We start from the raw sequence: 55,956 nt of genomic DNA on the forward strand, positions 1-55,956 counted from the left end.
CCAAATCCGACAACCGACGGTCAGAAACCGGCTTCACCCATCCAGAACGAGGCATACCTCGAAACTACCCCATGGACCCTTAACTGAACGGTATTGCGGCTAAGACGGAGTGTTCGGTGATCACTCAGCCGGTGTCACATTCGAGGACGCCCTTTCGGACAGCAGTGCCGCTGTCCTATTCCGAAGAAAAGCGGAAATCCAACTTGAAGAGCAACATCTTCCGCCGGTTCTGTTGAGATCGATTGGTTTCGGCCTGGGTCGGTCTGTTTGCGTCAATAAGGGACGAGGGTGGGGTGATGCAAATTCTGTCGCGGGCTTCGTACGCGGCCTTCGCGGCGTTCGGGCTGTTCTGGGGAACATGGGGTGCGCTACTTCCCGCCCTGCGCAGCCAGGCTTCCCTCAGCGATGCGCAATTCGGGATCGTGTTGCTTTTCATCGGTATCGGTGCGCTGCCGGCAATGCTCCTTTCCGGCCGCGCGGTCGACCGGTGGGGTGTTCGGGTCGCCGGTGTCATGCTGATTTCCCTCGCTGTCACGGCCACAATCGTTGGAGCGACCGCGCAAACCTTCGTATCGGCATCCATCTCGATGCTTCTCCTGGGTGTTGCCTCCGGTGCGTCGGATGTCGCCATCAACTCTCTTGCTGGCCTTGCTGAGCAGCAAACGGGTGGCCGTATCATCACCCGCTCCCACGGGGTGTTCTCTCTGTTCGTGGTCATCGGCAGCCTGGTTGCTGGCGCAGCCCGCTCAGTCGACCTGAACCCGCTCACCGTTTTTCTCTGCACCGCTGTTGTGATCCTGATTTTGGGGACATCAGTAGCCCGGCTCGCTCGTACGTCTACCGCCACGAGCGACGGGGATGTCAGGGCAGGCGAGCGTCCCGCCCTCGGATCTTTTGCACCACTCCTGCTGATCGGACTGGTCGGAGCGCTCGCCTTCGCCGTCGAGAACGCGCACCAAAGCTGGGGCGCGGTGTTCCTCAGCGACGAGCTGCACGCGCCGCCCGGAATCGCGGCTTTAGCTCCTGCAACCTTCGCCGCTTTCGCCGCAACAGCCCGATTCGCATCAAGCGCTGCGCGTGGGCTGAAACCGCCGCTTTTGCTTGTCGGGGGCTCGCTGGTTGCCGCAACGGGAACGGTGATTATCGCTTACTCCGAGTCCGTCTGGGTCGCCCTTGTTGGATTTGCCGTCGCGGCGACAGGCACATCCGTTCTGTTCCCGACCCTGCTCAGTGTTGCCACCAAGGATGTCCCCGAAGCGCAACGCGGCCGTGCCACGTCGGCCGTCGGCACAATCGCCTACCTTGGCTTCCTGCTCGGTCCGGCCTACGTCGGTCTGCTCGCCAGCACCACTAACCTCCGCACCGCACTGGTCGGTGTGGCAATCCTCGCACTCGTCTACACGCTCTTCTGCTTACCCGTCACACGACGACTACGAACCCAGGGCAGACGGCGGACCTGATCCACGCATCATCACGGATAACACTGCAGCGCTTCTGAACGTGACCGCTGTCCCGCTCGGGGTCCGGTTTGCGGGCGGTTGGGACTGCTCGAGCGCGTCGGATTTCGGTTCATGTTTTGAAGGACTGTTTCTGGACGATCCAGAATCTGAGGGGGTGCTTCCGAATGATTTCCGTTTTCGTCGGTCAGGTGGGGGTGGGCACGTCGGCGGTCGGGTCTAGGTCCCAGTGGTACTCAGCTGAGCGGTTCGCCGAGGCCGGTTTCACCCGGTCGAGCCGCGTGGGAGGAGGAGACGACCGCACCGATGCTGTCGCTGATCGACAACACGATCGTGGAACTTGGCGGCGGTGAATGGAGTGACCGCAGAATACCCGCGCCGCGGGACTGCAAGCTTCCGAGCGGCAAGAGTGGAGCCAACTATGTCGGGGTCACGATAGGGCTGGCGAGCTTGGATTCCGATGCCGACATCGCCAAGGTCGAGAGATTCAGGAAGTCGAAGCGCCTCAGCACCGGTGTGGTGCGTTCGACCAACCCGAAGGACACGACAATTCGGCTTTACGGCACCGGTGGCGCAGTCACGGGTAGCACCTACTCTGCGGACTCCAAACAAACGAGCCGCCGCGGCGCTCGACCTGTGTGCCCGGTGACTCCGGAAAACTCATCGACGGCAGCAAATAGTCAAGCCCTCACAGTCGAAGGCCGAACTGGCATCCAACAGTGTTAGCGTCGCCGAATGGCCCGAATAGTCGCCGTCGCCCCCGCGCTCCCGGGCAACGTGTACGCGCAGTCCACAATCACGGACACGATTGCGCCGATGGTCACATCGGATCCGACGAAGCAGGCCGTTCTGCGCCGACTGCATGCGGGCAGTCACGTCGACACTCGGCATCTGGTCATGCCGATCGAGCGCTATCGCGACGCCAGCACGTTCACCCAGTCCAACGACATGTTCATCGAGGTCGCGGCCGATCTCGCCGAGCAGGCGCTACGGGATGCGCTCGCGATCGCTGGACTCGAGCCCCAGGACGTCGACTACCTCATGTTCACTTCCGTCACCGGCATCTCCGCGCCCTCGATCGACGCCATCATCGTCGCTCGCCTTGGGCTGCGATCCGATGTGAAACGGGTGCCGATGTACGGGCTCGGATGCGTGGCCGGGGCGGCAGGCATCGCGCGCGTCGCCGACTACCTTGCCGGGCATTCCGAGGGCGTTGCAGTGCTTATCGCCGTCGAACTCTGCTCGCTCACCTTCCAGCGCAACGACGATTCCACCGCCAACCTCGTGGCAACCGGCCTGTTCGGCGACGGGTGCGCGGCCGTGATCATGGTGGGTGACGAGCGAGCGAAGCGGATGCCCGCGACCGGGCCTGAGGTCGTGGACACCCGCAGCGCGCTCTACCCCGACACCGAGTCGGTGATCGGCTTCACCGCGAGCGAAACGGGCTTCCGCATCATCCTCACCGCCCAGGTATCCGACGTGATCGAGGCGAATTTCGGTCGCGATGTCACCGGCTTTCTCGGCGATAACGACCTGGGACTGGACGACATCGACACCTGGATCGCCCATCCGGGCGGTCCGCGGGTACTGGAGCAGTTCCAGTCCTCGCTCGGGCTTGCGGATGGCGTGTTCGACAACAGCTGGCGCTCGCTCGCTGCCGTCGGCAATCTCTCGTCGGTCTCGGTGTTGCACATTCTTGCCGAAGAACTGGTGCGCGCCCACCCGCCCGGATCCCACGGCGCCCTGTTTGCCCTCGGCCCGGGGGTCAGCGCCGAACTGGTGCTTCTGCGGTGGCCGTCATGATCTGGTTCACCGCCCTGATCCTTGCCACCGGTGCCGAGCGCATCGTCGAGGTCGTGCTGTCCCGCCGCCATGCGGCCTGGGCCTTTGCGCGCGGCGGCCGCGAATATGGGCAGCTGCACTATCCCTTCATGGTCGCACTGCACACTGGCATGCTGCTCGCCTGCCTCGCCGAGGTATTCTTCGCCGACCGCCCCTTCCTACCCTGGTTGGGATGGCCGATGCTGGCGATCGCCCTGGCCTGCCAGGGGCTGCGCTACTGGTGCATCGGCACACTCGGCCGTCAGTGGAACGCGCGGGTGATAGTGGTGCCGGGGCTCGGGCGGGTCACCGGTGGCCCGTACCGTTTCCTCACCCACCCCAACTACGTCGTGGTGATCGCCGAAGGCATCGCGCTGCCGCTTGTGCACACCGCCTGGGTGACCGCGCTGGCGTTTACGGTGCTGAATGCGATCCTGCTGTTCGGGTTCCGCATCCCCACCGAGGAGCGTGCGCTCACTACCCTCGCTCCGGCAGCCTGATCGTGGAACGGCTCGTGGATGTTCTTGTCGTAGGCGGTGGGCCGGTGGGGCTCGCCGCCGCCATCGAGGCACGATTGTGCGGACTCACGGCCACAATTATCGAGCCGCGCCAGAGCGCCATCGACAAGGCCTGCGGTGAGGGGCTGATGCCTGGAGCCCTGCCCGCGCTGGCTCGCCTCGGTGTGGATCCCCCCGGCTTCGACCTGCTCGGCGTGAGCTATCGCAGCGCGGGTCGACGGGTCGATCATCTCTTCGCTTCTGGTGCGGGCCGAGGGGTGCGGCGCACGGCGCTGCATGACGCTCTCGCCGAGCGGGCCCGGTCTCTCGGTGTCGTCATGGTGTGCGGAAAGGTGGATGCCCTCCAGCAGGACTCGCAGTCGGTGACGGCCGGCGGCATCCGCGCTCGGTATCTCGTGGCGGCCGATGGCCTGCACTCCACCGTGCGTCGACTAACCGGCCTCGAGCGCCCGGTCGCTGCGCGCGGTCGGCGATACGGCGTTCGCCGACACTTTCACGTCGAGCCGCAGACGGACCTGATCGAGGTGTATTGGACGCCGACCGTGGAGGCCTACGTCACCCCGGTGGGTGACGGAGTCGTCGGCATCGCGATGCTCGGGCGCCAAGGGCTCGACTTCGAGGCCGCGCTCGCCGGCATCCCCGCGCTCGCGTCGTTGGTAAGAGGAGCCGAACCGGCAAGCGCGCTGCGCGGAGCTGGGCCCTTTCGGCAGAGCACAACGCGCCGCTCCCTCGGCCGTGTGCTGCTCGTGGGTGATGCCTCCGGCTACGTCGATGCGATTACCGGTGAGGGCATCCGCGTGGGGCTCGCCCAGGCTGAGGCCGCGATCGCAAGTGTTTCGCAGGATGCCCCGCAGGGCTACGAGCGGGCGTGGAGGCGACGCACCAGGGACTTCCGCCTACTCACGGCCGGGCTCATGGCAGCGGCGAACTCGCCGGTGCGCTCGGCCATTGTTCCCGCGGCCGTCGCGCTGCCCCGCGTATTCGGCGGCGTTGTGGAGCGACTGGCTCGCTAGATATTCAGCCGACCGGGACTCGTTCGACGCGCCATCGCCCCATCGCCTCGCGGGCACCAAGCCCGAGAACCATCACGGCTACAGCGGGGACCAGCAGAGAGAGTGAGCCGCCCGCCACACCGAGCGCGCTGACGAATACCTGGGAACCGTAGTCGAGCATCTCGGCGGGGTGCGCGGCAAGAACGCGGCTTCCCGCAGCAGAGGAGACCGCGGTGACTGCCGCCGGAGCAATCCAGAGCACGAGAAGTCCGATGATTGCGGCGATCACCCGACCGATCGATCGGATGCCGGCCCAGACCACGGCAAGCCCGACGACGAACGCCGGAACCCAGCGGATCGCGGCGAGAGGACCGAAGTTCGGCTCGGTCGACGCGACACCGAATGGGAGCACCAGCGCGTTCAGCCACGATTCCAGCGCAATACCCGCGATACTGAGGGCCACCACCACACCCGCTGCCGGGGCTCGAGCGATGAGCACGAGCAGCACGAGTCCGACGGTGATGGATACGGCGGTGCCGATGACCAGCGCGGCGAGGTAGAGGGTGGACGCGAGCGTGTCCCTCAATCCGTGCAGTACCGTCAGGGTGGTCTGCACGAGAGCGGCGACCTGCACGACCGCCACTGAGGTGACGAGCGACACCACCGCAAATCGAGGATGCTGCGCTCGGCTCGATCGCGCGACGACGCCGGCAATCGCCGAGCCCACCACAATCAGCGCGACAATGAGGGTGAGCGCATACTGGCTGAATGGCAGGAAGGCGACCGGCATCCGCCCCGGAAACACGGTGCCCGCCCAGAGATTTTGAACCGGAAGGCGCATACCGGTGATCAGCCAGGGAACGAGCCCGGCGATCGCCGATGCGATTCCGGCAAGGAGGTACACCACTGGTCCGGACGCGGCCAAGCGTGTGAGCATATCTCGATCACCCCTTGGCGGCAACGATAGCATCGCTCACCCTGGCTGGGGCACGTCGCCGCTACTCAGCCGACATCGACCACGTGGATCGTCACCCCGGCCGCAGCGATGCGCTCCAGTTCATCCGGATCCGCGCTGGAATCCGTCACCAGCTCGTGGATCTGTTCGAGATCGGCGACTTTTGCCAGCGTGATCTTCCCCACCTTTGAACCGTCAGCGACCACGAGCACGCGCTCGGCGTGCAGCACCATGGCGAGGTTCGTCTTGGCCTCGGTCTCATCGTGGGTAGTGGCGCCGGCGAGGGCGCTGATGCCGTCCGTACCAAGGATCGCCGTACCAACGTTGATGGCGTTGAAGGTGTTCTCGGCGAGCGAGCCGACCAGCTCGAACGAGTTGGAGCGGATGAGACCGCCGGTCATGAGTACCTTGAGATTGGGGTGGGAGGCGAATTCCATCGCGGTGGTGAGAGAGTTCGTCACGATGGTGAGTTCGGAGCGGTTGGCCAGTGCCTTGGCGACCTCTGCCGTGGTTGATCCGCCGCTGAGGGCGATCGCGTAACGACCGCTCGGGATGAGTTGCGCGGCCTTGCGGGCGATCAGTTGCTTGGCCTGACGAAATTGCGAGTCTTTCAGCCGCACCGGCAGCTCCGACGGGCTGCCGATCGCGCGGGCCCCACCGTGGGTGCGCAGGAGCAGCCCCTGCGTTTCGAGGTCGGCAAGGTCGCGGCGGATGGTCGCGGCCGACGCGCGCAGGGCATCCGAGAACTCGGCAAGGGAGACACTCGACCGCTGGGCGAGCAGCTCGAGGATGGACACCATGCGCTGCGAACGCTTGGACGAGGCGGCGCGCGGCACAAGGAAACCCGCTGCGGTGTGGGTCATCCGGCTTCTCCAATTGAGTGCAAGAGGCATACCAATCAGTAATTCTGCACAGTTCGACCAATAATCACAGCGCAGCTTGCGCGGTTCGATCATATACGTCGATGATCGCACTATGACAACGGTTACCTTCATCGGGGCGGGCAGCGTAGTTTTCACTCGCCAGCTCGTGGCCGACCTCCTCGGTTTCGCCGAGCTCCGCGATATCTCGATCGTGCTTCATGACGTGGATGCCACCCGACTCACGGTGGCTGAAGGCACCGCGCGGCAGGTGAACGAGCGCCTCGGTGCGTCGGCCATGATCACCAGTACCCTCGATCGACGGGCGGCGCTCGAGGGTGCCGACTTCGTCATCAACACCATCCAGGTCGGAGGCATCGCCGCGACCAGGAAGGACCTCGAGATTCCCGCTCGCTATGGGCTGAACCAGACCATCGGCGACACCACCGGCGTCGGCGGCGTCTTCCGCGCCCTTCGGACCTTCCCGGTTCTCAGCGACCTTACCGCCGACATCCGCCGCTACTGCCCGGATGCCTGGCTGCTCAACTACACCAATCCGATGGCGATGAACATCTGGTGGGCTTCCGTCGTCGCTCCCGAGATCAAGGCCGTCGGTCTCTGCCACAGCGTCTATTGGACCGTTCACGATCTGGGTGAGCTGATCGGCGTGCCGATCGAAGAGACGCACTACCGGGCGGCCGGCGTCAATCACCAGGCCTGGCTGCTCGAGTGGACCCGCGACGGCGAGGATCTCTACCCGCTACTGCGCGAGAAGATCCTCGGCGACGGCGGCCTCTCCCGTCGCGTGCGCGTGGAGATCTTCCGTCGGCTTGGCTTCTATCCCACCGAGACGAGCGAGCACTCCTCCGAGTACCTGCCCTGGTTCCTGCGCTCGCCGCAGCAGATCGAACGGTACCGCCTTCAGCCGCTGGAGTACATCGGCATCAGCGAGGAGAACGTCGCCGAGTTCGAGCAGGCGCAGCGCTCGCTCGCCGCCGGCACACCCCTTGTGCTGGAGCAGAACGCGGCGGAATATGCCCCGCAGGTGATCCACTCGATGGTCACCGGCACGCAACGGATGATTCACGCCAATGTGGTCAACGCCGGGCTGATCGACAACCTGCCGCAGGGCTCCGTGGTCGAAGTGCCCGCAACGGTGGATGCCTCGGGCCTCACCCCCCACGCGGTCGGTGCGTTACCCGTGCAGTGCGCGGCGCTCAACCGCCCGTACCTTTCGGTGGCCGAGCTCACGATCGAGGCCGCGCGAACGGGAAACCCGATGCTCATCCGCCAGGCCGTGCTGATGGATCCGAACGCCAACTCGACACTCACTCCCGAGCAGATCTGGGAGCTGTGCAACGAGCTGGTCACAGCTCATGGCGACCTCTTGCCTGCACCACTTCGTGAGCTCATCCCTGAGGACGTCCTGTGACCCTCAGCACCACGGCGCACCTCATCAACGAGGCGGTGGCGCGCGGTCGCGCGGTGCCGAGCTTCAACGTGATCTCCCTCGAGCACGCGGAGGCGATCGTGGGTGGCGCCGACCTTGCGGGCATCGGAGTGCTTCTGCAGTTGAGCGAGAACGCGGTGAAATTCCACGGCGGCATGCGGCCACTTCTTGCCGCGTGCCGCGAACTCGCGACCTCCGCGCGCTCGCCCATCGGCATCCACCTCGATCATTTCGAGTCGGCAACGCTCATCGACGAGGCGATCGCGCTCGGGTCTGGTTTCGGCATCGGATCCCTCATGGTCGACGCGTCGACCGAGCCCTACGAGCGCAATGTCGCGCTCACGGCATCCGCTGTCGCTCGCGGACATGCCGCGGGACTCTGGATCGAAGCGGAGCTCGGTGAGGTCGGTGGTAAGGACGGCGCCCATGCTCCCGGAGTGCGCACCGATCCGCTCGAGGCGGCACGGTTCGTGGATGCCACGGGCGTCGACGGCCTCGCCGTGGCGGTCGGCAGCTCCCACGCCATGACCGATCAGACCGCGTCGCTCGATCTCGACCTCATCGCGCGGCTCTCCTCGGCGGTGGCGGTGCCGCTGGTGCTGCACGGATCGTCCGGGGTGCCGGATGCCGCGCTGCGGGAGGCCGTGGCCGCGGGCATCCGCAAGGTGAATGTCGGTACCGGGCTGAACATCGCCTTCACCGCCGAGGTGCGTGCTGTGCTCGAGTCATCGCCGATGCTGAGCGACCCGCGGCGCTACCTCGCGCCCGCCCGCGATCGGGTCAGCGACCTCGTCGCGCACCTGTGCGGGGTGATCGCGGGGGCGTGACAGGCGCGACCCACACCTTCTCGGCAGCGCTATGGCTGTGGGACTTTGAGGGCGGCACGGCGTGGGTGTTCGCGACGCTGCCGGAGCGGGCATCCGATGCAATCGCGAACGTGCTTCGTGCGCCGAAGCCCGGCTTCGGGTCGATCCGCGTCGACGTGATCCTCGGTGGGTCGCGATGGAGCACATCGATCTTTCCCGACTCGAAGGTGGGGCGATACATCCTGCCGATCAAGAAGGTGGTGCGGAAGGCCGAGGGCGTAGACGTGGGTGACACCGTCGAGATCACCGTGACGACGCTGGAGTGACCGTCGCCCCCCCCGCCCGCCCCGCCCCCGCCGCCCCCGCCGGCCCCGTCCGCCCCGTCTTACATTTTTGCGACCACCGTCGTGTACGAACACGGTGGTGGTCGCAAAAGTGGGAGGGGGATGCTCGAGGCGTGACAAAAACCCGCATCCTTGGCGGCACGGGCTGGCTCGGCCGCGAGTTCGCGACTCAACTGGTGGCTAACGGAGACGAGGTGGCCTGCCTGGCGCGGGGTGAATCGGGGGCGGCTGCCGAGGCTGCACGGCTGGTTCGCGCCGATCGGACCGGTGCCAACGCCTACCGCTCGGTGAGCGCCGAGCCCTGGGATGACGTCATCGAGATCTCAGCGGAGCCCAGTTTCGTCGATGGCGCGCTCGCGGAACTCTCCTCGGCGGCATCCCAGTGGACCTTCGTCTCGACAGTCTCCGTCTATGCCGACCACGATCCGCGACGTGCAGGTCATCGACGTGCGGGATGTCGCAGCGTGGATCATCGGAAGCGGATGTGACAGGCTCTTCGGCACCTTCGGCACCTTCGGCGCGGTAGGTGACCGGCATTCGCTTGTTGAGACGCTGGACGCGGCAGCATCCCTCGCGCCATCCACCCTCCACTTTTGCGACCACCGTCGTGTGTGAAGAGGTAAGTGGTAGGAAAAACGGACGATGGTGAGAGGTCACAGCCCGAGCACCCGCCGCGCATTGTCGCGGTAGATCGCTGCCAGGTGCTGGTCAGGGAGGTGCAGGGCGGAGACCGTCCAGCGGCCCTGGGGCGGGATCGGCGACCCCGGAGCGTACTCGAAGGCCTCGTCGTCTGACTCGAGGAACCGGAAGTGCAGCTCATACTGCTCGTCGGTGATGGGATAGATGTCCGTGCCGAAGAGCACCCGGTCGGGGAAGCGGTCGATCAGCTCACGGAAGCGACGCGGCTGGCGCCCGAGTTCGGCCAGGCGCCCCGCGATGTCGATCATGAAGTTGGGGGCCGCGGCGAGGAGTGACTCGACCCGATCGAGGTCTTCCGCCGCGCATCCGCCGTGCGCACCGATGTAGCGGGTGCCGGGAGTCGCGATCACGAGGGTGGCGAGGGCGTCGAGCAGGCGGCCGAAGGTGGGATGCCGGGTCGTGTCGCCGAACCACCAGTCCCTCTCGTGCAGAAGCTCGTCGAGACGCTCGTTGTGTTCGTCGAGCGGCTCGAAGAATGCCTGGGGATCGGCCACGTGGATGAGCACCGAAAGGCCGAGCGCGCCCGCGTGAGCCAGCAGGCGCACCACGCGCTCGTCATCCGGCAGCACGAGAGCGCCGGTGGCGTCGCGCACCGTGAGGCCGAGGTTCTTCCAGACCTTGAGGCCGCGGGCGCCGCGTTCCGCGCTGTCGTCGAGGGACTCGCGCAGCATCCGCTCGCCGTCCGTGTTGGCGAGAAGAGCCCAGTCGAGCTGGCAGAAGGTGAGGAAGCGGCCGGGATAAGCCCGGTCGTAGCGGTCGAGGTTGGCCTCGAGCTCGTCGCCCCACATTCCGTCGAGGTTCACGATCGTCTCGACGTTGTGGTTGTCCATGACGCTGAGCAACGCGTCGACGTCGTCGATCATCCACTCGCCGTCGCTGAGCCAGCGGCCCAGGTGATTGTGGATGTCGATGGCAGGCACCCGCGCCCGTGGCACCGCCGTCACGCGCGCCGAGAGCTGGGATCGCGGCGTCCAGGCGGTGAGGGGGAGGCCCGCGAGCGCGGCCCAGTCGGGAGATTCCATGGCGACATTGTGCCAAACCAAGCGGCAGACGAGGGTGCGGAGCCGTCAAGCGCTCAGTCAAACTGAGCGACTCAGGCGATTTTCTTGTCATATGAACACTTCTGGATCCACCATGGGAGAAATCGCTGGGCACAGGGCCCTGGAACCACCGAACGAAGGCAGCACATGAGCATCACCGGATCCATCACCGGCGCAGAGATCGAGAGCCAGCCGGCGGTATGGGCCAGGGCCCTGCTCGAGCAGGACCGCTCGGCATTCGGCCTTCCCGGCGAACGTGTGCTGTTCCTCGGCTGCGGTACCTCGGCATTCGTCGCCGAGTCCCTCGCCTCGCTGCGTGAGCGCGCCGGCCTCGGCGAGACGGATGCCGCCTACGCCTCGGAGTGGAAGCCGGGCCGTCACTACGACCGCGTCGTGGCGATCACCCGCTCGGGCAGCACGAGCGAAATACTCACGGCCCTCGCGTCGGTCGACCCCGGCACCCGGCGATCGGCCATCACCGGAGTAGGAGATGAAGCCGTCCATAGCTTCGTCGACAACTCCCTTGTTCTCGATTTTGCTGACGAACAGTCTGTCGTGCAGACGCGGTTCCCCACCTCGCTGCTCATCCTCGCTCGCCAGGCCTACGGGTACGACATCGCCGGGCTCCCGGATGCTGCGACTGCCGCGATCGCCGCCCCGCTCCCCGTCGACGTGGCCCAGTTCGACCATTTCGTCTACCTCGGATCGGGTTGGACCTACGGGCTCGCACAGGAGGCCGCCCTCAAGGTGCGCGAGGCGGCGCAGGCCTGGTCGGAGTCGTATCCGCTGCTTGACTACCGCCACGGACCGATCGCCGTCGCGCATCCGGGATCGCTGGTTTGGATCTTCGGCGAGGTGCAGCCCGATCTCATCGCCGACATCGAAGCCACCGGTGCCACCGTCTACTCCGACGCGCTTGACCCTCTTGTGCAGCTCGTGCAGGCCCAGCGGCTCGCCGTCGCGCTCGCCGCAAGCCGGGGACTCAATCCCGACACTCCCCGACACCTCAGCCGGTCCGTCATCCTGAACTGAGCACGCCATGATCACCCTGCAACTCGGACTCGCCAACTTCCAGGGCACGCGTCGCACCCAGTGGTCGCTGCTCATGGCGGGTAACGTCGTTGCCACACTGCCGCTCATCCTGTTCTTCCTCTTCGCGCAGAAGCAGTTCATCGCCACGATGACCTTCTCCGGGCTGAAAGGATGAGCGCTGCGATTGTCGAGGAGGCTGCTGTGCGGGTTCTCGTGGTGGGGGATGCCAATGTCGATCTGGTGTTGCGCGGTGACGTCGTTCCGCGCTTCGGGCAGGCCGAACAGCTGCTCGACTCCGCCGACCTCACTCTGGGAAGCTCCGCCGGGATCGTGGCGCACGGACTCGCCCGTCTCGGTATCCCTACCGCCCTCGCAGCCACCGTCGGGGACGACGAATTCGGTCGACTCACCCGCGGCTGGCTCTCCGAAGCAGGGGTGGATGTCTCGTCTCTCGGTGTGCATCCGACGCTGCCAACCGGACTCTCGGTGATCCTCTCCGCCCCAACCGACCGCTCGATTCTCACCCTGCTCGGATCCATTCCGACTCTCACCGGCGATGCGGTGCTCGCGGCGGTGAAAGGTGCCTCTCACGTGCACTTCGCTTCCTACTTCCTGCTTCCCGGTCTCGCCAGCCAGCTGCCATCGCTGTTGGCGTCTCTCCGATCGCGGGGGATCACCACCAGCCTCGACACCAATTGGGACCCGTGCGAAAAGTGGGCAGGACTGGCAGCGGTGCTCCCGCTAGTTGATGTGTTGCTGCCCAACCTCGAGGAACTCCGCGCAATTGCGGGGTCCCTCGGCGTGCTCGGTGGCTCCGACGAAGACCTCGCGCGGCGGCTCGCAGGCCTCGGCCCACGAGTGGTGGTCAAGGCAGGGCGGGAGGGCGGATGGTCCGTGGCCGCAGATTCTCCGGTGGTGCGCGCCCCGGCGCTGGTGGTTGAGGCGCACGACACCACCGGCGCTGGTGACAGCTTCGACGCGGGGTATCTCGCGGCCGTGGCATCCGGTATCGCCTCGGAGTCCGAGCGGCTGCGCTGGGCGACCGTGGCCGGATCGCTCTCTACGCGTGCCGCGGGGGGGACGCCCGCACAGGCAACCCTGACCGAACTCACCGACCATCTCGCATGATCACTTTCGTCGCACTCAGCCCCTCGGTAGACGTCACCTACCTTGTGGACGAATTCGTGGAGGGCGGCACCTTTCGGCCGACGTCCGTCTTCCGCGCGGCGGGCGGCAAGGCGCTCAATGCGGCGCGGGCGGCTCGAGTGCTCGGGGCATCCGTGCGGGCTGTCGCGATCCTGGGAGGATCGACGGGGGCATTCATAGGTCGGGATCTCGCGGCCGCCGGGGTGCCGCTCGAGGCGGTGGTTGCCGAGGCCGAGACCCGCACCTGCGTGTCGATCGCGTCGGCGGCCAGCGGGCTGCTGACCGAGCTGTACGAGCATCCGTCCGCCGTCAGTGCCGAGGAACTCGCTTCGCTGAGGCGGGTGCTGGGCCGATCCGCGGATGATGGCTGGTGGGCGATCTCGGGGGGCATGCCCTCCTCGGTGCCGGTCGGTGAACTCGCCGGCCTGGTTCGTCTCGGACATTCTCTCGGCCAGCGGGTGGCGATCGACAGTCACGGGGCGGCGCTCGCCGCGGCTCTTATCGACAGGCCGGACCTGGTGAAGGTGAACCGTCGGGAGGCGGCCGAGCTGGTGGGTGCTTCCCTCGAGACGGATGTCTTCGACCTGGCTCTGCGCATCCGCAATGTCACCGGCGGCCAAGTGGTGATCACGAATGGCGTGGACGGGTCCATCGCGGTTGACGACACCCAGCGCTGGCGAGCACGAGGGACCGGTGCCTTCGGACGGTATCCGGTCGGCAGTGGAGACAGCTATCTCGGCGGACTGCTTGCCGGCCTCGACGGGGGAGACGCGTTCGATGGGGCACTCCGACTCGCCGCCGGTGCCGCGACCGCGAACGCCCTCGTGCCCGGTGCGGGAGTTTTTGCGGCCGAGGACGCGGTGTTGATCGCGGCGCAGGTCGTGGTGACAACGGGCTGACACGGCGTCGCACGGTCCCGCCGGTCCCTCGCCTCGAACCCTCGGCCGAACCGTCGGCCGAACCGTCGAACCGCAACCGTCGGCCGAACCGTCGCGCCGTCGAACCGTCGGCCGAACCGTCGCGGCGGGGCTATGACCTCGCGGCGGGAGTCCTAACTCCCGCCGGGACGCTGTGACCCCGCCGGGAGCGGCCGTATCCCCCGCCACGGGGGTGAACACGGGTGCTGTGCGTCGCACCGTCGCGATTGTGCGTCGAACCGAACCCTCGCGGCGGGGCTATGACCTCGCGGCGGGAGTCCTAACTCCCGCCGGGACGCTCTGACCCCGCCGGGAGCGGCCGTATCCCCCGCCGCGAGCGGCCGTATCCCCCGCCACAGGGGTGAACATGGGGGCTGTGGACAGGTGCGGGGCTACGGGCTACGGGTTACGCGCCCGCCGCCAAGCGGTCGAACAGCGCGTCCAGCGCAGGATCGACGACCTTCTGCTCGGGATGAGCGTCGTACCAGCCGATGATCTCGCGCGCACCCTCGGCAAATCCGATTTTCGGATCGAAGGCGGGCACGAGGGACTTCACCAGGCTGTTGTCAAAGATCATGGAGTGGCTGCGGTCGCCGAGATGGCCAGCACCCATGTCGGGATCGGCAGCGGCGATCGCCTCAGAGGTCACGTGCACGATGTTCGGCTCGACGCCCGCGGCATCCGCGAGTAAATGCGTGATCTGGGTCCAACTCAGCAGTTCGTCAGAGGTGATGTGGATGGCACCGCCGATCGTGTGCGGATTGCCGAGCAGTCCCATGAAGCCGACCGCAAAGTCCCTGGCATGCGTGAGCGCCCAGAGGGAGGCGCCGTGGTCATGCAACACGACCGGGGCCCCGCGGCGCATCCGGTCGATCGCGGTCCAGCCGCCGTTGAGTGGCACACTCGTGCGGTCGTAGGTGTGGGAGGGGCGCACGATTGTCGCCGGAAAGCCGCTGGCGCGATACTCCGCGACGAGAAGGTCTTCGCAGGCAATCTTGTCGCGCGAATACTGCCAGTACGGATTGCGCAGCGGGGATGACTCCGTGACTGGAAGGCGCACCGGCGGCTTCTGGTACGCGGATGCCGAGGAGATGAACACGTACTGCCCGACCCGTCCGGTGAAGAGATCGATGTCTTGCGCGACGTGCTCGGGGGTGAACGCCACCATGTCGACGACGACGTCGAACTCCCGGCCTGACAGGGCATCCGTCACCGAGGCGAGATCCCGCACGTCGGCGACGAGCACCTCTGCGCCCACCGCGACCGGACGCAGTGTGGACTGGCCGCGGTTGAGCAGTGTCACCGCATGCCCCTCCTCGAGAGCGCGGGCGCTCGCCGCGGAACTGATCGTGCCGGTGCCGCCGATGAAGAGGATCGAGAGAGGTGTCATGCCTCTACCGTTGCCGCTTCGATGAGCTTCGTCAAGTCGTCACGGATGCGCTCGAGCTCGGCGACGGGAAGCCCGAGGCGGTCGATGATTTGCGGGGGAACCCCTTCGGCTCGGGAGCGGAGGGCCGCACCATCCGCCGTCAGCTGCACGTCAAGGGCGCGCTCGTCAGCGACGCTGCGGGCGCGCGAGACCAGGCCAGCCGCCTCGAGTCGCTTGAGCAGGGGCGAGAGCGTCGCCGGATCGAGCAGGAGCGTGGTGCCGATATCGCTGACAGTGCGCGGGCTGCGTTCCCACAGGGCGAGCATCACCAGGTACTGCGGATGCGTTAGCCCGAGTGGTTGCAGCACCGGGCGATAGAGGGCGATCACACTGCGTGAGGCGGCGGCGAGAGCAAAGCAGACCTGGCGGTCGAGGGCGAGCGGGTCCATTGATCCAGTTTAGCAAGTACACTATTGGTTAGTGCACTAAGGAGTTTTACATGGTTGCCAAAGCTCCGTGGTGGGACCGCCTCAACCGGCGGCTGTTGCCCTACCTCGGTCCACCGCCGCTCGGGCCCTACGACGAGGAGCCTCTGCCGCCGACGCAGGCGAAGGCGTGCCCGCTCTGCGGACGGGCGATGGCCGACCATGATGTGGAGCGGCGGGCCGACCGTCCGACGCAGCTGCACTGCCCAAGCTGAACGGGGGTCATTAGCCGAGCAGCAGGGCGCCGAGCTCCTCCGCGGTCGCGGCTACGCCGATCGTGCCAGCCTGTTCGGCCACCGTGCCGTAGCCCCACTCGACGAAGATCGTCGGCACCCCGTGCTCGGCTGCCCCATGAACGTCGTGCTCGCGATCACCGACCATCACGGGGTTGCTCGTGTCTACTCCGATCGCCGCCAGTCGGCGCAGTGCCTCGGCGACGACGTCCGCCTTGCGGCTGCGCACTTCGTCCTGCGATGCACCGGTGATCACGGTGAAGTGCTGCGCGAGCCCGTAGTAGTCGAGGGCCGTGGTTGCGGGGAGCTCGGGTTTTGAGGTCGCGAGCGAGATCGGGATGGCACTCTCCTGCACTCGCTTGAGCAGCTGCGCCACGCCCGGATAGACCGAGCTGTTGAAGATTCCGGTCTGCAAATAATGCGGTCGATACACCTCGAGGGCATGCTGCGCCTCGTCAACCGTCATGCCCGCGAGATCGCGGAACGAGTCGAGAATCGGCGGGCCAACGTATGCCAGCAGCTCGGTGTGCGAGGGGACGGGGCGACCGAGACGTTCGAGCGTCCAGGCGAGACTCGCCGTTATGCCGGGCGCCGAATCGATGATCGTGCCGTCGAGGTCGAAGAGGAAGCAGCTCCAGTTTGTCGTCACTGTTGCAAGCCTAGGAGTTGATTTCGATTCGCCGGTTCAGATGCGGAACTAGAACAGCCGATGGTGGCTGTCGTCGAGACCGCGCATCGCGTCATAGTCGAGCAGCAGGCAGCGGATGCCGCGGTCCTCGGCCAGCATCCGCGCCTGTGGCTTGATCTCCTGGGCCGCGAAGACGCCGCTGACCGGGGCGAGGTGGGGGTCGCGGTTCATGAGTTCGAGGTAACGGGTGAGTTGCTCAACCCCGTCGATGTCCCCGCGGCGCTTGATCTCGATCGCGACCGAATGGCCCGAATCATCCGTCGCCAGGATGTCGACCGGCCCGATAGCCGTCATGTACTCGCGGCGCACGAGGCGCCAACCGTCGCCCGCGAGTTCGATCTGCTCGGCCAGGAGCTTCTGCAGGTGAGCCTCGACGCCGTCTTTTTGCAGGCCGGGGTCGATTCCGAGTTCATGGTTGCTGTCGTGCAGGATTTCGTGGATGGAGATCACGAGCAGGTCGGCCGTCTTGGCCTGCGTGACCTTCCAGATCTCGGCGACGCCCGCATCCGCCTGATCGTCATCGGGATCGAGGGTCACGACCGTGCAGGGCGGGCTCATCCAGTTGAGCGGCTTGTAACTCAACGAGTCCGAGTGCACGAGCACGCTGCCATCCGCTTTGAGCAGCAGGAGGCGCGTGGCCAGCGGTAGGTGCGCGCTGAGGCGACCCGCGTAGTCGACGGAACACCGGGCAATGACGAGACGCACCCGACGATCTTAGTTCGACTGTTGGGTACCGGCGATTCGGTGCAACACGACCCTCAATTCGTCTGCCGAGAGTGCCATCCATGGTCCACCGGGGTTCAGCACCAGGCCGCCATAGGGAGCCTGGATCGCATCATGGATGACCTCGGCCGCCGGGCGCGTGGCGAAGGAGTCGGCAATGTTGCGGGCGCTGACCTCTGGGCCGGAGGTGAAGGCGAGAAGCACCGGGTGGCCGTCCGAATCGACGGAATCGCGGATGCGCACAGGCGTGCCGTCCGCCACTCCCGATTCCGGCACCGAGTCCGTGTCGACCGCGAGAAGCAGCGGACCGTTCTCGGCGAGGGCATCCATCACCGCGATCTTGCCGACGTGCGGATCGGCGATCTCAAGCGCCGCTTTCACGGCATCGTTGCGATTTCCGCGCAAAGCGAAAGCAGCATCGCGGTTCGAGATCGCGCAGGTGGGCCCGGCAGGGTCGATGTAGAGCCAGCCATATCGCTCGGTAGAGGCGAGCTGCAGTGCTCCGGCCGCGGGCTGCACGAGCGCTTGCACCGCGGCCAGGTCGTCGGGATGCATCCGATTGATCTGTTGCTGCGAGGTGAATGCGAAGAGGGCGGGGAGTCCGTCGGGACCGGTGCCGCCAGCGAACTGGAGGGTTGCACCGGCCGGGAAGCTGTAGCTGCCGTCGGCCTCGACAGTGGGACGGTCGGACCCGGTCGAATCGAGCAAAAGCCGCCCCTGGAGGCATCCGCGCACCACATCCAGGTAGGTGGACTGTTCGGGTTTCGTCGCGAACGCTTCGACGGCAGCGCGCAACGAGGCGTTGTCGACGCGCGCGGAGTCGGAGATCGAGGGCGTCATACTTCGACCCTACGCGCACTGAAAACGCAGGACATTCGCCACGAAGAGGGAAGATTCACGGCCGATGGGGTCATCTGGTGGCGAATCTCCTGCGTTTTGGGAGCGCGGGAGAGCCGGGAGAGCCGGGCGAGCGGGGAGCCGGGCGAGCGGGAGAGCCGGGCGAGCGGAGAAGCGGGCGGGTCAGAAGTGGGCAGCTCAGCGGCGGGCGGATGGTTCGCGCGCGGCGCCAGAGGCGAGCCCGGCGAGGGCCACGAGCACGAGCACCACGAGCAGGGCGTGCAGCAGTCCGACGTGCTGTCCGAGGAAGCCGATCAACGGAGGCCCAACGAGGAAAGCGAAATACCCGATCGTGGCCACGGCACTCACGCGTGCGGCGGCGGTCTTCGGGTCGTCGGCGGCAGCCGACATTCCCACCGGGAACCCGAGGGATGCCCCGAGTCCCCAGAACACGACGCCCACAATCGAAATCCAGAGGACGGGCACGAAGATCACCATGATCAGGCCGATGGCGGCGAGCACTGCCGAGCCGCGCAACACCGGAACGCGCCCGTAGCGGTCGAGCAGGCTCACCCCCGCGAGGCGCCCGATCGTCATTGAGGCGACGAAAATGCCGAGCACGAGGGCGCCGGTCGCTTTGGTGGTGTCATGGCCATCAACCATCGCGAGTGCGAGCCAGTCGTTGGCCGAGCCTTCGGTGAAAGCCATGCCGAGCACGATGAGTCCGATGATCAGGGTGCGCGGATCACGCCAGATGCTCAGACGCCCCTGCCAGGTCTTCGAATGATCGTCGTGCGCAACGGACTGCTCTTCGATGACGTGCTCCGACTGCAGGAACCGCGAGGCGATGAGCGCGCCGGCAGCGAAGACCAGCGCCACGATCAGCAGGTGCACCACAATGGGGAGGCGGATGGCCTCTGCCGCGGCCCCGAGAGCGGCGCCGATCACCGTGCCGAAGCTGAAGAAGGCATGGAACACCGGCATGATCGAACGACCGAGCACCCGCTCGTTCACCGCACCCTGCAGGTTCATCGCGACGTCGCAGATCGAGAACATCGAGCCGAACACGATCAGCCCGATCATGACGACCGCGTAGCTCGGCCCGATTGATACCCCGAATCCGGCCACCGCGAAGCCGATAGCCCCGACGGTCAGCACCACGGCGATTGTGCGGCGAGCGCCGATTCGTGCGATCACATGGCTGGAGGCGAGCAGGCCGACGATCGAGCCAGCTGCTATGCCGAAGATGAGGATGCCCATCGACGAGGTCGACACCTGGAGTGCCTGTTTCACCGCCGGAATGCGGGATGCCCAACTCGCCATCGAGAGCCCACACAGCCCGAAGATGACGAAGAGCGCATTGCGCCAAGCCACGACCTGCGGTCGGGAGAGGCCGGCGGAGGTTGGGTGAGCAACGGCCACGGAGATCCTGGGACGTATCGAATCGATTCGATCGAACCGATTCGACTACGCTAACAAACCATGCATGCCGAGGCAACACCCGAGAAAGCGCGACCGAATCTCGCCGCGGTCGCCGCCCTCGCCGGGGTATCGCCGTCCACAGCATCCCTCGCTTTCAGCGGTTCCGGGCCGGTCTCGGCCGCCACCCGCACGCGCGTACTGGCCGCCGCAGCCCAGCTCGATTACGCCGGGCCGGATCCGCGCGCCCAATCCTTGCGTCGTGGGCGCTCCGGCATCATCGGGGTGGTGATCGAGGATCGCCTGCGTGATGCCTTCCGTGACCCGATGAACATTGCGATGCTCGACGGAATCGCCGACGAAACCGGATCCCTCGGGGCCGGCCTCCTGTTGCTCACCGAGAACGGTGAGGGTGCTGCGAGCATCCGCAATGCCCCGGTGGATGCCGTCGTGCTGATCGGGTGCAGTACCAGTTTCGCGGATCAGGTGGCGATCTTTCGCCAGCGCGGAATCGCCCTGGTGGCGATCGAAGCCGAGCCGATGGATGATGTGCTCGCGATCGACCTGGACAACCGACAGGCATCGCACACCCTCGCCAGGCACCTAGCCAGTCTCGGACATCGCCGAGTGGCAATGGTGACCCTTCCGCTGGACGCGGCTCGCACGCGAGGGCCGCTCACCGAGGCGGCCATCGAGGCAGCCACCGGCTACACCGCTCGCGAGCGCATCCGCGGTGTTCGCGAGGTCTTCGCCGGCAGCTCCGGAGTGAGTGCCGCAGTGAGCAGCATCGAAGAGGGGCTTGTCGCTGGCCTCGAGCTGCTCGCCGACCCTGGCACGCGTCCATCCGCGGTGATTGCCCAGAGCGATCTTCTTGCGGTGGGGGTGATCCGGGCTGCCGAACAGCTCGGACTCACGGTTCCTGCCGACCTCAGCATTGTGGGCTTCGACGGAGTGAAGCTCGACGGTCTCGCCCCCTACGACCTGACGACGATGGTGCAGCCGGCTGTGGAAAAGGGACGGGCTGCGGGTCGCGGAGTGATCGCCCTGCTCAGCGGCGAACATCCGCAGGCCGTCTCGTTCACTTCGCGCTTCCATCGGGGAACGACCACGGCGCCACCGCGGGTCGCGTCATGAAGCTCACCATCCTCGGTACGGCAACGCCCTACCCTCGTCCCGACAATCCGTGCTCCGGCTATCTCGTGCAGCACGGCGACACCTCGATCTGGATGGATGCCGGCACCGGCACTCTCGCGGAGCTGCAGCGCCACATCCCCCTCGATGCCCTCGACGGGATTTGGATCTCTCATGCTCATGCTGACCACTCGGCCGACCTTCTCACCGCGTACTACGCCCTGCGATTCGGCGATCTGACGCTCACCCGACCACTGCCACTGATCGGCCCCCCTGGCCTGGTCGATCGGCTGGTCGGCTTTCTCGGGCACCGAGAGGCGGCCGTGATTCCCGAGGTGTTCGAGGTTACGGAGATGCGCGGCTGGCAGGAACGCGTCATCGGTGAACTTGCCCTCAGCTGGGGCCCGATGAATCACGGGATGCCCGCCTTCGGGTTGCGCATTCAGGCGGGGGCCCGCACGCTCGCCTACTCGGGCGACTCCGCCTATTGTGAAGGACTTGTCGAGCTCGCGGAGGGCGCTGACCTGCTGTTGTGTGAGGCGGGGGCGTCAGAGCATCCGCCCGCTGGGGCAGTGCATTGCACACCAGAGGATGCCGGGCGTATCGCCCGCGAGGCAGGGGCCGAACGCCTCGTACTTACTCACATCGATCTCATTCACACCGATGCGCCCAATGCCCGTGCTCGGGCCCTCACCGGGTTTCCCTCGGTCGAGTGTGCGCTGCCGGGCCAGTCGTTCACGATCTGAGCTGGAGCGGTGAATTTTCAGTTGAGGATATTGACCGCGCGGGAGATGACGAGGGCGAGCAGGATGAATCCGGTGATGGATTGGTAGCCCATTATCATCTTTGCCCGCACCGTGAGCGGCATCGCGTCGGTCGGGCTGAACGCCATCATGTTGGTTAGTGCGATGTAGAGGTAATCCAGGTAGACCGGTCGCCAGTCAGCCTGTCCGGTCTTCTGTTCGTTCTGCGGGAATCGAAAGTCGGCATCCGCGGTCTTCCAGATGAGATCGTCTCGCCGAGCAACAGGCCCTCCCCGGTCCAATTCCCAGTAGACCAGACCGAATGCGATGATGCTGCTGACCCACACCTGAAGGGCCGTCAGAAGCACGGTGCTTCCTTTTGCGTGCCCGCTCAGCAACTGGGTGATCGTCAGGACCATCGTTATCTGGTTTGCGACAGTAAGCAGGATGGCCAGCGCGATAGACAGCCACCTTGACCACGTCGTCTCCCGGGTGAACCGCTGGGGGTTGAACGCGATGAGCGGGGTCATCAGCAGAACTCCGAGCACGGGGACGACCCAGGTCGGCAACAGTTGTACTTTCTCGGGGATGAGAAGGATGAGTACAAGATTCACGAGGGTGGCGATGACGACCGGGAGTCGGTGTTCGTGCCGATGAATGGCAACGGAGCGGGGTTTCACGACCCGAGTGTAGGCGGTAGGGCTGCGGAAGCGTGCAGCGTGACTGGGTCATCGCCGGATTCAGTCCTCGTACTCGACGCGGGCGAAACCCATCCGTTCGGGGTCGATGCATATACTCAGCCCACAATGACCGAGCTTCCGGATCAGCCACCCTCCCCTGTCAAGCGAGCCGCCCCCGCTGAGCCGATCGTGTTCTCCCGGGCCTCCCGCAAAAAGGGTTTCGGGCGAATATTGAGGATCCTTGGCCCCGGAATCGTCACGGGGGCGGCCGACGATGACCCCTCGGGAATAGCCACCTACTCCCAGGCTGGCGCACAGTTCGCGTTCGGAACGTTGTGGACGATCCTTCTGACCCTCCCACTGATGATCGCTGTGCAAGAGGCCTGCATGCGTATCGGTGCCGTAACAGGAAAGGGGCTCGCCGGGGTCATCCGAGAGACGTATCCGAAGAAAGTGCTTTTTCCGATCGTGGCTTTGGTGGCTGCCGCTAATACTTTCAACATCGGTTCCGACATCGGAGCGATGGCAGCGAGTGCGCAGTTGCTCGTTCCTCAGGTGCCATTTGCGCTGCTCGCTATTGGTTTCGTCGCCATCATCCTGGTCCTGGAAGTACTGGTCTCGTATCGCAGCTACGTGCGAGTCCTGAAGTGGTTGGCGCTCGCTCTCTTCGCCTACCTGGTCACCGCCTTTCTCATCACGGTCCCCTGGGCTCAGGCTCTTCAGGCGACTGTCGTCCCGCACTTCGAGTTCACTAAGGACTTTTTCTTCGTTGTTGTGGCCATTTTCGGAACCACGATCTCGCCATACCTGTTCTTCTGGCAAACCAGCAACGTGGTCGAAGACGAAGTCTCCGAACGCCGAAAAGACAGCACCGGCGGGTCACCTCGAATCTCAAAAAACTACCTGAGGCGTCTTCGCATCGACACGGTTCTCGGCATGCTGTTCTCCAATGTCGTGGCCTGGTTCATCATCCTGGTCGGGGCGGTCGTCCTTAATCGCGGGGGCGTGACAAATATCGTCTCCGCTGCGGACGCGGCCAAAGCGTTGCGTCCACTGGTCCACAGTTTTCCCAACGCGGGGGTTCTCGCCCAACTGATCTTCGCCGTCGGGGTGATCGGCATCGGTCTCATGAGCATTCCCGTGCTCGCCGGCTCCACCTCGTACGCGATCACGGAGACCTTCAATTGGAAAGAAGGCCTGTTCCTGAAGTTCAGGCAGGCCCGTGCCTTCTACCTGGTCATCATCACCGGCACCCTGGTCGGCCTCCTGCTGAACTTCGTCGGTCTCGACCCGATCAAGGCGCTGGTTCTTACCGCCGTCTTCAACGGCATCGTGGCCGTGCCACTGATTTTTCTCATCGCGCGGATCTCCAGCCGCCGGAAACTAATGGGGCAATACTCGAGCGGCACCTGGTCCAAAATCGGTCTCTGGGTGGCCTTCGCGGTCATGGGAACCGCAGCGATCGCGCTCCTCGTCTCCTCCCTGTGAGCTGCGTGTGTCACGGCCGCCGTATTTCCGCTCAGACTCCCCGGTCAGAGGGCATGACCGCAGGTAGCGTTTGTGTGCGCTCTGAATATCCGTCTCGATTGCGCGCCTTCGGCGGGAAGCTCCCCTCATCTCGCTTTCCGCCTCTCAGAGGGCCGCGGTTGACGTGGACGGGAGGGATCTTCCCTCTGGTCTCGGGTCGTCGGGCATGGCTCGGACACTCGAGAGACCTTGGAGTCGCTCTCCCGGTCAATGTCAACATTCTGACGCGGCACGAGAGGCGCTGGTTCATTGCAGCGCGCCCTGCTCTGCTCCCGCCCACCGAGCTCGCTGTGCCCGCGACGACGCTCAAGTAATGACCGGCCGCGGCGACTGCGTCCAGGGCGCGGGTGTATCGACATCACGCGGCGCCGATCCGCCCCGAAATACTGCTGTTGAAGCTGCGGATGTCGCGAATCCTGATGGTGAACGACGCACTGTGCCGGCGGCGAGCTGACTTTCCCCGGGCGTCACCGCGAGGCCATTCGCACGGCTTAAGCTGGTCGGCATGACCGCTGCCTCTCCACTCCCCCCCGGTATCCACAGCGAAGAACTCGACCCGGCGGTGCGACCGCAGGACGACCTATTCCGACACGTCAACGGCAAGTGGATCGACCGCACCGAAATTCCGTCAGACAAGGCTCGCTACGGCTCGTTCCATGTGTTGGCGGAGGAGGCCGAGAAGGCCGTGCGCGAGATCATCGTGGAAGCTCAGGGATCCGCCGAAGGCACCGAAGAACGCAAGTTCGGCGACCTCTACGCGAGCTATATGGATGAAGCACGCATCAACGAGCTGGGTGCCACGCCTCTCACCCACGATCTCGCGTCGGTGGAGGCGGTCAGCGACATCCCGAGCCTTCTGGAAACCCTCGGTCGTCTCGAACGCCAGGGTGTCAGCGGCTTCTTCCAGCTCTACATCGACAACGATCCAGGCAACCCGGAGCGCTACATCGCCCTCTTCGAGCAGGGCGGTCTCGGCCTCCCGGACGAGAGCTACTACCGGGAAGAGAAGTTCGCCGACATTCGCACCGCCTATGCCGGTTACCTCAAGCGGATGTTCGAATTGGCGGGGCTGGATGACGCGGCTGACCGTGCCGGGCGAGTGCTCGAGCTCGAGACCGCCATTGCCGCTTTCCACTGGGACAACGTGAAATCCCGCGACTCCGAGAAGACCTACAACCTCAGCACCTGGCATGCTGTCGTGACCACGGCTTCCCAGGCGACCGACGGCCCGGACCTCAATCGGTGGCTCGATGCTCTCGATGCGCCGGACGGCGTCTTCGACGAGCTGGTGCTGCGGCAGCCGTCGTTCCTCGCGGGCGTCGCGACGCTGCTGGATGCCGGCCACCTCGAGGCCTGGACCGACTGGCTGCGCTGGCAGGTCATCCGCTCGTCTGCCGCCTACCTCTCCGATGCCTTCGTTGAGGCGAATTTCGACTTCTACGGCCGCACCCTCACCGGTACTCCGGAGCTGCGGGAACGCTGGAAGCGCGGTGTCTCGCTCGTCGAGGGCGCCCTGGGCGAAGCCGTCGGGCGCATCTATGTCGAGCGGCACTTCCCGCAGGGTGCGAAGGCGGCGATGGACGTGCTCGTCGGCAACCTCGTGGAGGCGTATCGCGAGAGCATCACCGGCCTGGCCTGGATGAGCGCGGCTACTCAGCATCGCGCGATCGAGAAGCTCGATAAGTTCACGCCGAAGATCGGCTACCCGGTTAAATGGCGCGACTACTCGCGGCTCGAGATCAGCGCGACGGACCTGATTGCCAATGTTCGCGCGACCAGCGAGTTTGAGTTCCAGCGCGAGCTCGGCAAGATCGGTACGCCGCTCGACCGCGACGAGTGGTTCATGACCCCGCAGACCATCAACGCCTACTACAACCCCGGGTTCAATGAGATCGTCTTTCCCGCTGCGATCCTGCAGTACCCCTTTTTCGACGAGGCTCGGGATGCGGCCGCCAACTACGGTGCGATCGGCGCCGTCATCGGTCACGAGATCGGCCACGGTTTTGACGACCAGGGTTCGAAATACGACGGCGACGGTCGGCTCATCGACTGGTGGACGGCGGCCGACCGGGAGGCCTTCGAAAAGCTCACCAGCTCGTTGATCGGGCAATACAACGAGCTTGCCCCGCGTCAGGTTCCCGACCACCACGTCAACGGTGCCCTCACGATCGGTGAGAACATCGGCGACCTCGGCGGGCTCTCGATCGCCTGGAAGGCCTACCTCATCTCTCTTGCCGGCGTACAGCCGCCCGTGATCGACGGGATGTCAGGCTCAGAGCGCTTCTTCCTCTCCTGGGCGCAGGCTTGGCAGCAGAAGGGGCGCGACGAGGAGGTCATCCGCCTGATTGCCATCGATCCGCACTCGCCAAACGAGTTCCGTTGCAACCAGATCGTGCGCAATATTGATGGGTTCTACGACACCTTCACTGTTACTGAATCGGATGCACTGTGGCTCGATCCCGAAGAGCGGGTGACCATTTGGTAGTTGGCACCCGGGATCACGAGCGCCGGGAGCGACTGCGCTTACCGCGCGTCGGTCGCCACCGCGGAGTCGGCGGAGCGGAAAGCTTCGCCGGCGGCTTCATCGCGCTCGCACAATTGGCCTATGCGGGCGCGGCAGTCTCGGCGAGCGTGATCGACCTGCAAACGGGCATTACCCTCGTCTCGATCGACGATCGGGTTGCGATGCCGACCGCGAGCGTCGGCAAGATCCTGCTACTCATCGAGGTCTCGGCGCGCATCACCACGCGAGATGCCGCAGGGTTTGGCATCCTCGACAAGACACCGGGGGATTCCGTCGGCGATTCCGGGATTTGGCAGCGGCTGCAGGCGCCCGCACTTCCCGTCACCGATCTCGCGCTGCTCGTCGGCGCAATCAGCGACAATCTCGCGACGAACGTGCTGCTCCGCCAGGTGGGGCTCGACTCGGTGCGCGCCCGCGGCGAGGCCCTCGGGCTCTCGCGCACAGCTCTGCTCGACCTCGTGCGGGATCATCGTGGTCCGGATGATGCGCCGCAATTGTCGATCGGATCCACCGCTGAGCTCTCGCGGCTGTTCTCCTCCCTTGCGAGGGGGCAGGTCGTCGATGCCGTGACGAGCAAGCGTGTGCTCGGCTGGCTCTCTCACAATGCCGACCTCTCGATGGTGTCGAGTGCGTTCGGACTGGACCCACTGTCGCACCGCACCTCGGATTCGGGCCTGCAACTGGTCAACAAGACCGGCACCGGTGTGGGGGTGCGGTCGGAAGCCGGCCTACTGAGCGGATCCCGCACCGGGGTGGCCTATGCCCTCACTGTCAAGTTCAGCAGCACCGATCTCGCCGCGCGTCTGCGCGTGCTGGAGGCTATGCGTACCTTCGGTTTCGATCTTCTCGAGTACGTTCACTAGTACCCCCCCCGTTCGAGTGGTAGCCACTCTCGTCGACGATCGTGTAGGGTTCGGTGAGATTCAACTGTGAGGACCCGAAATCCACTCTGTGAATTGCTTACCCGAATTTCCCAACCCGAACCCATCGGTTACCCAGCCGAACTGACGCCCCCGACGTCTGCACTGCACGAACTCGAATGCCCCCGAAGCATGACGAGACGATGCTGTAGTGCTCCCCCGCCGAAGGCCGACGTAAATCTCCCCTACCCAGGAGCTCGTCATGAAGAGAACCCTCGCCGCGGTCACGACGATTATGATCGCTGCCAGCCTTGCTATCACTGGCGTGTCGACCGCGAATGCGGACGATGCCGTCGCCCCGGTCTCGCCAACGACTAATTCAGCGACGGCTAACCCTGCTCCGACGGTCACCCCGCCAACTCCTGCTCCGACGGTCACCCCGCCAACTCCTGCTCCGACGGTCACTCCGCCAACTCCTGCTCCGACGGCACCAATTGTTGCCCAGCAGTCGGCGGACGAGCCCGACGGGGTGCCCACGGATGTTCCCGCAGCTCCCCAGCTCACATGCCTTCCGGCTTCCGCCCTGTCGTACACCTATAACCCCGAAGACAACACGGGCACGGCAACGGTCGCGGATGATTCCGGATCGACTGGCAAGCTGTGCGACCCGGTTTACATCACAGCGGCAAGCTGGAACTACACGTCAACCACGCTCTTCCCTCAGACCCTCAACTCCCTCCTGACCCAGTACGTGAGGGTGGAAGCTGTTGGCGAGTACAAATTCGGTGCCGTGGTCACCTGCGGACAGGGTGACATCTATGCATCTAATTCGGATTACATAGTTCCCACTGCGACTCTGGAGACCGCCTCGAACTGGGAGCGGTTCCTCAACACCTTCGGCTTCAGCACCACCACCCCCGGGTACACCTACATGACCACCTCGAACGACTGCATGGACAACCCCACGCTGCCGCTCGTCGACCCGACCCCCGTCACCTTCACCGACGCCTGCGGCGTCGAAGGTGACAGGGTGATCATGCCCGCCCTGACGAGTGAGGACTATACTTACTCCACGTCGGACATGACCTCCAAATCCGGCGTGCGCACCGTCACGGTCACCGCGATTCCGGGCGCGGGGTACGGTTTTGGTCCTGATGCCGTGACCTCGTGGTCCCACACGTTCAAGACCGACGCCCAAAACAACTGTGTGACGGTGTCCGGTGACCCGGAGGCTGTCGACCAGTCCTGCTCCGACGGTACAGCTAGCGGATATCTCACCGTCGCCGCGGTGACGGGCGTCGTCTACACGATCCACCCGGTCACCCCGGGCGGCGCGGACATCATCGTCACCGGGCCAAAGACCAACGTTGTTCCGGGTGACTACCTGGTGATGGCGGCCGCCGAACCGGGCTTCATCCTCTCCGGCGTGACTCAATGGAAACGCACCGTCGCGAACAACGCGGTGGACTGCAGCCTGCCCATCCTTGCGTTCCTGCCATCATCAGTGAGCTGGGTCGGCCAGATCTGCTCCTCGAGTGGGACGGTCAGCGGCTACATCTCCATCGACCCGACCGAATTCCTGAGCTACTTCGTCGGCACCACTCAGCTGACGTCCGCGCGCACGGCATTCGCGCCGGGAACCTACAGGGTCACCGTCACTGCTCCGCCCGGTGACACTATCGATGGACCGTCGAGCTACACGGCGACCATCACAAAGGCGACCACCAGCTGCGGAAATCTCGATCCGCAGAGCCTGACCACGCTGGCCTTCACCGGCTTCGACTCGGGAGCGGGCTACCTTGCGGTGGCCTCTGCACTCCTCCTGCTTGGTGCGGCCCTGGTCTTCGGCGCACGGCGCGCAGCGAAGTCCTAACCCACCCCTGACACACGCCCCGCACCGGCCCATGTCTGGTGCGGGGCGTGTGTCGTTGGGCGGCCCAGCCACCGAGCCACGTACCGGTGAGTTTGACAGGAGGATTCGCGGCATCAGCACCTTCAACAGCTGAATCTCGAGTCTGGACTGCCCCGAGGGATGTTGAACGCATCATCGGCGACGATCTCGCGGCCAATCGGCGGCCGTTTCTTGAGCGGATTCTTGCGGTCAGGGGTCGATCGAGACCGCCGGGACCAGCGCGTGCTTCAGGCCTGCAGATCCCGAAGATCGCTTGCTGCCGGGGTCTCCGCGGGCACATCGATGCCGAAGAGTGCGGTCACGGCCGCGTTGAAGGAGTCACCCTTGCCGGCCCGTGCAAGCTCGCGAGCGCGCACCGATGGGGTGTGAAGCAGCACCCCGGTGAGGTGACGAAGGGCCGCTTCGATGCGGCCGTCGTCGTCGCCGCGCACACGGGCTCGGTCGATCTCGGTCTCGAGCAGGCCGAAGACGTGGGTGCGAAGGGCCACGACGGAAGGCGTGAGCTGTTGCTCCGTTGTTGTCGCGGCGAATTGGGTGGCCGCGTTGTCCACGAGGGCACGGGCATCCATCGTCGCGGTGAGTTCTTCGAGGGGGGCGTGCAGGCTGATTGTCTCGAGGTCGAGGAGCTCGGTTCCGGGCACTGAGGCGACATCCGGATGCACGTTTCGTGGCAGTCCGAGGTCAATGACGATACGTCGCTGGGTACTCGCGGAAGCGAGCGGAGAGAGGTGCGCTGCCGTGACGACTGGCGCGGCCGATGCGGTGCAGGTAATCACTACATCCGCTGCCGCGAGGGCTGCGATGAGGTCGACACTGGCGGTGAGGCCGAGACGGAGGGCGAAGCGGGAGGCGCGGCCGGACGGCGAGAACACCGTAATGTCCTCCGCTCCGCGGTCGCGGACGGCGGCGACGGTCGTCGCGGCATACTGCCCGGTGCCGACGATAAGCACCCTCGTCCGGGACCAGTCCACGATCCGACTGGAGGCGAGCTCAAGCCCGAGTCGCACGAGCGAGCGGCCGGCACCGCCGATCGCGGTCTGGTTCTTCACTTCGCGTGACGTATTGGCCGCCTTCTGAAAAAGGCGTTCGAGCCCGGATGACGTTGTGCGTGCCGTGCGAGCCTGCTCGAGAGCACGGCGCACCTGGCCGGAAATCTCGTCTTCGCCGACGATCACGGACTCGAGCCCGGAGCTTACGGAAAAGAGGTGCTGTGCGACGGCATCGCCGCTGAGCACGGTCACCGTTTGACGCAGGGCGGCGGGGTCGATGCCGGTCGAGGCGCTGATCACCCGCACCGAATTTTCCACCGCGACGGCTGTGGCCACGGTGAGGGGCCCGTCGATCTCGAGGTACGCCTCGAAGCGATTGCACGTGGCGAGAACGACCGCTCCGGAGACGAAATCGCTGTCATTGACCAATATGGCCGCCGCCTGCGGTGCGCCGATCGAGAGCTTCTCGAGGATCTCGAAGCTCGCGTTGCGATGGTTGGCGGTAAGACACAGAAGCACCTCCCTAGCCTACGTCTGCCAATGGCGGTCGGGCAGCGTAGTCCCCTCCCAGCCCGCTCGACCATACTTAATCTCGTGAACCTCCCAGCCAGCCATCCCCTGATCGACGGCCGCACGGCTGATTCGTCGCTCATTCGCGCCTACCGCGGCGATCGCCCGTCGACCACGCCAGTGTGGTTCATGCGCCAGGCCGGCCGCTCGCTGCCCGAATACCGTGCCATCCGGGCTGGCAGCACGATGCTCGACGCGTGCCTCGATCCCGAACTGTCAAGTGAGATCACCCTGCAGCCGGTGCGACGCCACGGCGTGGATGCCGGCATTTTTTTCAGCGACATCGTCGTGCCACTGAAGCTCGCCGGCATCGATGTCGACATCGTTCCCGGCCGCGGCCCGGTGCTCGGTGCTCCGATTCGCTCCGCGGCGGATGTTGCCTCTCTCCGCCGCCTCGAGCTGGATGCACTCGCTCCCATCGCCGAAGGCGTCGCCCGCGCCGTCGCAGGGCTTGGCACGACTCCCCTCATCGGATTCGCCGGCGCGCCGTTCACTCTCGCCGCTTACCTTGTCGAGGGAGGTCCTTCTAAAGACCACCTGCGGGCTCGCACCCTGATGCATGCCGACCCGGCGACCTGGGATGCCCTGCTCGGCTGGGCCGCGGATGTCACGGGAGCTTTCCTTCGCGCGCAGGTGCTCGCCGGCGCGAGCGCTGTGCAGCTGTTCGATTCGTGGGTTGGATCACTCTCAGTTTCCGATTACGAAAGCCGGGTCGCTCCCTTCTCCCACCAGGCGATCGCCCACGTCACGGATCTCGGCATTCCCGTGGTGCACTTCGGGGTGGGTACCGGCGAGCTCCTGCGGTCTATGTACGCGATCGGGGTTGATGTGATGGGCGTCGACGACCGCATCCCCCTCGACGAAGCATCCCGTCGACTCGGTGCCTCCGTGCCGCTGCAGGGCAACATCAATCCGGCCATGCTCGCGGCACCGTGGCCGGTGCTCGAAGCCCATGTGCGCGACGTGATCACCCGGGGGCGCGCGGCGACGTCACACATACTCAACCTCGGCCACGGGGTCCCGCCAGAAACCGACCCCGATGTGCTCACGCGCATCGTGCAGCTCGCGCACGCGCCTTCTGTCGTCCATGCCTAGCGCGATCGTGGTCGGTGGGGGGATCGCCGGGCTTGTGATGGCCCGCGATCTCGTGCTGGGCGGCTTCGAAGTGACCCTGCTCGAGGCCTCCGATCACCTCGGCGGCAAGATCGCCCTTCACACGGTGGCTGGCCTGGTCCTTGATGCCGGCGCTGAGAGCTTCGCGACCCGGCACGACACCGTGGCCCACCTCGCCCGCCAGCTCGGTCTTGGGTCCGATATCGCCCGTCCGAATCCGCAGGGCGCGTGGCTCCAGACTGCGGAGGGCCGGGCCTATCCGCTGCCCCGCACCGGCATCCTCGGAATTCCCGGCACGCCACTGGCGGCTGACGTGATCGAGGTCGTCGGGTTCTGGGCGGCGCTGCGCGGCCAGCTCGACGAGCTGATGCTCGGCTTCGTCGGGTCGAAGGAACGCAGCCTCGGGCGACTGGTGCGCCGCCGGATGGGCCGCCGGGTTCTCGAACAGCTGGTCGCGCCCGTGACGCTCGGCATCCACTCACGGCATCCCGACGAGCTCGATGTGGATGTGGTGGCACCAGGCCTGCGAGCCGCGATGCTCGACACGGGATCGCTCGCCCACGCCGTGCGCGAGCTGCGGGATGCCGCTCCGGCGGGCACGGCTGTCTCCGGCATAGTGGGCGGAATGTTTGAGCTGGTCGAGGCGCTGGCCCGCGACCTTGAGCGATTCGGAGTGACGGTACGTCTCGAATCCCCGGTCACCGCGGTAGAGGCTTCGTTCGTGACGCTCCTCGACGGACAATTGCTCGAAGCGGACCAGGTGGTGCTCGCGGCCCCGCTAGCGACCACGGGGCAGCCGGATCGCACCCCCGCGATTGTTCTCGCAACGCTGGTCGTGGATGCCCCCGAGTTGGATGGCGCCCCGCGTGGTACCGGCGTGCTCGTGGCGCGCGGGTCCTCCGACGCCCCATTCCGAGCCAAGGCCCTCACCCACGCGACCGCCAAGTGGGACTGGCTCGCAGAGCGAGCGACGCCGCACCGCCACGTGCTCCGACTCTCCTACGACGGGGCAGCAGCGGCACGGGTCAGCGACGCCCAGCTGCGCGGCCAGGCCCTGCACGATGCCGGCGAGCTGCTCGGGATTGCTCTGGTCGAGGTCTCCGTCGTCGCGTTCGCGCGGGTGGAGTGGAGCGCTCCATCGAGCCGACCCGAGCCAATCGACGGGGTGACACTCATCGGTGAAGGCGTCGCCGGCACCGGACTGGCCGCCGTGATCGCCCAGGTGCGAGTGGCGTCTGGAGGTTTGCTGGAAGAGGTAGAGGCGTAGCCTCCGGGGGCTACTGTGGAGGTGATGCCAGACATATGCCCATCCGGGCACGCACAGGACGGAGCAAATCATGCGAGGCAAACTGCTGCTCGTCGTCGGACTGGCCGCCGGCTATGTGCTCGGCGCCAAAGCCGGACGCGGTCGTTACGAAGACATCAAGCGTGCAACCGGCAAGCTCTGGAGCGACCCCCGCGTCCAACGCCAGGTGAAGAAAGTCGAAGGTCGCGCCAAGGACTTCGCAAAGGACAAGGCGCCAGAGGTCGTCGACTTTTTAAGCGACGGAGCCAAGAAGGTCGTGTCGCAGGTGAGCAGGTCCGGGTCGGCCAAAGCCAAGTCTCCGGTCGCGCCCCCGGCGGCGGCCAAACCGGCCTCCGCCAGCGGTAAGTAGGTCGTCGTGAACGACGACGCTCCCTCACGCAAGTCGATTTTCGCCCTCGTCGCCGACTTGCCTCGACTCGTAATCGGGCAGGTGAAGAACGAGATCGAGCAGTTCAAGAGCGAGCTGATCGGCAAGATCAAGCACGCAGGCATCGGGGTCGGCCTATTCGCCGGGGCCGGCTTCGTGGCGTTTTTCCTGTTTGCCGTGCTTATCTCCGCCGCCATTCTCGCGTTTGCGACGATCATGCCGGGCTGGCTGGCTGCGCTCATCGTGGCCGGCATCCTTCTGGTGATCGTGGTGATTCTCGTGTCCGTCGGTCTTCGCCAGGTGAAGAAGGGCGTTCCGCCAGCGCCGACCGAGACCATCAAAAGCGTCAAGAAAGACGTCCTTGTGATCAAGGGACTCGGAAAGCGGGAGAACCGATGAGCGATACCCCATCGTCCGATTCGATCGAGACGAGGATCAGCGCTACGCGCTCGGAACTCGCGCAGACCCTTGATGAGATCGAGGACCGGCTTAATGTGCCGAAGCAGGTCGGCAAACTGACAGCTAAAGTGCAGTCATCTTACGCGGAGAACCCCGTACCGTGGACAATCGGAGCGACCGCAGCCGTGGTCGTCATCGGCGGCATCGTAGCCTGGGCGATCTTCGGCGACGACTAGACACCGTCAGTTCACCATCGGTAGAACAGAAGAAAATTTCGCACTGAGGCTCGGCCGCTTTTTGTTCTCGCAGCAATGCGGGGGAGGATAGACGGCATGAGCACCACCCCGATCCAAAACGGGCTTCCCGTCGAGGACGCCAGCATTCCCGAAGACCACACCACGACCGGATACACCCTCTGGGCGGTTCTTCGCCGAGATGGTGCGGTGCCAGCTGGTGACAATGCCGAGTCGCTCTCCGCCGCGGTTGCAGTAGTGGAAGGCGCCGGAGTTACCGTCCGCGGGTTCTACGACGTCTCCAGTCTTCGTGCTGATGCCGACCTGATGATCTGGCTGCACGGGGGCGCGCCCGAGACCCTGCAGTGGGCGCTTCGTGAACTGCGCCGCACCGAGATGCTTCGCACGCTTGTGCCCACCTGGAACGCGATGGGCGTGCACGTTGATGCCGAGTTCTCCGCGAGCCACCGTCCCGCATTCATGGGGACAAAGGAGCCGGAGGCGTGGCTCACGGTCTACCCCTTCGTACGCTCCTATGAGTGGTACATCCTTCCAGACGAGGAGCGGCGATCCATGCTGGCGGATCACGGGCGCAAAGGCGGCGCCTACCCGCAGGTGCTCGCCAACACTGTTGCATCCTTCGCTCTCGGGGACTACGAGTGGATCCTCGCGCTCGAAGCCCCCCAGCTCGTCGATCTTGTCGACCTGATGCGTGCCCTGCGGCAGACCGAAGCGCGTCGCCACGTGCGCGAAGAACTGCCGTTTTACACCGGTCGACGCATCGCCGTCACCGAGATTGCCGAGGTGCTCCGATGACCATCACAAACGGTGAGCTAGCCGGGGAGTTGGTTCGCGGCGCGACGGATGCGGCGAAGGCCGGACCCGAGCACGTCACGGCGCCGACCGCTTATGACGCCATTCTGCTCGCGAGCTTTGGCGGGCCGGAAGGCCAGGATGATGTCATCCCGTTTCTGCGTAACGTGACCCGCGGGCGCGGTATCCCGGACGAGCGGCTCGAAGTGGTGGCCCACCACTACCGGGCGTTCGGCGGAATCAGCCCGATCAACCAGCAGAACCGCGATCTCAAGGCTGCCCTCGAGGCCGAACTCGAGCGACGGGGCATCGACCTTCCCGTGCTGTGGGGCAACCGCAACTGGGCGCCGTTCATTCGGGACGCCGTCGTCGAGGCCAACGAACGCGGGTTCACCAAGTTGATCGCCATCGGCACGAGTGCCTACAGCTCCTACTCCGGTTGCCGGCAGTACCGCGAGGATTATGCGGCTGCACTTACCGATGCCGGACTCGACGGAGTGATCCAAATCGACAAGGTGCGTCAATTCTTCGACCACCCCGGATTCGTCACCCCGTTCATGGAGGGCCTGCGCACGGGCCTCGCCGAGGTCGCGGCGGCGGGCATCCCGCTCAGCGAGACGCACGTGCTGTTCTCCACCCACTCGATTCCATCGACGGATGCCGCAAAGAGCGGCCCCTCATTCCGGGACTTCGGCGAGGGTGGCGCCTACGCCGCCCAGCATCGGGCGGTGGCGGAGGTTGTCGTGGCCGGGACGGACGCTAACTGGAGCCTCGTGTTCCAGTCGCGCAGCGGACCACCCACCCAGCCGTGGCTCGAGCCCGACATCAACGACGCCATCCGCGACCTCGCCGGCAACGGCATCCGCGCGGTGGTAATCGTGCCCCTTGGTTTCGTGAGCGATCACATGGAAGTGAAGTGGGATCTCGACACCGAAGCGATGGAGACCTCGAACGAGCTTGGCGTGCTCGCAATCAGGGTGCCGACACCGGGCATCCATGCGGCCTACGTGTCGGGGCTGATCGACCTCGTGGTGGAGCGCCGCGATGCAGTGCCGGTGGCCGAACGCCCGGCCCTCACCAAACTCGGACCCTGGTACGACGTGTGTCGTTCCGGATGCTGCGAGAACGTGCGCCTCGGATTCAAGCCCGCGCTCGCGGGGCAGGTTCCGTGAGCGGATCCAGCAGCATCCTGCGTATCGGTACGCGCGGCAGCGCGCTCGCCCTCGCGCAGACCCGTGTGGTGGCCTCGGCCGTGGCCAAGGCATCCGGTCTCGAGGTGGAGATCGTGCCGATCGCTACCGAGGGCGACCATTCTAAGGAGTCGCTCGCGACTCTGGGCGGCACCGGGGTTTTCGCGAGCGCGCTGCGTGAGGCGTTGCTCGCCGAGGCCTGCGATCTTGTCGTCCACTCGCTCAAAGACCTTCCGACCGATTCCTACCCCGGGTTGCGCATCGGCGCCATTCCGAAGCGGGCGGATGCTCGCGATGCACTCTGCGCGCGTGACGGCCTGACCCTCGAGGGACTACCCCCCGGCGCGCGGGTCGGTACCGGCTCGCCGCGGCGGGCCGCCCAGTTGCGGGGCTGGCGACCGGATGTGGAGGTCGTGGACATCCGCGGCAACATCGACACTCGCCTGCGCAAGGTGGCCGAGGGCGAGCTGGATGCCGTGGTGCTCGCTGCGGCAGGTCTCGGCCGGATCGGGCGACTCGACGCAGTGACGGAGTTCTTCGAGCTGGGCAAGTGGGCCACCGCTCCAGGCCAGGGAGCCCTGGCCATCGAGGTGAGAGACAACTATTCGAGCACGTTCGCCGCAATGCTGAAGGCCATCGATCATCCGTCCACCCGTCTCGCGGTTCTCGCCGAACGAGCGATTCTCGCTCGCCTGGAGGCCGGCTGCGCCGCGCCGATCGGGGCCGCGGGAGTCGTCGACGGCGACATGCTCTTCCTCACCGCCACCGTGTACGCGCCCGATGGCACGAGTTCGCTCACCAGTTCGCACGCCCTCGTGCTCGAAGGCAGCCCCTCCGAGCGAGCGCTGCTGCCAACGGAGCTCGGCAACCGGGTGGCCGGTGAACTCCTCACGCTCGGTGCCGCCGATATCGTTCCTGTCGGAGCCGTCTTGTGAACCCGTATCGCAGCCTGAAGCCATTGGCCGGCTGGCGTGTGTTGGTTCCGCGCGGGGGCAATTGGGGTGACGGCGTCGCCGCTAACCTGCGCACCTACGGCGCCATCCCCGTGATTGCGCCGATGATCAACTTCGCGAGTGCAGAAAATGCCAGGGAGCTCTCGAACGCGCTCAAGCGCCTTGAGCAGGGAAAATTTGACTGGCTAGTGATCACCAGCGCTACGACTGTTGACGTGCTGATCAGCCAGCAGGTCACCATCCCACCGAGCACACGGATCGCGGCCGTCGGAGAGACGACGGGAGCCGCGCTCACTCTCGCCGGTTACCGCGTGGACTTCGTGCCCGAGAGCGACAATTCCGCCCGCGGCCTTGTGAAGGAGTGGCCAGCCTCCGACATCATCGGTCGGGTGCTCATCCCCCAGTCTGATATCGCCGAACCGACCCTGGTGGCTGGCCTCGCCACCCTCGGACTCGAGGTGGAATACGTCTCGGCGTACCGCACCGTGGGTGTACCCGTCTCGGAGTATGTGGCGGCGGATGTCGCGTCCGGCCGCATCCGGGCCGTGTTGGTGACCTCTGGCAGTGTCGCTCGCCAGGTGCAGGCGCAGCTCGCGCCGCTGCCCGACGAGACCGTCGTAGCCGCCATCGGCCCGCGCACGGCATTCGATGCCCGCGCGGCCGGGTTGACCGTGCATGTGATCGCCGAATTGCGCTCGGCGAGTTCCCTCGTGGAGGGCCTCGCGGAATACGTGATCTCTCACGATGCGGACGCGAGCGATGCTGTTCACACCGACCGCCAGGAGGGCGATTCATGACCGGTCCGAGCATCCGACCCCGTCGCCTGCGAGCGACCCCGGCGATGAGACGATTGGTCGCCGAAACCAGGCTCCACCCGGCCGAGCTGGTGTTGCCGATGTTCGTGCGCGAAGGCCTGCGCGAGCCGGTGCCGATCTCGTCGATGCCGGGTGTGGTCAACCATTCGCTCGACTCGTTACGGCGCGCATCTCTGGAAGCGGCCGAGGCTGGCGTCGGGGGCGTGATGCTCTTCGGCATCCCGGAGCACAAGGACGGTATCGGCTCCGGAGCGACGGCCGACGACGGTATTCTCAACGTCGCCACCCGCGCGGTGGTCGCCGAGGTCGGCGATGCTCTCGTCGTGCAGACCGACCTCTGTCTCGATGAATTCACCGACCACGGCCACTGCGGGGTGCTCGCCGCTGACGGGAGCGTCGACAACGACGCATCCCTGCTTCGCTACCGGGACATGGCTGTCGCGCAGGCCACCGCCGGGTCCCAGCTGCTCGGCCTCAGCGGCATGATGGACGCCCAGGTTGCCGCCGTTCGCGACGCTCTCGACAGCAACGACTTCGGCGGCACCGCGATCCTCGGCTACGCGGCCAAGTACGCCTCCGCTTTTTATGGGCCATTCCGGGAGGCCGTCGACTCGTCGCTCGTCGGTGATCGTCGCAGCTATCAGCTCGACGCGGCCAATCGCCGCGAGGGACTGCGCGAGGTATTGCTCGACGTGGAGGAGGGCGCCGATATCGTGATGGTGAAGCCCGCCATGAGCTACCTGGATGTGCTCGCCGACGCCGCGGCCGTGTGCCCGGTACCCGTATGGGCCTACCAGGTGTCGGGTGAATACGCGATGATCGAAGCCGCCGCGGCCAACGGTTGGATCGACCGCCGCCGCGCGATCGAAGAGTCAGTCGTCAGCATCAAGCGCGCCGGAGCCGATGCCATTCTGAGTTACTGGGCCGTCGAACTGGCAGATTGGTTGCGCTCATGAGTATCAACGAGACCTACTTCACCCGGGCGAAACTCTCCATCCCTGGTGGCGTTAACTCGCCGGTGCGAGCCTACGGCTCGGTCGGCGGCACACCGAGATTCATGGTGTCGGCTCGCGGACCGTACATCATCGATGCAGACGGGCGTGAATACGTCGACCTCGTGAGCTCGTGGGGTCCAGCGATTCTCGGGCACGCGCATCCGTCCGTGGTCAGGGCGGTGCAGGATGCCGCCGCTCGAGGTCTCTCGTTTGGGGCATCCACTCCCGGCGAGACCGAGCTCGCCGAGCTCGTGCGCGAGCGTGTGCGGGTGGAATCGACCACCAGCTCCGGCCAGCTCACCGGGTCGGTGCAGACGCCGATTGAAAAGATCCGCATGGTGTCGACTGGCACCGAAGCGACCATGACGGCCATCCGTCTCGCTCGCGGGTTCACCGGCCGCGACCTGCTGGTGAAATTTGCCGGGCACTATCACGGGCACTCCGACGCCCTGCTCGCCGAGGCGGGTTCGGGGCTCGCCACCCTCGCTTTGCCCGGGTCAGCCGGTGTGACCGCGGCAACGGCCGCGCAGACGATCGTGCTTCCCTATAACGACATCGACGCCGTCCGGGCGCTCTTTTCGGTACAGGGCGAGAAGATCGCCGCGGTGATCGTGGAGGCGGCTTCGGCAAACATGGGTGTTGTGCCGCCAGAGCGCGGATTCAACCGTGAACTTGCGGCAATCGCCCACGAGCACGGTGCACTCGTGATTTTCGACGAGGTGCTCACCGGCTTCCGCGTCGGTCCGGCCGGTTGGTGGGGCCTTGAGGCCGCCAGGGTCGTTCCCGATGGCGCGGGGTGGATGCCAGACCTCTTCGCCTTCGGCAAGGTCATCGGCGGGGGTCTTCCCCTTGCCGCGCTCGGTGGCCGCGCAGACATCATGGACTATCTCGCACCGCTCGGCCCGGTCTACCAGGCCGGAACGCTCAGTGGCAATCCAGTGGCGGTCGCGGCAGGCATCTCCACGCTGCGTGCCGCGGATGCTTCGGTCTACGCCCGCCTGGACGCTGTCGCCGACCAGCTCGCCGTCGCCGTGTCGTCGGCGTTGAGCGTTGAAGGCGTCGAGCATTCGGTACAACGCGCCGGCAACCTGTTCTCGTTCGCCTTCTCGGCCACGAAGCCGCGCAACTACGATCAGGTGCGGGCGCAGCAGGCCTTCCGCTATCCACCATTCTTTCAAGCGATGTTGCACGCGGGGGTGTCACTTCCCCCCTCGGTGTTCGAAGCCTGGTTCGTCACGGCCGCGCACGACGAGACCGCGGTGTCCCGTGTCCTCGAGGCCCTGCCGGCAGCGGCGCGGGCGGCGGCGGCGGCGGTCCCCCCGACCGTCTGACGCGCGTTCGCCACTCGAGTCGGCCACTCGAGTCGGTCACTCGCCTGGGGCAATCGACTTGGTAGTTGTTGCGACTTTTCCGCCCGCAAAGTCGCAACAACTACCAAGTCGATTCAGGATGGCACCCGCCACGGCCGCGGGTGGTGCACGTGACCAGCATGGGTAACGAGCAGCGAAGGGTGATCAGCTGGCGAGGGCAGACAGCAGCAGGAAAAGCAGACCGACGAACGGTGGCACACCCTGGATCAGCGCCGAGCGGCGGGTGGTCTTCGACGAGAGCAGCAGCACGAGTGCAGCCAGCACCATGCTGCCGGCACCCACCAGCACGAGCGTGACCGCCACCGGCCGCGACACTGCGAGCAGGATGACCCCGAGCCCGGCCTCTACCGCGAGGAATAGGTTGTAGAACCCCTGGTTGAAGGCCATCGGCTTGATGATGTCGGCATCACGCTGGGTGCGGACGCCGAAAATCCTCCACGTGGTGGGCTGGGACCAGATCACGCTCTCGAGCGTGAAGATGTAGACGTGCAGCAGGGCGGCGAGCGCCACGAAGATCGCACTGAGAACGAGGAGCGGTTGGTTCATGGGCGCCAGTGTGGCAGAAACCTGATCAGCCGAACAGGATCGCGGCCTCGTCGTAGCGGGACTGTGGCACAGTGTTGAGCTTGCCGAGCGCATCCTCGAACGCGACGTGCGTAATGGATGTGCCGCTGAGCGAAACCATGCGACCCCAGCGTGCATGGATCACGGAGTCGACCGCCGCCATGCCGTACCGCGTCGCGAGCACGCGATCGTACGCGGTCGGGGTACCGCCGCGCTGGATGTGGCCGAGCGTCGTCGCGCGCGTCTCGATACCCACCCGCGCTTCGATCTCCGGAGAGATGAGCTCGCCGATGCCACCGAGTCGCGGGCGTCCGAACGCATCGAGCCCGCGCTCCGAGTGGGCGTCATCCATGGTGTCGAGGTGGAAGCCCTCGGCTACCACGACCAGCGGCGCCCGGCCGCGATCTACGACGGACTGCACCCAGGCCACGATCTGGTCCATCGAGGTCTTCTGCTCCGGGATCAGGATCGCGTGTGCGCCGGCCGCCATGCCAGAGTGCAGGGCGATCCAGCCGACGTGCCGACCCATCACCTCGGCGACCATGCATCGGCCGTGTGAGTCGCCGGTGGTGCGCAGGCGGTCCATGGCATCGGTCGCGATCTGCACGGCGGTGTCAAAGCCGAAGGTGTAGTCGGTGGCCGAGAGATCGTTGTCGACGGTCTTGGGCACGCCCACGATCTTGATGCCGGCATCCGTCAGGCGCTTGGCGGCCGCGAGAGTGCCCTCTCCGCCGATTGCGATGAGGGAGTCGACGCCGAGTCGCTCCATGTTGGCTCGCACCACCTCCGCTCCACCGTTTGCTTCAAAGGGGTTGGTGCGGGAGGTGCCGAGGATGGTGCCACCCTGCTTACCGATGCCCTGGATGTCTTTGCGCTCGAGCGGGATGATGTCGCCTTCGATGACACCGCGCCAGCCGTCCCGAAAGCCCACTAACTGCTGTTTGTAAATCTGTGTGCCCTTGAGGACGGCGCCGCGGATCACCGCGTTCAGCCCGGGGCAGTCTCCACCGCTGGTGAGGATTCCAATGCTCATGACACCATCCTTCCCTAGGTTGACCGCCTGCCGATCACACCAGTACCGACGGCGCTAGCTAGAGTCGGGGAAAGCGTAGGCCGCGGGGCTGCGCGCCCACAATCCAAGGAGCATCATGTCCGATCTCAACGGGGGTCCCATCCCCAATCCGTCCGACGGCCGGCCTCCGGTCACGCCTCCGGTCACGCCCCTGGTGTCGCCGGCTCCCGACGCGGGCACCACTGCTCCGGTGGCCCCGCCCGCGCGGCATGCCAACGCCACATCCGCCCCGGTCTATGCCCAGCCGGCCGCGGTGAACCCGGGCCGCACCCTCGGAATCGTCGGCTTTATCCTTGCATTCTTCGTGAGCCCTGCCGGGATCATCGTCAGCGCTATCGGGCTATTCAAGTCGAGGAAGTCCGGCAACAAGAACGGTCTCGCACTCGCTGGCCTCATCCTGTCGATCGTGTTCTTCATCATCTCGATCGTCATCATCGTCTCTATCGTCGGCGCGGCAGTGGCCCTGCTCAACCAGTGCGCGGCACTCGGTGGCGGAGTGCAGCAGATCAACGGAGTGCCTATCACCTGCCCGGCGCGTTAGCGTCACCACAAAGGGAGGCACCGCCACACAGCGGGGCCAGTGCCGTTTCTTGGCCTCATCCTCCGTTACGACGAGTGGATGTTCGGAGCACGCCGTGTCGGCGGCGCGCTCGTCGCACCCCACCAGTTCGACCCGCCGCGGCCCGCTCCCCTCAGCGACGGCGAGCGGGGTGAGCACGAGGAACAGCAGGATCGTGGGAACGGTTACAGCCGGAGCAGGGGATGCGCGGCAAGTGGTCTCGGGGGAGCTGGCGAAGTCCCGGGTCGATCGGTGCGACCACGCTCCAAGGACGAGCTCGCGCTAGAGCTTGCCCGGGGCGTCGAGCCCGCCCGTGCAGGGGGCTCCGGGCTCCGGAGCGTTCCCACTATTCCGGTATTTCTCAAAGAACTGTGAGATTCGGGGATCCGTCACCGATGACACTGTCACCTGGGCGTTCCAGGCGCTGAGCACGATCGGGGCCGGCAGCCCCGGGTAGGGCGAGAGCACGCTGTAGGTGGAGGGCATCCGCTCGCGGAGCTTGGAGACGGATTCGGCCGGCAGCGACGGATCGTAGGTGACCCAGACCGCACCGTGCTCGAGGTCGTGCACCGCGTTCTCATTGGGCACAGGCTCTGTGTAAATTCCGCAATTGAGCCAGATGGCGTTGTGCGGTCCGCCGGCCGGCGGGGTCTGGTCGTAGGTGACCGGTCCCTGCACGTGTCCGGCGGTGTTGCTGTAGGACGTGAGGCCTCTGATTTCCGCGTTGGCGGAGTTGCTTGAGCCTGCGGACGGTGCTGCGGCGGGCTTCGAGGTGAGCACGATCGACGTGACAACGAGCGCGATCACGGCGACAGCCGCCACGCTGGCGATCGTGATGGCGGCGCGACGTACTCGTGTGCGGTGCTTTTCGGCGGCGCGCATGGCCTCGATCTTGCTCTCGCGGCTGGCCTTCGGTGATGGCGAGCCGGGAGTGGGGGTAGCAGGGGTCACGGGGCTTCCTTCGATGGGGAACTCTCTATTTCACCACTTGGACCGGCGTGTTGGTCACCGTCACCAGCTGGTTCCCACCGAAACGGTCGGCGCATCCGCGGGCGGTAGTGGCACCGCTTGGTCGCTCTGTTTGCTCTTTTGTCGGAGGCGTCCCCGTAGTCTGAAAAGCATGGAACAGGCGCCGCTCAGCAGCAGTTACAGCCCGCCGCATCCGCTCGATCTCGCCCAGACGTTGCGACCGCTCAGTCGTGGTGCCGCCGATCCGACGATGCAGTGGGATGCTTCGGGCGTCTGGCGCACCCTGCCGACGCCACTCGGCGCCGCCACCCTGCACCTCGCTTCGCAGCGCGGCATAGTGACGGCGACGGCGTGGGGGGATGGCGCGGAGTGGGCGATTGCCGCGGTGCCGGAGCTGCTCGGCAGTGGCGACGATTGCGCCGACTTCGATGTGTCGCAGAACGCCTTCCTGCACGACTCTCAGCGGCGCAATCCCGGGCTGAGGCTGCTGCGTACCGGTCTCGTGCTCGAGATGATGGTCGCGGCGATCTTCGAGCAGAAGGTGACGGGCAAGGAGGCGCGGCGTGCCTGGGCGACTCTCGTGCGCGCCAACGGGGAGCCAGCGCCCGGCCCAGCGCCCAGCGGCATGCGGGTGTTCCCGTCCGCTCGGGCCTGGCGCCTGATCCCGTCCTGGGAGTGGCACGCGGCGGGGGTCGACCCGCACCGCTCTCGCACGGCGATTGCCGCGGCATCCGTCGCCGGTGGCCTGGAGCGCACTCTTCTACTCGGTCGGGGCGGCGCCGAGGTGGCGAAGAAATTGCGCAGCGTGCCTGGCGTCGGTATCTGGACAGCCGCCGAGACGACCCAGCGCGCCCATGGCGACGCGGATTCGGTAAGCGTCGGTGACTACCACCTGCCCGCGGTCGTCGGCTGGGCACTCATCGGCAGCCCGGTGGACGACGACGGGATGCTCGAACTGCTCGCCCCCTGGACCGGGCACCGGCAACGCGTGATGCGACTGATCGAGGCGAGCGGCTTCGCGAAACCACGGTTCGGGCCGCGGATGACGATCCAGGATCACCGACGCCATTAGCGTTGTCCCGTGCACCTCATCTTTCGAACCTTCCTCGTCTGGCTGCGCCGCAACGGCCCGCGCCTCGACCCCCATGAGGTCGGGCGCATGACCTTTCGCGTGCTCCCGACCGACCTTGACGTGCTAGGCCACATGAATAACGGTGTGTACCTGTCGATCATGGATCTCGGCCGCATGGACCTGCTGCAGCGCTCGGGCGTCTGGTCCCGGCTGCTCGGGGCCGGATTCTTCCCGGTGATGGCGGATGAGACGATCAGTTTTCGGCGTTCCCTCATGCCGTGGCAGCGCTTCACTCTCGAAACCCGCATTGTCGGTTACGACGCGAAAGCGGTCTACGTGGAGCAGCGCACGGTGGTCAAGGGGGAGATCTACGCGCGCGCGACAACGCGCGGCCGGTTCGTGAGGAAGACCGGCGGCACCGTCACCACGGCCGAGGTGGCCGAGGTGGCGGGTATCGATATCACCGGTCATCCGCTGCCCGACTGGATGGCTCGCTGGGCAATGGATGTCGCGTTGCCAGCGGCACGCGCCGCCGCTCCGAGCGAGTGGGACTAGGAAGCGCCTTGCTTTCGGGATCCTAGACTGCGTCGGGCTTCTAGACTGCGTCGGGATCCTCGACCGCGTCGGCCTCGGGATGGGCGCCGAGCGGGCCGCCACCGAAGTCGGCGGCCTGGGCGGCATCCGCGCTCTGGCGCAGCAACTCATCGGCCTTGGCCTTGGCCGCAGCAACCTCTGACTCGTCGCCTGCGGCGGCGCCGCCCTGGTTCGCAAACTGGTCGAACGTTGCCATGGCGAAGCTCCTTGATTCCGCAGCATTCTCAACACGCTGCTTCACAGCAGTTTAACCGGCTCGAAGGCGGGAGGCAAAGCGCGGGAGGCAGCGGCGGACGGCTACCCCTCGAGCACGGCCATCGCGGCGTTGTGACCGCCGAGGCCGCTCACGCCGCCGCCGCGCTGCGCGCCGGCCCCGCAGAGCAGGATGTTCTCGTGAGCGGTGGCGACACCCCAACGCCCGGCCGCAGTGCCAAGATCGGCCGAGTCCTCGGCGAATGGCCAGGACAGTGGGGCGTGGAAGATGTTGCCTCCCGGCAGCCCGAGTGCGGACTCGAGGTCGTAAGTGGTCTTCGTCTCGATGCACGGGCGGCCAGCGGCATCCGTCAGTAAGAGCGATTCGATCGGCTCGGCGAGCACGCTGTCGAGGGAGTCGATGACCGCCCGTTCGAGCGCGGCGCGCACGGCGTCATTGGTGGCTGCCGTGACCAGCTGATGCGGGGTATGGAGCCCGAAGACGGTGAGAGTGTGGGCGCCAGAGGCCGCCAGCTTGGGGGAGAGGATGCTCGGATCGGTGAGGGAGTGGCAGTAGATCTCCGCGGGTAGCGGGCTCGGGATGTTCCCGGCGCTTGCCGCCCGGAAGGCCCGCTCGAGCTGCGTGTAGCCCTCGTTGATATGAAAGGTGCCGCCGAAGGCCGCGGCCGGATCGAGCGACGCGTCGCGCAGCCGGGGTAGCCGCCGAAGGAGGAGGTTGACCTTCACCTGGGCGCCCTCGGCGGGCTCACTCACCTCGCCGAGCAAGCCGGAAAGCACCTGCGGGGCGACATTGGAGAGCACGGTGCCGGCATTCAGGATGAACTCGTCGTCGTCGAGCCGATAGCGCACCTCGCCGTCGGGAGCGATCGATATGACCTCGGCTCCGGTGACGAGGGAGGCCCCGGCCGTGCGGGCAGCGTTCGCGAGCGAGCTGGTGACCGCGCCCATGCCGCCGACCGGAACATCCCAGTCCCCGGTGCCGCCGCCGATCACGTGGTACAGGAAGCAGCGGTTGGCCGCGAGCGTCGGGTCGTCGGCCGGGGCGAAGGTGCCGATCAGGGCATCGGTCAGCACGACTCCGCGCACGAGGTCGTTGGTGAAGCAGCGCTCGATCACCTCGCCGATCGGGCGATCGATGAAGTCGGACCAGTCCGCGGCATCCACCAGGCGCTTCAGTTCCGATCGCCGCAGCAGCGGTTCGGTGACGGTTGGGAAGACGGCGCGGGCGAGAGCGGCGGTGCGACCGTAGAACGACTGCCAAGCGTCGAAGTCGGCGCCGAGAGTATCGAACGAGCGGCGGGTGGCCGCGGCATCCCCGTTGTCAACGAGAAGGCCGCGATCGGTGCCGGGCAGCGGGGTGTATGAGCTGTAGCGACGACGCTCGAGACGGATGTCGAGGCCGAGGTCGCGCATAATGGCGGCCGGTAGCAGGCTGACCAGGTAGGAGTATCGAGAGAGCCGCGCCTCGACGCCCTCGAAGGCCTGCGCCGAGACGGCGGCACCTCCGAGGTGGTCCAGTCGCTCGAGTACCGTGACGGATCGCCCGGACTGCGCGAGGTAGGCCGCCGCGACGAGACCGTTGTGGCCGCCTCCGACGATCACGACATCCTGTCGCGTCATCGGCGCTCCGCCGGGTGCGCATTCACCAAGCACCACTCGTTCATCCTGTCGTCGGACAGTACCGATTCCCCAGCCATGAACCAGAGTCTACGAGTCGTTCCGGCCCGAGGTCGATGACCGCTCTGCTCTGACAAAATAGCCGCCGGTGGCGAGCGCAAGTAGTCTCGATACATGCTTTCGACTGCTGCCGATACGCCCGCGAGCCCTGATGCTCTCGCCGCCGAGGCCGTCGCCACCGTGCATCGCTGGCTTGCCGAGAGTGCGGAAGTCGCACCAGACCGTTCGGAACAACGATTGGCCGGCGTGCTCAAAGACCCTCGCGGTCTCGACTTCACGATCGGATTCGTCGACCGCGTGGTTCGGCCGGAAGATTTGCGCGTCGCCGGCCGCAACCTCGAGAAACTCTCCCGGGAAATTCCGGCTTTTCTGCCCGGGTATATGCGGGTCGCGATCCAGCTCGGCGGGGGATTCGCCCCGATCATCCCCTGGCCGATCGTGCCGATCGCCCGGCGGGTGCTGCGCGGCATGGTGAGCCACCTCGTGCTCGATGCGAGTCCCCGACAGCTCGACCACAGCCTGCGGACGCTGCGCCGGTCGGGCATCCGTCTCAATCTCAACCTGCTCGGCGAAGCAGTGCTCGGCGACGAGGAAGCCGATCGGCGGCTCACCGGAACCCGTGAGCTGCTGCAGCGAGACGACGTGGACTACGTCTCGATCAAGGTCTCCTCCGTGTCGAGCCAGCTGTCGATGTGGTCGTTCGACGAGACGGTGAAGCGAGTCGTCCGTCGGCTCACTCCCCTCTACGAGTTCGCCGCGGCATCCCGAACCACCAAGTTCATCAACCTGGACATGGAGGAGTTTCGCGACCTCGACCTCACGATCGAGGTGTTCCGCAGCATCCTCGAGCAACCGAAGTTGAAGAACCTCGAAGCCGGCATCGTGTTGCAGGCCTACCTTCCAGACGCACTTCGGGCCATGCAGGGACTCACCACTTGGGCGACCCAGCGTCGTGCCAAGGGCGGTGCGGGTATCAAGGTACGCGTCGTGAAGGGCGCGAATCTCGCGATGGAGCGGGTGGATGCTACGGTGCACGGATGGCCGCTCGCGACCTGGGGCTTGAAGCGCGACACCGACGCCAACTACAAACGCATCCTGGACTGGTCGTTGCAGCCGGCCCGCACCGACGCCGTGCGGATCGGGGTGGCCGGACACAATCTCTTCGACATTGCCTGGGCCTGGCTTCTTGCGAAGCAGCGTCGGGTGGACACGCGGGTGGAATTCGAGATGCTGCTCGGCATGGCCAGCGGGCAGGCGGATGCCGTGAGGCGCGATGTCGGCGGTCTCCTGCTGTACACCCCGGTCGTGCATCCGGGGGAGTTCGACGCCGCGATCTCGTATCTTGTCCGTCGACTCGAGGAGAACGCGTCGAGCGAGAACTTCATGTCCGGCGTCTTCGATCTCGCGAGCGACCCCGCCATCTTTGATCGGGAGGCCGGGCGCTTCCTCGCCTCACTCGAGGGGCTGACCGACGCCGTTCCGGCATCACACCGTGTGCAAGACCGTCGCCTGCCGGAGCCGATCGCTGCGGTCGACACTGCGCCGCGCGCCTTCGCCAACGAACCCGACACCGATCCCTCAATCGCGGCCAACCGTGAGTGGGGCCGCCAGATTCTCTCCCGAGTCGCAACGTCGACTCTCGGGGCCGCCGCCGTCGCTGCGGCCCGGATCACCGGACTCCCCGCCCTCGAGGCCGTGATCACGGCGACCGCCCGGGCCGGGGAGAGCTGGGGGCAGCGCCGATCGGATACCCGCGCCACCGTGCTGCACAGTGCGGGGGAGGCGCTCGCCGCTGCCCGTGCCGACCTGATCGAGGTGATGGCGAGCGAGACCGGCAAGACTCTGCTCGAGGGGGATGTAGAGGTGAGTGAGGCCGTCGACTTCGCCCACTACTACGCGGAACGTGCTCGCGAGCTCGACCGGATCGCGGATGCCGAGTTCACACCCTCCCGCCTGATCGTGGTTACCCCGCCGTGGAACTTTCCGGTCGCGATCCCGGCCGGATCCGTGCTTGCCGCGCTCGCATCGGGTGCCGGCGTGATCATCAAGCCGGCTCCGCAGGCGCGCCGCAGTGCCGCGGTGATGGTCGAAGCCCTCTGGGCCGGCGGGGTGCCGCGCGACGTGCTCGTATTCGTGGATCTCGACGAGGGCGACCTCGGTCGCGAGCTGGTGGCGCATCCGTCGGTCGATCGCGTGATCCTCACTGGCGCCTGGGAGACGGCGAAGCTATTCCGTTCCTGGCGCCCCGACCTCCCGCTGCTGGCCGAGACGAGCGGCAAGAACGCGATTATCGTGACCCCGAGCGCCGACCTCGACCTCGCCGTGGCGGATGTCGTGAAAAGTGCGTTCGGCCACGCGGGCCAGAAGTGCTCGGCGGCATCCCTCGTCATCCTGGTCGGGTCGGTCGCGAAGTCTGAGCGGTTCCGGAGGCAGCTCATCGACTCGGTGAGCACTTTGCGGGTGGGCTATCCGCAGGAGGCGACGACCGTGATGGGGCCGATCATCGAGCCGGCACAGGGCAAGCTCCGCTCGGCGCTCACCACCCTCGCGGAAGGTGAATCCTGGCTGGTCATGCCGCGCTCACTCGACGAGAGTGAGCGGCTATGGTCGCCCGGCGTCCGCGACGGCGTCGCTGCGGGGTCGGAATTCCATCTCACAGAATACTTCGGTCCGGTGCTCGGCATCATGCAGGCCGACACGCTCGAACAGGCGATCGCGCTGCAGAATGCTCCGGCCTACGGTCTCACCGCGGGCATCCATTCGCTCGATGCCAGCGAGATCGCACTGTGGGTCGAGACCGTGCAGGCGGGCAACCTCTACGTGAACCGCGGCATCACCGGTGCCGTCGTGCGTCGGCAGCCTTTCGGTGGCTGGAAGCGGTCGGCGGTCGGGGCCGGCGCGAAGGCCGGCGGACCGAACTATCTGCTCGGGCTCGGCGACTGGCGGCCGGTGTTCGCCGAGCCCGGGCGCACGGCGGTGCTCAAGGGTCTCAGCGAGAAGGTCTCGCGCGTGATCGAAGCGGCGCAGCATGGCATGGAGTTTCTCGAGTTCGATCGCGTGCGCGCGGCGGCCAAGAGCGACCAGCAGGCCTGGGTTGACGAATACGGCACGGTCAAGGATGTCTCGGGCCTCGGCATCGAGCGCAATGTGTTTCGCTACCGGCCGGTTGCGGTGACGGTGCGCCTGGCCGAAGGGGCATCCCCCGCCCAGCTCGTTCGCACGATCGCGGCGGCCACGCGCGCCGGTGCCTCCCTTTCGATCAGCTCTGCGGTGCCGGTGGCGGCGGGACTCATCCGCCTTTTCGGCTCGGCGGTGCCGCCGCTCGTTATCGAGTCCGTTGTCGTGGAGACGGATGTGCGCTGGCACGCGCGCCTGCAGTCTGGCGAGATCCGGCCCGGCCGCATCCGACTGCTGGGCGGCGACCGGCTCACACTCGCGACGGTACTCGGCGGTGATCCGGATGTGGCGATCTTCGCTGGCCCCGTGACTACCTCTGGCCGGATCGAGATGCTTCCGTTCTTGCACGAACAGGCCATCAGTATCACCGCCCATCGCTTCGGCAATCCCGACCCGTCTACCTTCGTCGCGCTCTGACCGCCGGGCGGCGGGCCCGCGTCGTCGCGTCGTCGCGTCTGCGCGCCGTCGCGTCCCGCGTCGTCGCGGCCAGTGCGTGCCTTGCGTCGTCGCGTCCCGTGCATGCGGGCAGCTTGCGCGGTGGGAGTGACACTCGCGCCCACGAGAGACACCCGCGCGCTCGTCCTCCCTCTGCGCGCCCACGAGTGACACGCGCGCCGGAATGTTTGGGTGCACGTGTCACGCGTGGGCGCGGAGGTTGTGCTGCACCTGGCGCACGCGGGCGCGGAGGTTGTGGCGCGCGGCCTCGGCTACGCGAGGTCGGGGTGGTGTATCGCCGCGACATCCGGATGCGCGCGCAGCCGACTCTTGAGCGCGTTCTCGCCGTAGGTGCGGAAAATCGGATTCTGCGGGTCGGCGGTGATTCCGCGCGACTCGGCGGCGAGCTCCGGAGGCAGCGTGAGGGTCGGGATCGTGGCATCCAGCGCGGGGGCGAAGAAGAACGGCACCGAGATGCGATCCGTGCCGATGAGGGGCGAGATCACCCGGTGCACGGTAGCGGTGAGATAGCCGTCGGTCGCGACCTCGAGCAACTCGCCGATGTTGACGACGAACGCCCCGGGCAGCGGAGGGGCGTCGATCCAGCCGTCTCCGTGCTGCACCTGAAGGCCGCCCTTGCCCGGTTCAACGAAGAGCAGGGTGAGCACCCCGGAGTCCTTGTGTGCGCCGACGCCCTGTTGCGGAGTGGGATCAGACTTGCCGGGGTAGCGCACGATCTTGGTGAGGGTCGATGGATTCGTAGCGAAGCTCGAATCGAAAACGTTCTCCTTGGCGCCGAGGGACACGGCCCAGGCCCTCAGAAGAGTGAGCGCCACCCGGGAGAGAGCGTCATTCCACTGTGTGACGACCTCCCGCAGTTCGGGCAACGCCGAAGGCCATTGGTTGGGGCCGTCCAGACGCCAGTAGTCTGCGACACCCGGCCCGCGAGGCACCGTCGGACGCTCCACTCCGATGTCGATCTGCTCACGCCAATCGACCGTGCCCTTGGTGAGTTCGCCGCCGACCCGGGTGTACCCCCGAAAGTGCGGACTCTTCAGGTTCTCGATCTCGAGCTTGGCGGCATCCGGCAGCTCGAAGAACTGGCGGGCGATGCGGATGACGGCATCCTGCAGCGCCTCGGAGACGCCATGCCCGGTCAGGTAGAAGAAGCCGAATTCGTGGGTGGCAGCCCGCAGCTCGCGCTGAAACGCCGCAGCTTCGTGCTCGCCGCGATCCAGTCGGGAGAGGTCGAGCACCGGAAGTGTGAGTGGCATGATCTCATTCTCGATCGGTTTTCGGAGACGCGCGCCCGTGTTACGTCCCGTGAAGCCCCCCGAACTGGCGGTCTGTCCCCCATTGTGCGGACACCTCCGGTCCCCACATAATCAATGCCGGGGGACGTGTTTCCAGCATCCCCTCTGCGACCGGGTAACCCGAGCACGGCTGCAGTGACTCGGCCGGATGCGTACCCGAATCGCGCATCCGGCCGGCTGGTCCCGAGGGTCGACAGGCACGCCAAACCGCTTACCCGCAGCTCGTGCATTTCGCTGCGACCGGACTGCGGAGCCTGCTCGAAGAGGCCGCTACAGGTGACTGGTTACCGGTGGTGACTACGCTCAAAGGTGCGACAGCGTTAGACATCAGGAGTTACCGTGGCCGATCTTCCCATCACCCGCCGCCCGATCTTGATCGGCGATCTTGTCGTCACGGTCGACCCCGCGTCATCCATTCCCCACTTTGAGCAGCTGCGCGTGCAGGTGCTCGACGCCGTGGCAGCCGGATCGATCGCCGCCGGTGCCAAGCTTCCTACCGTGCGCGGTCTGGCGGATTCCCTCGGTATCGCGCCGAACACCGTCGCCCGCAGCTATCGCGAGCTCGAACGGGATGCCGTGATTGAAACGCGCGGTCGTGCCGGAACCTTCGTCGCTTCGTCGGGCGATGCCACCCGCCGCCAGGCGCAGGATGCCGCGGCGGCGTTCGCCGCCCGCATCCGCCAGTTGCGTCTCGACCCCGCCGTCGCACTCGAGCTGGTGCGGGCCGCGCTGCGCTGAGGCTGCCCGCTTTGTGTGCGTTCTCAGGCGCGCGCTCGTGATTGGCGAGAAGACCACGCGTGACGACTACCCCTGAAGACCACGCGTGACGACCACCCGTGACGACTACCCCTGAAGACCACGCGTGACGACCACCCGTGACGACCACGTGTGACGACCACCCGCGACGACCAGGCGCGAACGTTGTGCGGAGGGCACATCGCAGCCGGGTGGATCAGCCGGGTGGATCAGCCGGGTGGATCAGCCGGGTGGATCAGATCGACGGGACCGCCCCTGGTCGACACGGTAGTTCGCCCTGTTCTCGAAACTCGCCCGCTCGGAGCGCAGGAACGCGACCACCGCAGCGACGCCTGCGGTTCACCTCTCAACGCTCGGCCAGTTACCCGGCGGAAACGAGCGTTGAGCGGCGGACCGGGATAGCATCCGCGACTGGGTTCTGCGCAACGCGCGCTCCGCGCGGCCGTCGCCCACTCTTCAGAGATGATGGATGCCGAGACCCAAGAGTTTCGGCGAGACTCGGCGTCCTACCCTTCGCGAGTGCGGTGGATGAGCTTCGACAGCACAATAGCGCTGCGGGTGTGGTCAACGTTGGGGGCGACCCGCACGCGTTCGAGCGCGAGTTCGAGCGAGGGGATGTCGCGGGACCGCATGTGCACGATGGCATCCGCGCTGCCGGTGACAGTGCCGGCATCCACGACCTCTGGAACGCCGGCGAGGATGCGCCGCAACTCCTCCGGCGCAACAGTCCCGCGGCAGAAGAGTTCGACATAGGCCTCGGTACCGAGTCCGTCGACGGCTGGGTCGACCTGGATGGTGAATCCGCGGATCACTTTGTCGGCGACCAGTCGGTCCACGCGGCGTTTCACCGCGGACGCGGAGAGCCCGATCACCTCTCCGATATCGCCGTATCCGGCGCGGGCATTCTGGCGGAGAAGGTCGATGATGCCATAGTCGAGACTGTCCATGGTCTTACCCTACGGCGTATTGTTGTGCCGTCTCCTCCATCTTCGGCGATTTTGTGCGCCCTACGCTGGCAAAGATTGGATGCGTGCGTGTGAGACTGGAACGACCCCACACCCCGATCTCCGAAGGAGCCCTCGTGTCGGCCACCATGCCTGCAACGAATGTTGCCACTGTCCGCATCCCGTCCAAACGCACCATCCTTATGTGCCGTCCAGAATTCTTCACGGTGGTGTACCGGATCAACCCCTGGATGGATCCACAACTCCCCACCGACACTGCCCTCGCCGTACGCCAGTGGGAGACGCTGTATCAGACCTATGTCGATCTCGGGTTTGACGTGCACCTCATCGACCCGATCGACGGACTGCCCGACATGGTCTACGCCGCGAACGGTGGATTCGTGCTCGACAACATCGCCTATGGCGCGAGCTTCACCTATCCCGAGCGTCAGCCCGAGGGCCCGGCCTACATGGACTGGTTCCGCGAGAACGGCTTCGACGTGACAGTGCCGGAGAATATCAACGAGGGCGAGGGCGACTTCCTGCTGGTGGGCGACGTGATTCTCGCCGGCACCGGATTCCGCAGTGCGTCCAACAGCCACCAGGAGCTCGCCGAGTTGTACGGCCGCGAGGTCGTCACCCTCGAGCTCGTGAACCCGAGTTTCTACCACCTCGACACGGCGATCGCGGTACTCGACCCCCAGCCGGGCTATGTCTCCGCCGACGGTTCCGGGCCCAACATCGCCTACCTGCCGAGCGCCTTCAACGAGGCCGGTCTCGCCGTGCTGCGCGAGCGTTTTCCTGACGCGATCCTGGTGAACGAGGAGGACGCTGCCGTGCTCGGCCTCAACTCCTTCGGTGACGGCTACAACATGGTCATCGCCTCCCGCGCCACCGACTTTGAGCGCCAGCTGCGCGAGCGCGGCTATAACCCCATCGGCGTCGACCTCTCCGAACTGCTTCTCGGCGGCGGCGGCGTCAAGTGCTGCACCCTCGAACTGCGTCGATGAGTTCGACCCCGGCGCAGTTCATCGCGGCCGAGGATGCGCATATCGCGCACACCTACCATCCGTTGCCGGTCGTCGTCGCGACCGCGGAGGGCGCCTGGGTCACGGATGTCGAGGGCCGGCGCTACCTCGATTGCCTCGCGGCCTACTCCGCGGTCAACTTCGGCCACGGGCATCCGGCGCTCATCGCGGCCGCCACGGCGCAGCTCGACCGGGTGACGCTCACCAGCCGGGCGTTCCACAATGACCGGTTGGGGCCGTTCGTCGCCGCGCTTGCCGCGCTCGCCAAGAAGGATCTCGTCATTCCGATGAACACGGGAGCGGAGGCGGTGGAGTCGGGGCTCAAAGCGGCCCGCGCCTGGGGTTACCGGGTGAAGGGTGTCGCGCCCGATCGAGCGAACATCATCGTGGCCGACGGCAACTTCCACGGCCGCACCATCACGATCATCAGCTTCTCGGATGACGCGACAGCCACCACCGACTTCGGCCCGTTCACGCCCGGCTTCCGTTCGGTGCCGTACGGGGATGCCGCGGCTCTCGAATCCGCCATCGACGGCAATACTGTGGCCGTGCTCCTCGAGCCGATCCAGGGTGAGGCGGGAATCCTCATCCCGCCAGTCGATTACCTGCCGGCGGTGCGCGACATCACCACACGCCACAACGTGCTGTTCATCGCCGACGAGATCCAGTCGGGACTCGGACGCACGGGTGCCACCTTCCAGTGCGACAACGTCGGCGTCGTGCCCGACCTCTACCTTCTCGGCAAGGCCCTCGGCGGCGGTATCGTGCCGGTCTCGGCAGTGGTCGGCAATGCGGACATCCTCGGCGTGCTCGGAGCGGGCGAACACGGCTCAACCTTCGGCGGAAATCCGCTCGCCGCCGCCGCGGTCGGTTCGGCGGTCGTCGGCCTCCTCGAGACCGGGGAGTACCAGGAGCGAGCTCGCGTGATGGGTGCTCGCCTCACCGCAGGGCTCGAACGACTCGTCGGATTCGGTGTGCTTGCGGTGCGATCAGCGGGACTGTGGGCCGGTATCGACATCGACCCCTCCCTCGCGACCGGGCGCCGGGTGTGCGAGTTGCTGATGTCGCGAGGTGTGCTGGCGAAGGACACCCACGGGTCGACCATTCGTCTTGCTCCACCGATCGTGATCACCGCGGAGGATGTCGACTTCGCTGTGGACCAGCTCGAGGCAGTGCTGCTCGAACTCCGCGGCTGACCTTCAGCCCACAGAGTGGTCCGGCGACCGCGCAGCGCGCGAGGTCACCGGACGATGCGGATGCCCGGGCTGACGCCGAGTCATATGCGTTCTGGATGACGGAACC

The 55,956-nt window shown here is 66.1% G+C and carries 57 protein-coding genes (1 of these 57 only partly in view); 38 read left to right on the forward strand and 19 right to left on the reverse strand.

What is annotated here, in order from left to right:
- Window positions 1–296 precede the first annotated feature (296 nt).
- The 5 genes from RCH11_RS13245 to RCH11_RS13265 all read left to right on the forward strand — a co-directional run bounded on the left by RCH11_RS13245 (window position 297) and on the right by RCH11_RS13265 (window position 4,809).
- Entirely contained in the window at window positions 297–1,460 is a 1,164-nt protein-coding gene (locus RCH11_RS13245) for an MFS transporter (RefSeq protein WP_327057489.1), read from the forward strand.
- Window positions 1,461–1,763: 303 nt separating this feature from the next.
- Window positions 1,764–2,183, forward strand: coding sequence for a hypothetical protein (locus RCH11_RS13250; RefSeq protein ID WP_327057490.1), 420 nt, complete (start codon window positions 1,764–1,766; stop codon window positions 2,181–2,183).
- A gap of 9 nt (window positions 2,184–2,192) precedes the next feature.
- Window positions 2,193–3,260 (forward strand): type III polyketide synthase, encoded by a 1,068-nt coding sequence (locus RCH11_RS13255; RefSeq protein ID WP_327057491.1) that lies wholly within the window; start codon window positions 2,193–2,195, stop codon window positions 3,258–3,260.
- On the forward strand, window positions 3,257–3,778 hold the full coding sequence (locus tag RCH11_RS13260) for an isoprenylcysteine carboxyl methyltransferase family protein (RefSeq protein WP_327057492.1): 522 nt from the start codon (window positions 3,257–3,259) through the stop codon (window positions 3,776–3,778). The genes RCH11_RS13255 and RCH11_RS13260 overlap by 4 nt, the downstream gene beginning before the upstream one ends.
- Window positions 3,779–3,792: 14 nt before the next feature.
- A complete protein-coding gene (locus tag RCH11_RS13265) occupies window positions 3,793–4,809 on the forward strand; it encodes an NAD(P)/FAD-dependent oxidoreductase (RefSeq protein ID WP_327057493.1) in 1,017 nt (338 codons plus the stop codon).
- 4 nt (window positions 4,810–4,813) lie between these two features.
- Here RCH11_RS13265 and RCH11_RS13270 read toward each other — a convergent pair whose 3' ends face one another.
- Window positions 4,814–5,725, reverse strand: coding sequence for a hypothetical protein (locus RCH11_RS13270; RefSeq protein WP_327057494.1), 912 nt, complete (start codon window positions 5,723–5,725; stop codon window positions 4,814–4,816).
- Between the two features lie 65 nt (window positions 5,726–5,790).
- On the reverse strand, window positions 5,791–6,606 hold the full coding sequence (locus RCH11_RS13275) for a DeoR/GlpR family DNA-binding transcription regulator (RefSeq protein ID WP_327057495.1): 816 nt from the start codon (window positions 6,604–6,606) through the stop codon (window positions 5,791–5,793).
- A gap of 112 nt (window positions 6,607–6,718) precedes the next feature.
- On the opposite strand from RCH11_RS13275, the gene RCH11_RS13280 reads away from it, so the two are divergent.
- The 4 genes from RCH11_RS13280 (at window position 6,719) to RCH11_RS13295 (ending at window position 9,691) form a co-directional block, all read left to right on the forward strand.
- Window positions 6,719–8,035 carry an alpha-glucosidase/alpha-galactosidase gene (locus RCH11_RS13280; RefSeq protein WP_327057496.1) on the forward strand — a complete coding sequence of 439 codons (1,317 nt, stop codon included), beginning with the start codon at window positions 6,719–6,721 and terminating at the stop codon, window positions 8,033–8,035.
- Window positions 8,032–8,880: a class II fructose-bisphosphate aldolase gene (locus RCH11_RS13285; RefSeq protein WP_327057497.1), complete on the forward strand. Its 849-nt coding sequence runs from the start codon at window positions 8,032–8,034 to the stop codon at window positions 8,878–8,880. Before RCH11_RS13280 ends, RCH11_RS13285 begins: the two co-directional genes overlap by 4 nt.
- On the forward strand, window positions 8,877–9,185 hold the full coding sequence (locus tag RCH11_RS13290; RefSeq protein ID WP_327057498.1) for a DUF1905 domain-containing protein: 309 nt from the start codon (window positions 8,877–8,879) through the stop codon (window positions 9,183–9,185). The genes RCH11_RS13285 and RCH11_RS13290 overlap by 4 nt, the downstream gene beginning before the upstream one ends.
- Window positions 9,186–9,316: 131 nt before the next feature.
- Window positions 9,317–9,691 (forward strand): NAD-dependent epimerase/dehydratase family protein, encoded by a 375-nt coding sequence (locus RCH11_RS13295; RefSeq protein ID WP_327057499.1) that lies wholly within the window; start codon window positions 9,317–9,319, stop codon window positions 9,689–9,691.
- Between the two features lie 165 nt (window positions 9,692–9,856).
- Here the strand turns inward: RCH11_RS13295 and RCH11_RS13300 are convergent, their stop codons facing one another.
- On the reverse strand, window positions 9,857–10,924 hold the full coding sequence (locus tag RCH11_RS13300) for an amidohydrolase family protein (RefSeq protein ID WP_327057500.1): 1,068 nt from the start codon (window positions 10,922–10,924) through the stop codon (window positions 9,857–9,859).
- A gap of 165 nt (window positions 10,925–11,089) precedes the next feature.
- On the opposite strand from RCH11_RS13300, the gene RCH11_RS13305 reads away from it, so the two are divergent.
- From RCH11_RS13305 to RCH11_RS13320, 4 genes are read left to right on the forward strand one after another with little or no spacing between them, the layout of a single operon-like run.
- Window positions 11,090–11,974, forward strand: coding sequence for an SIS domain-containing protein (locus RCH11_RS13305; RefSeq protein ID WP_327057501.1), 885 nt, complete (start codon window positions 11,090–11,092; stop codon window positions 11,972–11,974).
- A gap of 7 nt (window positions 11,975–11,981) precedes the next feature.
- Window positions 11,982–12,149 carry a hypothetical protein gene (locus RCH11_RS13310; RefSeq protein ID WP_327057502.1) on the forward strand — a complete coding sequence of 56 codons (168 nt, stop codon included), beginning with the start codon at window positions 11,982–11,984 and terminating at the stop codon, window positions 12,147–12,149.
- Window positions 12,146–13,102, forward strand: a complete 957-nt coding sequence (locus RCH11_RS13315) for a carbohydrate kinase family protein (RefSeq protein ID WP_327057503.1) — start codon at window positions 12,146–12,148, stop codon at window positions 13,100–13,102. Before RCH11_RS13310 ends, RCH11_RS13315 begins: the two co-directional genes overlap by 4 nt.
- The gene (locus RCH11_RS13320) at window positions 13,099–14,019 is read left to right on the forward strand and encodes a 1-phosphofructokinase family hexose kinase (protein ID WP_327057504.1); all 921 of its coding nucleotides are present in this window, start codon (window positions 13,099–13,101) and stop codon (window positions 14,017–14,019) included. The genes RCH11_RS13315 and RCH11_RS13320 overlap by 4 nt, the downstream gene beginning before the upstream one ends.
- Before the next feature lie 424 nt (window positions 14,020–14,443).
- Here RCH11_RS13320 and RCH11_RS13325 read toward each other — a convergent pair whose 3' ends face one another.
- Together RCH11_RS13325 and RCH11_RS13330 are read right to left on the reverse strand one after the other, a co-directional pair.
- A complete protein-coding gene (locus RCH11_RS13325) occupies window positions 14,444–15,427 on the reverse strand; it encodes an NAD-dependent epimerase/dehydratase family protein (protein WP_327057505.1) in 984 nt (327 codons plus the stop codon).
- Window positions 15,424–15,855 (reverse strand): MarR family winged helix-turn-helix transcriptional regulator, encoded by a 432-nt coding sequence (locus RCH11_RS13330; RefSeq protein WP_327057506.1) that lies wholly within the window; start codon window positions 15,853–15,855, stop codon window positions 15,424–15,426. Before RCH11_RS13330 ends, RCH11_RS13325 begins: the two co-directional genes overlap by 4 nt.
- Window positions 15,856–15,905: 50 nt before the next feature.
- On the opposite strand from RCH11_RS13330, the gene RCH11_RS13335 reads away from it, so the two are divergent.
- Window positions 15,906–16,106 carry a hypothetical protein gene (locus RCH11_RS13335; protein ID WP_327057507.1) on the forward strand — a complete coding sequence of 67 codons (201 nt, stop codon included), beginning with the start codon at window positions 15,906–15,908 and terminating at the stop codon, window positions 16,104–16,106.
- A gap of 10 nt (window positions 16,107–16,116) precedes the next feature.
- Here the strand turns inward: RCH11_RS13335 and RCH11_RS13340 are convergent, their stop codons facing one another.
- The 4 genes from RCH11_RS13340 to RCH11_RS13355 form a co-directional block, all read right to left on the reverse strand.
- Window positions 16,117–16,773 (reverse strand): HAD hydrolase-like protein, encoded by a 657-nt coding sequence (locus RCH11_RS13340; protein ID WP_327057508.1) that lies wholly within the window; start codon window positions 16,771–16,773, stop codon window positions 16,117–16,119.
- A gap of 48 nt (window positions 16,774–16,821) precedes the next feature.
- Window positions 16,822–17,517, reverse strand: coding sequence for an endonuclease NucS (gene nucS, locus RCH11_RS13345; protein WP_327057509.1), 696 nt, complete (start codon window positions 17,515–17,517; stop codon window positions 16,822–16,824).
- 9 nt (window positions 17,518–17,526) lie between these two features.
- A complete protein-coding gene (locus tag RCH11_RS13350; protein WP_327057510.1) occupies window positions 17,527–18,375 on the reverse strand; it encodes an SseB family protein in 849 nt (282 codons plus the stop codon).
- A gap of 195 nt (window positions 18,376–18,570) precedes the next feature.
- A complete protein-coding gene (locus tag RCH11_RS13355; RefSeq protein ID WP_327057511.1) occupies window positions 18,571–19,794 on the reverse strand; it encodes an MFS transporter in 1,224 nt (407 codons plus the stop codon).
- Window positions 19,795–19,854: 60 nt separating this feature from the next.
- Here RCH11_RS13355 and RCH11_RS13360 point away from each other — a divergent pair, with 60 nt between their 5' ends.
- Entirely contained in the window at window positions 19,855–20,925 is a 1,071-nt protein-coding gene (locus tag RCH11_RS13360) for a LacI family DNA-binding transcriptional regulator (RefSeq protein ID WP_327057512.1), read from the forward strand.
- A complete protein-coding gene (locus tag RCH11_RS13365) occupies window positions 20,922–21,668 on the forward strand; it encodes an MBL fold metallo-hydrolase (protein ID WP_327057513.1) in 747 nt (248 codons plus the stop codon). Before RCH11_RS13360 ends, RCH11_RS13365 begins: the two co-directional genes overlap by 4 nt.
- 17 nt (window positions 21,669–21,685) lie before the next feature.
- Here RCH11_RS13365 and RCH11_RS13370 read toward each other — a convergent pair whose 3' ends face one another.
- Window positions 21,686–22,345: a hypothetical protein gene (locus RCH11_RS13370; protein WP_327057514.1), complete on the reverse strand. Its 660-nt coding sequence runs from the start codon at window positions 22,343–22,345 to the stop codon at window positions 21,686–21,688.
- Window positions 22,346–22,471: 126 nt separating this feature from the next.
- On the opposite strand from RCH11_RS13370, the gene RCH11_RS13375 reads away from it, so the two are divergent.
- From RCH11_RS13375 to RCH11_RS13390, 4 genes are all read left to right on the forward strand, one after another.
- The gene (locus RCH11_RS13375; protein WP_327057515.1) at window positions 22,472–23,833 is read left to right on the forward strand and encodes an NRAMP family divalent metal transporter; all 1,362 of its coding nucleotides are present in this window, start codon (window positions 22,472–22,474) and stop codon (window positions 23,831–23,833) included.
- Between the two features lie 544 nt (window positions 23,834–24,377).
- Window positions 24,378–26,357, forward strand: coding sequence for a M13 family metallopeptidase (locus RCH11_RS13380; protein ID WP_327057516.1), 1,980 nt, complete (start codon window positions 24,378–24,380; stop codon window positions 26,355–26,357).
- On the forward strand, window positions 26,351–27,259 hold the full coding sequence (locus RCH11_RS13385) for a serine hydrolase (protein ID WP_327057517.1): 909 nt from the start codon (window positions 26,351–26,353) through the stop codon (window positions 27,257–27,259). The genes RCH11_RS13380 and RCH11_RS13385 overlap by 7 nt, the downstream gene beginning before the upstream one ends.
- A gap of 259 nt (window positions 27,260–27,518) precedes the next feature.
- Window positions 27,519–29,129, forward strand: a complete 1,611-nt coding sequence (locus RCH11_RS13390; RefSeq protein WP_327057518.1) for a hypothetical protein — start codon at window positions 27,519–27,521, stop codon at window positions 29,127–29,129.
- 266 nt (window positions 29,130–29,395) lie between these two features.
- Here the strand turns inward: RCH11_RS13390 and RCH11_RS13395 are convergent, their stop codons facing one another.
- Window positions 29,396–30,676 carry a glutamyl-tRNA reductase gene (locus tag RCH11_RS13395; protein WP_327057519.1) on the reverse strand — a complete coding sequence of 427 codons (1,281 nt, stop codon included), beginning with the start codon at window positions 30,674–30,676 and terminating at the stop codon, window positions 29,396–29,398.
- 21 nt (window positions 30,677–30,697) lie between these two features.
- On the opposite strand from RCH11_RS13395, the gene hemE reads away from it, so the two are divergent.
- From hemE to hemL, 11 genes are all read left to right on the forward strand, one after another.
- The gene (gene hemE, locus RCH11_RS13400; RefSeq protein WP_327057520.1) at window positions 30,698–31,822 is read left to right on the forward strand and encodes a uroporphyrinogen decarboxylase; all 1,125 of its coding nucleotides are present in this window, start codon (window positions 30,698–30,700) and stop codon (window positions 31,820–31,822) included.
- Window positions 31,815–33,107 (forward strand): protoporphyrinogen/coproporphyrinogen oxidase, encoded by a 1,293-nt coding sequence (locus RCH11_RS13405; protein WP_327057521.1) that lies wholly within the window; start codon window positions 31,815–31,817, stop codon window positions 33,105–33,107. The genes hemE and RCH11_RS13405 overlap by 8 nt, the downstream gene beginning before the upstream one ends.
- Before the next feature lie 70 nt (window positions 33,108–33,177).
- On the forward strand, window positions 33,178–33,495 hold the full coding sequence (locus tag RCH11_RS13410; RefSeq protein ID WP_327057522.1) for a YtxH domain-containing protein: 318 nt from the start codon (window positions 33,178–33,180) through the stop codon (window positions 33,493–33,495).
- Window positions 33,496–33,501: 6 nt separating this feature from the next.
- Window positions 33,502–33,912, forward strand: coding sequence for a phage holin family protein (locus tag RCH11_RS13415; RefSeq protein WP_327057523.1), 411 nt, complete (start codon window positions 33,502–33,504; stop codon window positions 33,910–33,912).
- Window positions 33,909–34,148, forward strand: a complete 240-nt coding sequence (locus tag RCH11_RS13420; RefSeq protein WP_327057524.1) for a DUF3618 domain-containing protein — start codon at window positions 33,909–33,911, stop codon at window positions 34,146–34,148. Before RCH11_RS13415 ends, RCH11_RS13420 begins: the two co-directional genes overlap by 4 nt.
- A gap of 96 nt (window positions 34,149–34,244) precedes the next feature.
- A complete protein-coding gene (gene hemQ, locus RCH11_RS13425; protein ID WP_327057525.1) occupies window positions 34,245–34,961 on the forward strand; it encodes a hydrogen peroxide-dependent heme synthase in 717 nt (238 codons plus the stop codon).
- Window positions 34,958–36,130, forward strand: a complete 1,173-nt coding sequence (locus RCH11_RS13430) for a ferrochelatase (protein WP_327057526.1) — start codon at window positions 34,958–34,960, stop codon at window positions 36,128–36,130. The genes hemQ and RCH11_RS13430 overlap by 4 nt, the downstream gene beginning before the upstream one ends.
- Entirely contained in the window at window positions 36,073–37,083 is a 1,011-nt protein-coding gene (gene hemC / locus RCH11_RS13435; RefSeq protein ID WP_442789049.1) for a hydroxymethylbilane synthase, read from the forward strand. Before RCH11_RS13430 ends, hemC begins: the two co-directional genes overlap by 58 nt.
- Before the next feature lie 14 nt (window positions 37,084–37,097).
- On the forward strand, window positions 37,098–37,898 hold the full coding sequence (locus RCH11_RS13440; protein WP_442789052.1) for a uroporphyrinogen-III synthase: 801 nt from the start codon (window positions 37,098–37,100) through the stop codon (window positions 37,896–37,898).
- Window positions 37,895–38,872: a porphobilinogen synthase gene (gene hemB, locus RCH11_RS13445; RefSeq protein WP_327057529.1), complete on the forward strand. Its 978-nt coding sequence runs from the start codon at window positions 37,895–37,897 to the stop codon at window positions 38,870–38,872. Before RCH11_RS13440 ends, hemB begins: the two co-directional genes overlap by 4 nt.
- A complete protein-coding gene (hemL, locus tag RCH11_RS13450) occupies window positions 38,869–40,242 on the forward strand; it encodes a glutamate-1-semialdehyde 2,1-aminomutase (RefSeq protein WP_327057530.1) in 1,374 nt (457 codons plus the stop codon). The genes hemB and hemL overlap by 4 nt, the downstream gene beginning before the upstream one ends.
- A 183-nt stretch (window positions 40,243–40,425) precedes the next feature.
- On the opposite strand, the gene RCH11_RS13455 is transcribed toward hemL, so the two are convergent.
- Window positions 40,426–40,827 (reverse strand): DUF1304 domain-containing protein, encoded by a 402-nt coding sequence (locus RCH11_RS13455; protein WP_327057531.1) that lies wholly within the window; start codon window positions 40,825–40,827, stop codon window positions 40,426–40,428.
- 25 nt (window positions 40,828–40,852) lie between these two features.
- Window positions 40,853–41,878 (reverse strand): ATP-dependent 6-phosphofructokinase, encoded by a 1,026-nt coding sequence (locus RCH11_RS13460; protein ID WP_327057532.1) that lies wholly within the window; start codon window positions 41,876–41,878, stop codon window positions 40,853–40,855.
- Window positions 41,879–41,993: 115 nt separating this feature from the next.
- Between RCH11_RS13460 and RCH11_RS13465 the strand changes: the two genes are divergently transcribed.
- Window positions 41,994–42,458 carry a hypothetical protein gene (locus RCH11_RS13465; protein ID WP_327057533.1) on the forward strand — a complete coding sequence of 155 codons (465 nt, stop codon included), beginning with the start codon at window positions 41,994–41,996 and terminating at the stop codon, window positions 42,456–42,458.
- 300 nt (window positions 42,459–42,758) lie between these two features.
- Here RCH11_RS13465 and RCH11_RS13470 read toward each other — a convergent pair whose 3' ends face one another.
- Complete coding sequence (locus RCH11_RS13470; RefSeq protein ID WP_327057534.1) at window positions 42,759–43,427, reverse strand: DUF3105 domain-containing protein; 669 nt, start codon at window positions 43,425–43,427, stop codon at window positions 42,759–42,761.
- A gap of 169 nt (window positions 43,428–43,596) precedes the next feature.
- Here RCH11_RS13470 and RCH11_RS13475 point away from each other — a divergent pair, with 169 nt between their 5' ends.
- Window positions 43,597–44,517, forward strand: coding sequence for a DNA-3-methyladenine glycosylase family protein (locus tag RCH11_RS13475; RefSeq protein WP_327057535.1), 921 nt, complete (start codon window positions 43,597–43,599; stop codon window positions 44,515–44,517).
- A 9-nt stretch (window positions 44,518–44,526) separates the two neighbouring features.
- Entirely contained in the window at window positions 44,527–45,072 is a 546-nt protein-coding gene (locus RCH11_RS13480; protein ID WP_327057536.1) for a thioesterase family protein, read from the forward strand.
- A 40-nt stretch (window positions 45,073–45,112) separates the two neighbouring features.
- Here the strand turns inward: RCH11_RS13480 and RCH11_RS13485 are convergent, their stop codons facing one another.
- Together RCH11_RS13485 and RCH11_RS13490 are read right to left on the reverse strand one after the other, a co-directional pair.
- Window positions 45,113–45,307, reverse strand: coding sequence for a hypothetical protein (locus tag RCH11_RS13485; RefSeq protein ID WP_327057537.1), 195 nt, complete (start codon window positions 45,305–45,307; stop codon window positions 45,113–45,115).
- Window positions 45,308–45,408: 101 nt separating this feature from the next.
- Window positions 45,409–46,944 (reverse strand): phytoene desaturase family protein, encoded by a 1,536-nt coding sequence (locus tag RCH11_RS13490; protein ID WP_327057538.1) that lies wholly within the window; start codon window positions 46,942–46,944, stop codon window positions 45,409–45,411.
- Window positions 46,945–47,115: 171 nt separating this feature from the next.
- Between RCH11_RS13490 and RCH11_RS13495 the strand changes: the two genes are divergently transcribed.
- Window positions 47,116–50,595 (forward strand): bifunctional proline dehydrogenase/L-glutamate gamma-semialdehyde dehydrogenase, encoded by a 3,480-nt coding sequence (locus tag RCH11_RS13495; RefSeq protein ID WP_327057539.1) that lies wholly within the window; start codon window positions 47,116–47,118, stop codon window positions 50,593–50,595.
- Between the two features lie 290 nt (window positions 50,596–50,885).
- On the opposite strand, the gene RCH11_RS13500 is transcribed toward RCH11_RS13495, so the two are convergent.
- On the reverse strand, window positions 50,886–51,890 hold the full coding sequence (locus tag RCH11_RS13500) for an isopenicillin N synthase family dioxygenase (protein ID WP_327057616.1): 1,005 nt from the start codon (window positions 51,888–51,890) through the stop codon (window positions 50,886–50,888).
- A 375-nt stretch (window positions 51,891–52,265) separates the two neighbouring features.
- Here RCH11_RS13500 and RCH11_RS13505 point away from each other — a divergent pair, with 375 nt between their 5' ends.
- Window positions 52,266–52,664 carry a GntR family transcriptional regulator gene (locus RCH11_RS13505; protein WP_327057540.1) on the forward strand — a complete coding sequence of 133 codons (399 nt, stop codon included), beginning with the start codon at window positions 52,266–52,268 and terminating at the stop codon, window positions 52,662–52,664.
- 524 nt (window positions 52,665–53,188) lie between these two features.
- On the opposite strand, the gene RCH11_RS13510 is transcribed toward RCH11_RS13505, so the two are convergent.
- Complete coding sequence (locus tag RCH11_RS13510; protein WP_327057541.1) at window positions 53,189–53,629, reverse strand: Lrp/AsnC family transcriptional regulator; 441 nt, start codon at window positions 53,627–53,629, stop codon at window positions 53,189–53,191.
- A 146-nt stretch (window positions 53,630–53,775) separates the two neighbouring features.
- On the opposite strand from RCH11_RS13510, the gene ddaH reads away from it, so the two are divergent.
- Window positions 53,776–54,636: a dimethylargininase gene (ddaH, locus tag RCH11_RS13515; protein WP_327057617.1), complete on the forward strand. Its 861-nt coding sequence runs from the start codon at window positions 53,776–53,778 to the stop codon at window positions 54,634–54,636.
- Window positions 54,633–55,850, forward strand: coding sequence for an ornithine--oxo-acid transaminase (gene rocD, locus RCH11_RS13520; protein ID WP_327057542.1), 1,218 nt, complete (start codon window positions 54,633–54,635; stop codon window positions 55,848–55,850). Before ddaH ends, rocD begins: the two co-directional genes overlap by 4 nt.
- Here rocD and RCH11_RS13525 read toward each other — a convergent pair.
- A protein-coding gene (locus RCH11_RS13525; protein WP_327057543.1) for a hypothetical protein crosses the window boundary here: on the reverse strand, window positions 55,783–55,956 show its 3' end. Its footprint extends 180 nt past the window's final position; only the last 174 of its 354 coding nucleotides appear in the window; its start codon lies off the right edge, out of view; the stop codon is at window positions 55,783–55,785. The two genes, rocD and RCH11_RS13525, sit on opposite strands and share 68 nt — an antisense overlap.

The sequence above is a fragment of the Glaciihabitans sp. GrIS 2.15 genome (assembly GCF_035984695.1).
Taxonomy (GTDB): domain Bacteria; phylum Actinomycetota; class Actinomycetes; order Actinomycetales; family Microbacteriaceae; genus Lacisediminihabitans.

Excerpts from the sequence above, each read along its gene's own strand:
- RCH11_RS13245 (WP_327057489.1), top strand. The coding sequence starts at position 297 with ATGCAAATTCTGTCGCGGGCTTCGTACGCGGCCTTCGCGGCGTTCGGG.
- RCH11_RS13250 (WP_327057490.1), top strand. The coding sequence starts at position 1,764 with ATGCTGTCGCTGATCGACAACACGATCGTGGAACTTGGCGGCGGTGAA.
- RCH11_RS13255 (WP_327057491.1), top strand. The coding sequence starts at position 2,193 with ATGGCCCGAATAGTCGCCGTCGCCCCCGCGCTCCCGGGCAACGTGTAC.
- RCH11_RS13260 (WP_327057492.1), top strand. The coding sequence starts at position 3,257 with ATGATCTGGTTCACCGCCCTGATCCTTGCCACCGGTGCCGAGCGCATC.
- RCH11_RS13270 (WP_327057494.1), bottom strand. The coding sequence starts at position 5,725 with ATGCTCACACGCTTGGCCGCGTCCGGACCAGTGGTGTACCTCCTTGCC.
- RCH11_RS13275 (WP_327057495.1), bottom strand. The coding sequence starts at position 6,606 with ATGACCCACACCGCAGCGGGTTTCCTTGTGCCGCGCGCCGCCTCGTCC.
- RCH11_RS13280 (WP_327057496.1), top strand. The coding sequence starts at position 6,719 with ATGACAACGGTTACCTTCATCGGGGCGGGCAGCGTAGTTTTCACTCGC.
- RCH11_RS13300 (WP_327057500.1), bottom strand. The coding sequence starts at position 10,924 with ATGGAATCTCCCGACTGGGCCGCGCTCGCGGGCCTCCCCCTCACCGCC.
- RCH11_RS13305 (WP_327057501.1), top strand. The coding sequence starts at position 11,090 with ATGAGCATCACCGGATCCATCACCGGCGCAGAGATCGAGAGCCAGCCG.
- RCH11_RS13310 (WP_327057502.1), top strand. The coding sequence starts at position 11,982 with ATGATCACCCTGCAACTCGGACTCGCCAACTTCCAGGGCACGCGTCGC.
- RCH11_RS13315 (WP_327057503.1), top strand. The coding sequence starts at position 12,146 with ATGAGCGCTGCGATTGTCGAGGAGGCTGCTGTGCGGGTTCTCGTGGTG.
- RCH11_RS13320 (WP_327057504.1), top strand. The coding sequence starts at position 13,099 with ATGATCACTTTCGTCGCACTCAGCCCCTCGGTAGACGTCACCTACCTT.
- RCH11_RS13325 (WP_327057505.1), bottom strand. The coding sequence starts at position 15,427 with ATGACACCTCTCTCGATCCTCTTCATCGGCGGCACCGGCACGATCAGT.
- RCH11_RS13330 (WP_327057506.1), bottom strand. The coding sequence starts at position 15,855 with ATGGACCCGCTCGCCCTCGACCGCCAGGTCTGCTTTGCTCTCGCCGCC.
- RCH11_RS13335 (WP_327057507.1), top strand. The coding sequence starts at position 15,906 with ATGGTTGCCAAAGCTCCGTGGTGGGACCGCCTCAACCGGCGGCTGTTG.
- RCH11_RS13350 (WP_327057510.1), bottom strand. The coding sequence starts at position 18,375 with ATGACGCCCTCGATCTCCGACTCCGCGCGCGTCGACAACGCCTCGTTG.
- RCH11_RS13360 (WP_327057512.1), top strand. The coding sequence starts at position 19,855 with ATGCATGCCGAGGCAACACCCGAGAAAGCGCGACCGAATCTCGCCGCG.
- RCH11_RS13365 (WP_327057513.1), top strand. The coding sequence starts at position 20,922 with ATGAAGCTCACCATCCTCGGTACGGCAACGCCCTACCCTCGTCCCGAC.
- RCH11_RS13375 (WP_327057515.1), top strand. The coding sequence starts at position 22,472 with ATGACCGAGCTTCCGGATCAGCCACCCTCCCCTGTCAAGCGAGCCGCC.
- RCH11_RS13380 (WP_327057516.1), top strand. The coding sequence starts at position 24,378 with ATGACCGCTGCCTCTCCACTCCCCCCCGGTATCCACAGCGAAGAACTC.
- RCH11_RS13390 (WP_327057518.1), top strand. The coding sequence starts at position 27,519 with ATGAAGAGAACCCTCGCCGCGGTCACGACGATTATGATCGCTGCCAGC.
- hemE (WP_327057520.1), top strand. The coding sequence starts at position 30,698 with ATGGCGGTCGGGCAGCGTAGTCCCCTCCCAGCCCGCTCGACCATACTT.
- RCH11_RS13405 (WP_327057521.1), top strand. The coding sequence starts at position 31,815 with ATGCCTAGCGCGATCGTGGTCGGTGGGGGGATCGCCGGGCTTGTGATG.
- RCH11_RS13410 (WP_327057522.1), top strand. The coding sequence starts at position 33,178 with ATGCGAGGCAAACTGCTGCTCGTCGTCGGACTGGCCGCCGGCTATGTG.
- RCH11_RS13420 (WP_327057524.1), top strand. The coding sequence starts at position 33,909 with ATGAGCGATACCCCATCGTCCGATTCGATCGAGACGAGGATCAGCGCT.
- hemQ (WP_327057525.1), top strand. The coding sequence starts at position 34,245 with ATGAGCACCACCCCGATCCAAAACGGGCTTCCCGTCGAGGACGCCAGC.
- RCH11_RS13430 (WP_327057526.1), top strand. The coding sequence starts at position 34,958 with ATGACCATCACAAACGGTGAGCTAGCCGGGGAGTTGGTTCGCGGCGCG.
- hemC (WP_442789049.1), top strand. The coding sequence starts at position 36,073 with ATGCTGCGAGAACGTGCGCCTCGGATTCAAGCCCGCGCTCGCGGGGCA.
- hemB (WP_327057529.1), top strand. The coding sequence starts at position 37,895 with ATGACCGGTCCGAGCATCCGACCCCGTCGCCTGCGAGCGACCCCGGCG.
- hemL (WP_327057530.1), top strand. The coding sequence starts at position 38,869 with ATGAGTATCAACGAGACCTACTTCACCCGGGCGAAACTCTCCATCCCT.
- RCH11_RS13455 (WP_327057531.1), bottom strand. The coding sequence starts at position 40,827 with ATGAACCAACCGCTCCTCGTTCTCAGTGCGATCTTCGTGGCGCTCGCC.
- RCH11_RS13460 (WP_327057532.1), bottom strand. The coding sequence starts at position 41,878 with ATGAGCATTGGAATCCTCACCAGCGGTGGAGACTGCCCCGGGCTGAAC.
- RCH11_RS13465 (WP_327057533.1), top strand. The coding sequence starts at position 41,994 with ATGTCCGATCTCAACGGGGGTCCCATCCCCAATCCGTCCGACGGCCGG.
- RCH11_RS13475 (WP_327057535.1), top strand. The coding sequence starts at position 43,597 with ATGGAACAGGCGCCGCTCAGCAGCAGTTACAGCCCGCCGCATCCGCTC.
- RCH11_RS13485 (WP_327057537.1), bottom strand. The coding sequence starts at position 45,307 with ATGGCAACGTTCGACCAGTTTGCGAACCAGGGCGGCGCCGCCGCAGGC.
- RCH11_RS13490 (WP_327057538.1), bottom strand. The coding sequence starts at position 46,944 with ATGACGCGACAGGATGTCGTGATCGTCGGAGGCGGCCACAACGGTCTC.
- RCH11_RS13495 (WP_327057539.1), top strand. The coding sequence starts at position 47,116 with ATGCTTTCGACTGCTGCCGATACGCCCGCGAGCCCTGATGCTCTCGCC.
- RCH11_RS13510 (WP_327057541.1), bottom strand. The coding sequence starts at position 53,629 with ATGGACAGTCTCGACTATGGCATCATCGACCTTCTCCGCCAGAATGCC.
- ddaH (WP_327057617.1), top strand. The coding sequence starts at position 53,776 with ATGCCTGCAACGAATGTTGCCACTGTCCGCATCCCGTCCAAACGCACC.
- rocD (WP_327057542.1), top strand. The coding sequence starts at position 54,633 with ATGAGTTCGACCCCGGCGCAGTTCATCGCGGCCGAGGATGCGCATATC.